The 56,122-nt window shown below is 64.6% G+C and carries 54 protein-coding genes and 1 tRNA gene (1 of these 55 cut by a window edge); 35 read left to right on the top strand and 20 right to left on the bottom strand.

All coding sequences use genetic code 11. The features are described 5' to 3' along the window. The 4 genes from ftsZ to recN form a co-directional block, all read left to right on the top strand. Positions 1-845 carry the 3' portion of a cell division protein FtsZ gene (ftsZ, locus tag BMI90_RS12105; protein ID WP_078529724.1) on the top strand. The gene continues 838 nt to the left of window position 1, outside the view, so the window shows 845 of its 1,683 coding nt (coding positions 839-1,683); the start codon falls outside the window, past its left edge; it ends in the stop codon at positions 843-845. Positions 846-1,077: 232 nt separating this feature from the next. Then, entirely contained in the window at positions 1,078-1,998 is a 921-nt protein-coding gene (lpxC, locus tag BMI90_RS12100; protein ID WP_078529722.1) for a UDP-3-O-acyl-N-acetylglucosamine deacetylase, read from the top strand. A 201-nt stretch (positions 1,999-2,199) separates the two neighbouring features. Continuing rightward, a complete protein-coding gene (locus BMI90_RS12095; protein ID WP_078529965.1) occupies positions 2,200-3,048 on the top strand; it encodes an outer membrane protein assembly factor BamD in 849 nt (282 codons plus the stop codon). 18 nt (positions 3,049-3,066) lie between these two features. Continuing rightward, positions 3,067-4,716 carry a DNA repair protein RecN gene (gene recN, locus BMI90_RS12090; protein WP_078529720.1) on the top strand — a complete coding sequence of 550 codons (1,650 nt, stop codon included), beginning with the start codon at positions 3,067-3,069 and terminating at the stop codon, positions 4,714-4,716. A 174-nt stretch (positions 4,717-4,890) separates the two neighbouring features. Here the strand turns inward: recN and BMI90_RS12085 are convergent, their stop codons facing one another. Both BMI90_RS12085 and BMI90_RS12080 read right to left on the bottom strand, forming a co-directional pair. Further along, positions 4,891-5,283, bottom strand: a complete 393-nt coding sequence (locus tag BMI90_RS12085; RefSeq protein ID WP_078529718.1) for an SgcJ/EcaC family oxidoreductase — start codon at positions 5,281-5,283, stop codon at positions 4,891-4,893. After that, entirely contained in the window at positions 5,280-6,656 is a 1,377-nt protein-coding gene (locus BMI90_RS12080) for an FAD-linked oxidase C-terminal domain-containing protein (protein ID WP_078529716.1), read from the bottom strand. Before BMI90_RS12080 ends, BMI90_RS12085 begins: the two co-directional genes overlap by 4 nt. Positions 6,657-6,837: 181 nt before the next feature. Between BMI90_RS12080 and BMI90_RS12075 the strand changes: the two genes are divergently transcribed. Together BMI90_RS12075 and BMI90_RS12070 are read left to right on the top strand one after the other, a co-directional pair. After that, positions 6,838-8,226, top strand: coding sequence for a bifunctional enoyl-CoA hydratase/phosphate acetyltransferase (locus BMI90_RS12075; RefSeq protein ID WP_078529714.1), 1,389 nt, complete (start codon positions 6,838-6,840; stop codon positions 8,224-8,226). Beyond that, positions 8,226-9,392, top strand: a complete 1,167-nt coding sequence (locus BMI90_RS12070; protein WP_078529712.1) for an acetate/propionate family kinase — start codon at positions 8,226-8,228, stop codon at positions 9,390-9,392. Before BMI90_RS12075 ends, BMI90_RS12070 begins: the two co-directional genes overlap by 1 nt. A gap of 135 nt (positions 9,393-9,527) precedes the next feature. On the opposite strand, the gene BMI90_RS12065 is transcribed toward BMI90_RS12070, so the two are convergent. Beyond that, positions 9,528-11,327 carry an aminopeptidase P family protein gene (locus tag BMI90_RS12065; RefSeq protein ID WP_078529710.1) on the bottom strand — a complete coding sequence of 600 codons (1,800 nt, stop codon included), beginning with the start codon at positions 11,325-11,327 and terminating at the stop codon, positions 9,528-9,530. Beyond that, positions 11,327-13,204 carry a cobaltochelatase subunit CobT gene (cobT, locus tag BMI90_RS12060; RefSeq protein ID WP_078529708.1) on the bottom strand — a complete coding sequence of 626 codons (1,878 nt, stop codon included), beginning with the start codon at positions 13,202-13,204 and terminating at the stop codon, positions 11,327-11,329. Before cobT ends, BMI90_RS12065 begins: the two co-directional genes overlap by 1 nt. Positions 13,205-13,394: 190 nt before the next feature. On the opposite strand from cobT, the gene BMI90_RS12055 reads away from it, so the two are divergent. Further along, positions 13,395-13,976 carry an NAD(P)H-dependent oxidoreductase gene (locus BMI90_RS12055; RefSeq protein WP_078529706.1) on the top strand — a complete coding sequence of 194 codons (582 nt, stop codon included), beginning with the start codon at positions 13,395-13,397 and terminating at the stop codon, positions 13,974-13,976. A 132-nt stretch (positions 13,977-14,108) separates the two neighbouring features. Here the strand turns inward: BMI90_RS12055 and BMI90_RS12050 are convergent, their stop codons facing one another. Then, positions 14,109-14,681: a hypothetical protein gene (locus BMI90_RS12050; protein WP_078529704.1), complete on the bottom strand. Its 573-nt coding sequence runs from the start codon at positions 14,679-14,681 to the stop codon at positions 14,109-14,111. Continuing rightward, positions 14,678-15,649 (bottom strand): cobaltochelatase subunit CobS, encoded by a 972-nt coding sequence (cobS, locus tag BMI90_RS12045; protein WP_078529702.1) that lies wholly within the window; start codon positions 15,647-15,649, stop codon positions 14,678-14,680. Before cobS ends, BMI90_RS12050 begins: the two co-directional genes overlap by 4 nt. 176 nt (positions 15,650-15,825) lie before the next feature. On the opposite strand from cobS, the gene BMI90_RS12040 reads away from it, so the two are divergent. Further along, the gene (locus BMI90_RS12040) at positions 15,826-16,245 is read left to right on the top strand and encodes a hypothetical protein (RefSeq protein WP_078529700.1); all 420 of its coding nucleotides are present in this window, start codon (positions 15,826-15,828) and stop codon (positions 16,243-16,245) included. 394 nt (positions 16,246-16,639) lie between these two features. Continuing rightward, positions 16,640-17,260: a DnaJ domain-containing protein gene (locus BMI90_RS12035; RefSeq protein ID WP_078529699.1), complete on the top strand. Its 621-nt coding sequence runs from the start codon at positions 16,640-16,642 to the stop codon at positions 17,258-17,260. A 156-nt stretch (positions 17,261-17,416) separates the two neighbouring features. Here the strand turns inward: BMI90_RS12035 and BMI90_RS12030 are convergent, their stop codons facing one another. The 4 genes from BMI90_RS12030 to pepN all read right to left on the bottom strand — a co-directional run bounded on the left by BMI90_RS12030 (position 17,417) and on the right by pepN (position 23,321). After that, a complete protein-coding gene (locus BMI90_RS12030) occupies positions 17,417-18,388 on the bottom strand; it encodes a DUF808 domain-containing protein (protein WP_078529698.1) in 972 nt (323 codons plus the stop codon). Positions 18,389-18,529: 141 nt separating this feature from the next. After that, positions 18,530-20,047 (bottom strand): Asp-tRNA(Asn)/Glu-tRNA(Gln) amidotransferase subunit GatB, encoded by a 1,518-nt coding sequence (gene gatB, locus BMI90_RS12025; RefSeq protein ID WP_078529697.1) that lies wholly within the window; start codon positions 20,045-20,047, stop codon positions 18,530-18,532. Positions 20,048-20,133: 86 nt separating this feature from the next. Next, entirely contained in the window at positions 20,134-20,547 is a 414-nt protein-coding gene (locus BMI90_RS12020) for a hypothetical protein (protein WP_078529696.1), read from the bottom strand. A gap of 203 nt (positions 20,548-20,750) precedes the next feature. Further along, positions 20,751-23,321 carry an aminopeptidase N gene (pepN, locus tag BMI90_RS12015; protein ID WP_078529695.1) on the bottom strand — a complete coding sequence of 857 codons (2,571 nt, stop codon included), beginning with the start codon at positions 23,319-23,321 and terminating at the stop codon, positions 20,751-20,753. Positions 23,322-23,738: 417 nt separating this feature from the next. Between pepN and BMI90_RS12010 the strand changes: the two genes are divergently transcribed. The 9 genes from BMI90_RS12010 (at position 23,739) to BMI90_RS11970 (ending at position 33,609) form a co-directional block, all read left to right on the top strand. After that, positions 23,739-25,904: a malate synthase G gene (locus tag BMI90_RS12010; RefSeq protein WP_078529694.1), complete on the top strand. Its 2,166-nt coding sequence runs from the start codon at positions 23,739-23,741 to the stop codon at positions 25,902-25,904. After that, the gene (locus BMI90_RS12005; RefSeq protein ID WP_078529693.1) at positions 25,901-26,323 is read left to right on the top strand and encodes a heme-binding protein; all 423 of its coding nucleotides are present in this window, start codon (positions 25,901-25,903) and stop codon (positions 26,321-26,323) included. The genes BMI90_RS12010 and BMI90_RS12005 overlap by 4 nt, the downstream gene beginning before the upstream one ends. Positions 26,324-26,467: 144 nt before the next feature. Next, positions 26,468-28,213 carry an arginine--tRNA ligase gene (argS, locus tag BMI90_RS12000; protein WP_078529691.1) on the top strand — a complete coding sequence of 582 codons (1,746 nt, stop codon included), beginning with the start codon at positions 26,468-26,470 and terminating at the stop codon, positions 28,211-28,213. Positions 28,214-28,285: 72 nt separating this feature from the next. Then, positions 28,286-29,332: an SPOR domain-containing protein gene (locus BMI90_RS11995; protein WP_078529689.1), complete on the top strand. Its 1,047-nt coding sequence runs from the start codon at positions 28,286-28,288 to the stop codon at positions 29,330-29,332. Beyond that, positions 29,332-30,333 carry a glycoside hydrolase family 3 N-terminal domain-containing protein gene (locus BMI90_RS11990; RefSeq protein ID WP_078529687.1) on the top strand — a complete coding sequence of 334 codons (1,002 nt, stop codon included), beginning with the start codon at positions 29,332-29,334 and terminating at the stop codon, positions 30,331-30,333. Before BMI90_RS11995 ends, BMI90_RS11990 begins: the two co-directional genes overlap by 1 nt. Then, complete coding sequence (locus BMI90_RS11985) at positions 30,326-31,108, top strand: ScpA family protein (protein WP_078529685.1); 783 nt, start codon at positions 30,326-30,328, stop codon at positions 31,106-31,108. The genes BMI90_RS11990 and BMI90_RS11985 overlap by 8 nt, the downstream gene beginning before the upstream one ends. Then, positions 31,105-31,761 carry an SMC-Scp complex subunit ScpB gene (gene scpB / locus BMI90_RS11980; protein WP_210401949.1) on the top strand — a complete coding sequence of 219 codons (657 nt, stop codon included), beginning with the start codon at positions 31,105-31,107 and terminating at the stop codon, positions 31,759-31,761. The genes BMI90_RS11985 and scpB overlap by 4 nt, the downstream gene beginning before the upstream one ends. Positions 31,762-31,775: 14 nt before the next feature. Then, complete coding sequence (locus BMI90_RS11975; protein WP_245795014.1) at positions 31,776-31,982, top strand: hypothetical protein; 207 nt, start codon at positions 31,776-31,778, stop codon at positions 31,980-31,982. A 205-nt stretch (positions 31,983-32,187) separates the two neighbouring features. Beyond that, complete coding sequence (locus tag BMI90_RS11970) at positions 32,188-33,609, top strand: phenylacetate--CoA ligase family protein (protein WP_246831547.1); 1,422 nt, start codon at positions 32,188-32,190, stop codon at positions 33,607-33,609. 105 nt (positions 33,610-33,714) lie between these two features. Here the strand turns inward: BMI90_RS11970 and BMI90_RS11965 are convergent, their stop codons facing one another. Further along, a complete protein-coding gene (locus tag BMI90_RS11965) occupies positions 33,715-34,557 on the bottom strand; it encodes a MoxR family ATPase (RefSeq protein WP_078529683.1) in 843 nt (280 codons plus the stop codon). A 234-nt stretch (positions 34,558-34,791) separates the two neighbouring features. On the opposite strand from BMI90_RS11965, the gene dksA reads away from it, so the two are divergent. Both dksA and BMI90_RS11955 read left to right on the top strand, forming a co-directional pair. Continuing rightward, positions 34,792-35,214, top strand: coding sequence for an RNA polymerase-binding protein DksA (gene dksA, locus BMI90_RS11960; RefSeq protein ID WP_038079468.1), 423 nt, complete (start codon positions 34,792-34,794; stop codon positions 35,212-35,214). Positions 35,215-35,330: 116 nt separating this feature from the next. Then, positions 35,331-36,500: an FAD-dependent monooxygenase gene (locus tag BMI90_RS11955; RefSeq protein WP_078529681.1), complete on the top strand. Its 1,170-nt coding sequence runs from the start codon at positions 35,331-35,333 to the stop codon at positions 36,498-36,500. Positions 36,501-36,566: 66 nt separating this feature from the next. On the opposite strand, the gene BMI90_RS11950 is transcribed toward BMI90_RS11955, so the two are convergent. The 8 genes from BMI90_RS11950 to BMI90_RS11915 all read right to left on the bottom strand — a co-directional run bounded on the left by BMI90_RS11950 (position 36,567) and on the right by BMI90_RS11915 (position 42,343). Continuing rightward, positions 36,567-37,649 (bottom strand): 2'-deoxycytidine 5'-triphosphate deaminase, encoded by a 1,083-nt coding sequence (locus BMI90_RS11950; protein ID WP_078529679.1) that lies wholly within the window; start codon positions 37,647-37,649, stop codon positions 36,567-36,569. 61 nt (positions 37,650-37,710) lie between these two features. Next, positions 37,711-37,788: transfer RNA gene (locus BMI90_RS11945), tRNA-Pro, on the bottom strand. Between the two features lie 86 nt (positions 37,789-37,874). After that, positions 37,875-38,708, bottom strand: a complete 834-nt coding sequence (locus BMI90_RS11940; RefSeq protein WP_078529677.1) for a MerR family transcriptional regulator — start codon at positions 38,706-38,708, stop codon at positions 37,875-37,877. Positions 38,709-38,746: 38 nt separating this feature from the next. Then, positions 38,747-39,046 (bottom strand): integration host factor subunit alpha, encoded by a 300-nt coding sequence (gene ihfA, locus BMI90_RS11935; RefSeq protein WP_038079475.1) that lies wholly within the window; start codon positions 39,044-39,046, stop codon positions 38,747-38,749. Between the two features lie 107 nt (positions 39,047-39,153). Then, positions 39,154-40,128: a beta-ketoacyl-ACP synthase III gene (locus BMI90_RS11930; RefSeq protein ID WP_078529675.1), complete on the bottom strand. Its 975-nt coding sequence runs from the start codon at positions 40,126-40,128 to the stop codon at positions 39,154-39,156. Continuing rightward, positions 40,125-41,243 carry a phosphate acyltransferase PlsX gene (gene plsX / locus BMI90_RS11925; RefSeq protein ID WP_093470102.1) on the bottom strand — a complete coding sequence of 373 codons (1,119 nt, stop codon included), beginning with the start codon at positions 41,241-41,243 and terminating at the stop codon, positions 40,125-40,127. The genes BMI90_RS11930 and plsX overlap by 4 nt, the downstream gene beginning before the upstream one ends. A gap of 78 nt (positions 41,244-41,321) precedes the next feature. After that, the gene (rpmF, locus tag BMI90_RS11920; protein WP_038079477.1) at positions 41,322-41,528 is read right to left on the bottom strand and encodes a 50S ribosomal protein L32; all 207 of its coding nucleotides are present in this window, start codon (positions 41,526-41,528) and stop codon (positions 41,322-41,324) included. A gap of 227 nt (positions 41,529-41,755) precedes the next feature. Beyond that, complete coding sequence (locus BMI90_RS11915) at positions 41,756-42,343, bottom strand: DUF177 domain-containing protein (protein ID WP_078529671.1); 588 nt, start codon at positions 42,341-42,343, stop codon at positions 41,756-41,758. A gap of 168 nt (positions 42,344-42,511) precedes the next feature. Between BMI90_RS11915 and bamE the strand changes: the two genes are divergently transcribed. From bamE to proB, 9 genes are all read left to right on the top strand, one after another. Next, complete coding sequence (gene bamE, locus BMI90_RS11910) at positions 42,512-42,967, top strand: outer membrane protein assembly factor BamE (RefSeq protein ID WP_078529961.1); 456 nt, start codon at positions 42,512-42,514, stop codon at positions 42,965-42,967. A gap of 54 nt (positions 42,968-43,021) precedes the next feature. After that, positions 43,022-43,741, top strand: coding sequence for a GNAT family N-acyltransferase (locus BMI90_RS11905; protein ID WP_246831546.1), 720 nt, complete (start codon positions 43,022-43,024; stop codon positions 43,739-43,741). Positions 43,742-43,892: 151 nt separating this feature from the next. After that, the gene (locus BMI90_RS11900) at positions 43,893-45,716 is read left to right on the top strand and encodes an ATP-binding cassette domain-containing protein (RefSeq protein ID WP_078529669.1); all 1,824 of its coding nucleotides are present in this window, start codon (positions 43,893-43,895) and stop codon (positions 45,714-45,716) included. Between the two features lie 141 nt (positions 45,717-45,857). Then, the gene (locus BMI90_RS11895) at positions 45,858-46,955 is read left to right on the top strand and encodes a CaiB/BaiF CoA-transferase family protein (RefSeq protein ID WP_078529667.1); all 1,098 of its coding nucleotides are present in this window, start codon (positions 45,858-45,860) and stop codon (positions 46,953-46,955) included. 195 nt (positions 46,956-47,150) lie between these two features. Then, positions 47,151-47,783, top strand: coding sequence for a 50S ribosomal protein L21 (locus tag BMI90_RS11890; RefSeq protein WP_078529665.1), 633 nt, complete (start codon positions 47,151-47,153; stop codon positions 47,781-47,783). Positions 47,784-47,795: 12 nt separating this feature from the next. Continuing rightward, a complete protein-coding gene (gene rpmA / locus BMI90_RS11885; RefSeq protein WP_038079481.1) occupies positions 47,796-48,065 on the top strand; it encodes a 50S ribosomal protein L27 in 270 nt (89 codons plus the stop codon). A 208-nt stretch (positions 48,066-48,273) separates the two neighbouring features. Further along, complete coding sequence (locus BMI90_RS11880) at positions 48,274-48,810, top strand: GNAT family N-acetyltransferase (RefSeq protein ID WP_078529663.1); 537 nt, start codon at positions 48,274-48,276, stop codon at positions 48,808-48,810. 93 nt (positions 48,811-48,903) lie between these two features. Continuing rightward, positions 48,904-49,929, top strand: coding sequence for a GTPase ObgE (gene obgE, locus BMI90_RS11875; RefSeq protein WP_078529661.1), 1,026 nt, complete (start codon positions 48,904-48,906; stop codon positions 49,927-49,929). Then, a complete protein-coding gene (proB, locus tag BMI90_RS11870; RefSeq protein ID WP_078529659.1) occupies positions 49,917-51,035 on the top strand; it encodes a glutamate 5-kinase in 1,119 nt (372 codons plus the stop codon). Before obgE ends, proB begins: the two co-directional genes overlap by 13 nt. A gap of 12 nt (positions 51,036-51,047) precedes the next feature. Here proB and BMI90_RS11865 read toward each other — a convergent pair whose 3' ends face one another. Next, positions 51,048-51,836: an enoyl-CoA hydratase gene (locus BMI90_RS11865; RefSeq protein WP_078529658.1), complete on the bottom strand. Its 789-nt coding sequence runs from the start codon at positions 51,834-51,836 to the stop codon at positions 51,048-51,050. 63 nt (positions 51,837-51,899) lie between these two features. Here BMI90_RS11865 and BMI90_RS11860 point away from each other — a divergent pair, with 63 nt between their 5' ends. The 6 genes from BMI90_RS11860 to pssA all read left to right on the top strand — a co-directional run bounded on the left by BMI90_RS11860 (position 51,900) and on the right by pssA (position 55,657). Further along, positions 51,900-52,328 (top strand): PaaI family thioesterase, encoded by a 429-nt coding sequence (locus tag BMI90_RS11860; RefSeq protein ID WP_078529656.1) that lies wholly within the window; start codon positions 51,900-51,902, stop codon positions 52,326-52,328. Positions 52,329-52,334: 6 nt separating this feature from the next. Next, positions 52,335-52,706 (top strand): hypothetical protein, encoded by a 372-nt coding sequence (locus BMI90_RS11855; protein ID WP_146671282.1) that lies wholly within the window; start codon positions 52,335-52,337, stop codon positions 52,704-52,706. Between the two features lie 164 nt (positions 52,707-52,870). Then, positions 52,871-53,332, top strand: coding sequence for a 50S ribosomal protein L13 (gene rplM / locus BMI90_RS11850; RefSeq protein ID WP_038076501.1), 462 nt, complete (start codon positions 52,871-52,873; stop codon positions 53,330-53,332). A gap of 2 nt (positions 53,333-53,334) precedes the next feature. Continuing rightward, positions 53,335-53,832, top strand: a complete 498-nt coding sequence (gene rpsI / locus BMI90_RS11845; RefSeq protein WP_078529652.1) for a 30S ribosomal protein S9 — start codon at positions 53,335-53,337, stop codon at positions 53,830-53,832. 361 nt (positions 53,833-54,193) lie between these two features. After that, a complete protein-coding gene (locus BMI90_RS11840) occupies positions 54,194-54,892 on the top strand; it encodes a phosphatidylserine decarboxylase (RefSeq protein ID WP_078529650.1) in 699 nt (232 codons plus the stop codon). Positions 54,893-54,910: 18 nt separating this feature from the next. Continuing rightward, complete coding sequence (gene pssA, locus BMI90_RS11835) at positions 54,911-55,657, top strand: CDP-diacylglycerol--serine O-phosphatidyltransferase (RefSeq protein WP_078529648.1); 747 nt, start codon at positions 54,911-54,913, stop codon at positions 55,655-55,657. The last annotated feature ends 465 nt before the right edge of the window (positions 55,658-56,122 follow it).

Raw genomic sequence — 56,122 nt, 5'->3', positions numbered from 1 at the left:
ACGAAGCCGCAAACCGCATCCGTGAGGAAGTGGACCCGGACGCCAACATCATCGTCGGCTCGACGCTGGATCCCGAAATGGACGGCGCGATGCGCGTCTCGGTCGTGGCGACCGGCATCGACGCTCTGGCCGCGACCACCGAGATCCCGGTGCCGCGCCGCTCGCTCGCCGAGCCGCTGAAGCCCGCCGAACCGGTGCAGGAGCGCGCCCCCGAGCCCGCACCGCAGCCGCAATACGAGGCTCCGGCTGCCGCGGCGCCCCAACCCGCGCCCCAGCCGGCACACCAGCCCGCTCCGGGTCCCGCGCTCAGCGTGAACCCGGCCCCGCAACCGGCCCCGCAGCCCGCGCCCGAGCGTACCCTGTTCGATGCGCCCGCCGCCCGTGCCGCCGCTACCGCGCACCAAGCGCGCGCTCCGGAAGTGGCGGACGACCTGCCGCCCCCGGCCTACCGCGCTCACAGCGAACCCGCGCCCGAGCTGCATGTCGAGGACGAGGCAGCCTATGTGGCTCCGCGTCCGCGTCAGCCCGGCACGCCCTCGCCCGAGGCTCTGCGTCGTCTCGAAGCGGCGGTGAACAAGGCTCCGGCCGCGTCTCAGCAGCGCCCGATGGCCGCGAGCCGTCCGGCCGCACCCGCGCCCCAGCCGCAGGCCGAGAAGCCGCGTTTCGGGATCAACTCGCTGATCAACCGGATGACCGGCCACGGTCATCCCGAAGCCCAGCCCGCGCCGCAGCCGGCCCCGCGCCATCAGTCCGCCCAGCCGCGCGCCGAGGCATATGACGACGAGCAGAGCGACGATCAGGATCGCATCGAGATCCCCGCTTTCCTGCGTCGTCAGGCGAACTGAGCGAAAAAATCGTTTCACAAATCGCGAGGAGGGGCCGGAATTTTCCGGCCCTTTTTCTTGTTAAATCATAAGCTTGCTGCACCCTGCGCAAGGTTTTGCCCGGACCGGGCCGGTTTGTTTCACTCCGTTACAAAGAGTGAATTGTTATGCGGGGCGGGTCTGACTAACTGAAGCTGCGGCACCGGGAGTTGAGATTCCGTTACCGCCAGAGACAAAAGTTGTGAGGTCAATCGTGCAGACGACGCTTGCCAAATCCGTGGCCTTTTCCGGCGTTGGGCTCCATTCGGGCGCCCCGGTCGAGATGCATGTGCATCCCGCCCCCGCTGGCCATGGCATCGTGTTCCGCCGCACTGACGTGACCGGCGTGAACCCGCGCGTCCCCGCGCTTTGGGACAAGGTTCCGAATGCCACGCTCTGTACGCTCATCGAGAACGAAGATGGGGTACAGGTCTCGACGATTGAACACCTGATGGCCGCACTTGTGGGCGCGGGCATTCACAATGCGCTGATCGAGTTGAACGCCGGCGAAGTGCCGATCCTCGACGGCTCGTCCGCGCCTTTCGTGGCCGCGTTCTGCGAGGCCGGTCTGCGCCAGCTTGCAGGCGAGCTGCGCGCGATCCGCATCCTCAAGCCCGTCGAGGTGCGCAACGGCGCGGCGGTTGCCCGTCTCGAACCCGCGGCGAGCCTTGAAATCGATTTCCGTATCGATTTCACCGACGCCGCGATCGGCCAGCAGAGCAAGCGTCTGAAAATGGCGAATGGCGCCTTCGTGCGCGAGTTGATGGACAGCCGTACCTTCTGCCGTCTCGCCGATGTCGACGCCATGCAAGAGCACGGCCTGGCCCTTGGCGGCACCTTCGAGAACGCGGTCGTGGTCGATGGCGACAAGGTTCTCAGCCCCGGCGGTCTGCGCCATGCTGATGAGCCGGTCCGTCACAAGATGCTTGACGCCCTTGGCGATCTCGCGCTTGCCGGTGCCCCGATCCTCGGCCGCTACCGCGGCAATCGCGCCGGTCATGCGATGACCAACAATCTGCTGCGCGCCCTGTTCGAGCGCCCCGATGCGTGGTGCTGGGAGACCTGCTCGCCGGCACAGGCCTACAGTCTTCCGGGTGCGGGCGTTTGCCGCGCCGAAGTCATGGTGAGCGCCTGAGCTTGCATCCCCCGCTGAGGCGGGTACACAAGCTCTTGTTCGGTGGCGTCCCGCAGACGCCAAATCCGCCCGGAAATCCGTCAAACGCATTTTGCGCCCCGGATTTTTCTGTGCTAGGAAATCCCGAACACCCCCGGAACACGGGGTGAGAGTAGACGGGCCCGGGGCTTCCCCGGCAGCGAAAAAGGGATGGGGCAGGGCATGGCGCGCGGCAAATTGGCGGCAGCGAAACTCGGGGCTCTTGGTCTTGTGACGGCGCTGGCCGCTTGCGGTCCCGATCCGAATGCCGCTCCGAATCTCGAGAATTTCACCGCTCAGCAAATCTATGAGCGCGGCGAATACGAGCTCGAGGTCGGCAATCCCCGCCGTCCCAACGATGCGCTGAAGTATTTCTCCGAGGTTGAGCGTCTCTATCCCTATTCGCAATGGGCCAAGCGCGCGCTGATCATGGAGGCCTATGCCCAGCACCGCGCCAAGAAATATGAAGAAGCGCGCGCCTCCGCGCAGCGTTTCCTCGACACCTATCCTGGTGACGAGGACGCGGCCTATGCGCAATACCTTCTGGCGCTCAGCTATTACGATCAGATCGACGAGGTCGGGCGCGACCAGGGCCTGACCTTCCAAGCGCTGCAGGCGCTGCGAGACGTGATCGAGAAATACCCGAATTCGGAATATGCCCAGTCGGCGATCCTGAAATTCGACCTCGCCTTCGACCACCTCGCGGGCAAGGAGATGGAGATCGGGCGCTACTACCTCAAGCGCGGCAACTATTCCGCAGCGATCAACCGCTTCCGCGTCGTGGTCGAACAGTTCCAGACCACCTCGCACACCCCCGAGGCGCTCGAGCGTCTCGTGGAGGCCTATCTTGCCCTCGGCATCACGGATCAGGCCCAGACGGCCGGTGCGATCCTCGGCCATAACTTCCAGTCCTCGCCCTTCTATCAGGATGCCTATAACCTGCTCGAGAAGCGCGGTCTCAAGCCCGAAGCGAAGGGCGATGGCTGGCTTGCGAAGGTCTATCGGCAGGTGATCCGCGGCGAGTGGCTCTGACCGGGGCGGCGGCCTGACATGCTGCGATCGCTGGATATCCGCGACATTCTGATCATCGAGAGGCTGGTGCTGGATTTCGGCCCCGGCCTCAATGTGCTCACCGGGGAGACCGGCGCGGGCAAGTCGATCCTGCTCGACTGTCTGGGCTTCGTGCTGGGCTGGCGTGGGCGCGCCGAACTGGTGCGGCAGGGCGCAGATCAGGGCGAAGTCACGGCCGTGTTCGAACTGCCCACGGGCCATCCTGCCCGCGCGGTGCTCGACGAAGCCGGTATTCCGGTCTCCGACGAGCTGATCCTGCGCCGGGTCAACGCGCGTGACGGGCGCAAGACCGCCTGGATCAACGACCGGCGCGCCTCGGGCGATGTGCTGCGGCAGGTCTCGGCCTCGCTGGTGGAACTGCACGGGCAGCAGGATGATGGCGGCTTGCTTAACGAACGCGGGCACCGGGCGCTGCTCGATGCATTCGCGGGCCATGATGATCTGCTCGGTGCAACCCGCGCGGCGTGGAAAGCCCGCGCCGAGGCCGCGCGCAAGCTCGACGCCGCCCGTGCTGCTCTGGCCGCGGTCAAGGACGAGGAAGAGTTCCTGCGCCATGCGGTGGGCGAACTCGACAAGCTCGATCCGAAACCCGGTGAGGAAGCCGAACTCGACAGTCAGCGTCGCCTGATGCAGGGCGCGGCGAAGATCCGCGAAGACGTGGCACGGGCGTTCGCAGCCTTGGGTCCGGAAGGGGCGGAGGGCGCGATGCGCGATGCCGACCGCTGGCTGCAAGGGGCTGCGGACCGAGCCGAGGGACGGCTCGATGCACCACTCGAGGCACTCGAACGCGCGCTGCTTGAACTGGGTGAGGCGGCGCAGGGGGTAGAAGAGGCGCTCGATGCGCTCGATTTCGACCCGCACGCGTTGGAAGCCTGCGAGGAGCGCCTTTTCGCGATCCGGGCGCTTGCGCGCAAGCATGGTGTGCTCGCCGATGAGCTGGGAAGTTTCGCCGAAGGGCTGCGCGAGAAACTGGCGGCTCTCGATGCGGGCGAGGAAGGGATCGGCGCGCTGGAAGCCGCGCTCGCCAAGGCCGGGACGATGTATGACGTGGCGGCCGCTGCGCTGTCGAAAGCCCGCGCGGAGGCGGCAGGCAAGCTTGATGCCGCGATGGCGGGGGAGCTCGCGCCGCTGAAGATGGAACGCGCCGTGTTCGAAACCCGGATCAGTGCGGGCGACCCGGGCGCGGAGGGCACCGATATCGCGCGCTTCACCGTTGCCACCAATCCCGGCGCGCCTGCAGGTCCGCTCAACAAGATTGCCTCGGGCGGGGAGCTGTCGCGCTTCCTGCTGGCACTCAAGGTGGTGCTCGCGCGCGGCGCCGATACGCTGGTGCTGATCTTCGACGAGATCGACCGTGGCGTGGGCGGGGCGACCGCCGACGCGGTCGGGCGCAGGCTCGCGCGTCTGGCCGAGGGCGCGCAGGTGCTCGTCGTCACCCATTCCCCGCAAGTGGCCGCGCGTGGCGCGACCCATTTCCGCGTCGCGAAATCGGTCAGTGACGGTATGACGACCTCTGAAGTCCGTGCGCTTGGGGCATCCGAGCGCACCGATGAGATCGCCCGCATGATCTCCGGGGCGGAAGTGACCGAAGCCGCCCGTGCCGCGGCTCAGGATCTGCTCAAGGGGTAGGGGCGCTGCCCCTCTGGCCTCTCGGCCATTCACTCCGGGATATTTCGACCCAGTCGAAGCGGGGCTTCCCTTCTTCTTGATGAAAATATCTCGGGGGAGGCGCCGTCAGGCGACGGGGGCAGCGCCCCCTCTTGGCGATCCAGCCGCGCGACCCGGTGGCGGGAGAAATGCATCTTATCCGGCTTCCACCACGAATTGCGCGGCGACGATTTCCCATCCCGCATCCGAGAGCCCCAGCGTCGCAGCCAAGGTGCAGCCGATCCTGCCGGCATCGGAGCCGTCAGCGTTCATGATCCCGGTGAGCACGAAGCGTTGCAGGATGACGGCCGCCTCCGGTCCGACGGGACGCAGTTTCGTCTTTCCGGTCACGAGGCGCGCGCGGGAAAAGGCGCCTGCCAATTCGCCCGCGAGCAGTTCCGCGATCTCCTCTCGCCCGGTTGCCATCCCGCCGGTGAGCGAGAGGAAATCGGCGTCCGTCACGAAGAACCCTGCCAGCATCTGCGCATCACGCGCGCCCCAGGCCTTGGCGAAGGCCCGCGGAAGCTCTTCGGGGGTTTCAAAGCTCATCCGTTCTGCTCCACCAGTTTGCCGGGGTTGAGAATGTTTTGCGGGTCGAGCGCGCGCTTGATCTGGCCCATAACGTCCCAGCCTGCGCCATGTTCGTCGCGCATATAGCCCATCTTGCCCATGCCGATGCCATGCTCGCCGGTCACCGTGCCGCCCATCGCCAGCGCCCGCTCGGCCATCTTCGCGGCCACAGCCTTGGCGCGCTTGAATTCGTCCTTGTCTTCGGGATCGAGCAGCAGCACCGAATGGAAGTTCCCGTCGCCGACATGGCCCACCACCGGCCCGATCAATCTTGCCGCTTCGATGTCATGCTTGGTCTCGGCCACGGCTTCTGCCAGTCGCGAGATCGGCACGCAGATATCGGTCACGAGGCCCATGCAGCCCGGGCGATGCGCGATCGAGGCGGGGTAGGCGCCGTGGCGCATCTTCCACAATCGGTTTCGGTCCTCGGTGGTCGTGGCCCATTGGAAATCGGCCCCGCCCATCTCGGCTACCACTTCGCCGAAGCGCTCCGAGGCCTCGGCCACGCCGCTTTCCGAGCCATGAAACTCGATCATCAGATGGGGTTTCGCGGGGAAGTTCGTGCCATTGGCCTCGTTGAAGATCTGCGCGGTCAGGTCGTCGACGAACTCGATCCGCGCCATCGGGATGCCCATCTGGATCGTCAACTGCACCGTCTCGACCGCCGCTTCCAGCGTGTCGAAAGCGCAGACGGCCGACGAGATCGCCTCGGGCTGGCCATGCAGCTTCAGCGTCAGTTCGGTGATGATCCCGAGCGTGCCCTCCGAGCCCAGCATCAGCGCGGTCAGATCGTAACCGGCGGCAGATTTCTTCGCGCGGCTGCCGGTGCGGATGATCCGCCCGTCGGCCATCACCACCTCCAGCGCCGCCACGTTGTCGCGCATCGAGCCATAGCGCACCGTCGTCGTGCCGCTCGCCCGCGTCGCCGCCATCCCGCCAAGCGAGGCATTCGCGCCCGGATCGACCGGGAAGAACAGCCCCGTCGCGCGCAGATCGGTATTGAGCGCCTCGCGCGTCACCCCGGGCTGCACGCGCACCTGCATATCCTCGGCAAGAACCTCGACCACTTTGTCCATCCGCATCAGATCGAGGCTGATCCCGCCCCGGATCGGCAGCGCGTGGCCTTCCAGCGACGTGCCCGTACCCCAGGCGGTGATCGGCACGTCATGGGTGGCGCAGATCTTCACGATCTCGCTGACCTCCTGTGTGGTCTCGGGATAGGCGACCGCATCGGGCGGGCTTGCGGGGAACCATGTCTCGGAGCGGCCATGCTGGTCGCGCTCTGCCTGATTTGTGGCAAGGCGCTTGCCCAGAAGGTTTTCAAGCTCCGCCAAAGCCTGCGCCAGTGCCATGTCCCGTCTCCCCTTTTCAAGTCGCCCAAGCATTAGGCGCATCGCTGGCGAAGGGAAAGGGGCGCGAAAAAATGTCGGCGGTTTTTGTCTCGGATCAAGGATTTGTAACGTTGTCCGGCCTAGCTAGAGGCGCGCGAATTCGGCAGAGTTGCGCCAGGAACGGATCGCGAAGGAGACTGGGATGATTTTCGAAAGCCGGAAATGGGAGGAAATCGAGGTCGGCCAGACGGCCGAGTTCAAGCGGCTCTGCACCGCTGACGATTTCTACGTTTTTGCCGCCGCTTCGGGCAATCACAACCCGGTTCATCTCGAGGCTGAGGATGGCGATGGCGACGGGGTCAAGGAGGCCTACGCGCCGGGCATGTTCGTGGCCTCGCTGATCACGGCGGTGCTGGGTAACCAGTTGCCCGGTCCGGGGACGCTATATCGCTCGCAATCGCTGCGCTTCCATGACCGCGCCGTAGCGGGAGAAGAGCTTTGCGCTCGCGTCGAGGTTGTCGAGAAGCTCGAAGGTGGAATGTTGCGCCTGAAAACTGAGGTGACACGGGTCGGAGATAACGCGGTCATCGTCGAGGGCGAGGCCGTAGTCGTCGCACCGAAGAACCACCTGAAATTCGACGCGCTCGAAGTGCCGGGCCTGATTTCGCAGCGCCATCGCCATTTCGAAAAGCTTCTGGAAAAGGCAGAGCCGCTGCCCGATCTGGTCACCGCCGTCGTCTGCCCCGAAGAACCCGTGTCGCTCGACGGTGCGATCCTCGCGGCCGAACACAAGATCATCGAACCGCTGCTGATCGGCCACCCCGAGAAGATCATGGCAGCGGCGAAAGAACTGGGCCGCGATGTGACCAAATTCGAGATCCTGCCCGCCGAGACCGCGCGCGACGCAGCGCGCATGGCGGTGGAGCTGGTCAACGAAGGCCGCGCCGGCGCGGTGATGAAGGGGCATCTGCACACCGATGCGCTGCTGAAACCGATGCTCGACAAGGCTACCGGGCTGCGGGTCGGCAAGCGTTTCACCCATGTCTTCGTGATGGATGTGCCCGGCGTCGTGCATCCGCTCATCGTCACCGATGCCGCGATCAACATCGCGCCCGATCTCGAGACCAAGGTGCATATCGTGCAAAACGCGATCGACGTGGCGATCTCGATCGGGATCGAGGTGCCGAAAGTGGGCGTCCTGTCGGCGGTCGAGACGGTGACGCCCGCGATCCCGTCTTCGCTCGATGCGGCGCTGCTGTCGAAGATGGCCGAGCGCGGACAGATCAAGGGGGGCGACGTCGACGGACCGCTCGCGATGGATAACGCGGTCGATCTGGGGGCCGCGCGCACCAAGGGGATCCGCTCGAACGTGGCGGGCCGCGCCGAGGTGTTGGTCGCACCGGGCATCGACTCGGCCAATATGCTGGCCAAGCAGCTTGCCTATATCTCCCACGCCGAAGGGGCGGGGCTGGTGCTGGGCGCGAAAGTGCCGGTGATCCTCAATTCGCGCTCCGATAGCGGGATGGCGCGGCTCGCCTCCTGCGCAGTGGCCTCGATCCACTACCACCGCACCGTGGGGAGCCAGCTGTAATGCGCGCGATCCTGACGCTGAATTCCGGCTCGTCCTCGCTCAAGCTGGGGCTGTTCTCGGAAGGGCTGGAGACGCTCGCGCTTGGCCATGTCGACCGGATCGGGCGGCGCGAAGCGGCGATGAAGCTCTCAGGGGCCGATGGTTCACCCCTGCCTTTGCCCGCCTCGGCGCCGGACGATTTCGCGACCAACGCGGCGGCGCTGCATACCGCGCTCGCGGCCTTCCAAAGCGCGTTTCCGGGCCTCGAGGTGATCGCGGTCGGTCACCGCATCGTGCATGGCGGGATCGACCATGCGGCACCCGAACGCCTGTCCGAGCCGCTGATGAAGCAACTCGCGAAACTGGCGCCCTTCGCACCGCTTCATCAGCCGCATAACCTCGCGGGCGTGCGCGCGGCCGTCGATACCTTCCCGGGCACCCCGCAGGTCGCCTGCTATGACACCGCCTTCCATCGCGGCCACCCGTTTGTCAGCGACACTTTCGCCCTGCCGCGCCGTTATTACGAGAAGGGCGTGCGCCGCTACGGTTTCCACGGGCTGAGCTACGATTTCATCAACGGGGAACTGACGCGCACAGAGCCCGACCTGCACAGGGGCCGCATGATCGTGGCTCACTTGGGCTCGGGGGCGTCGATGTGCGCGATCGAGAACGGTCAATCGGTCACCTCCACGATGGGCTTCTCCGCCCTCGAAGGCCTGCCGATGGGCACGCGGCCGGGCGAGCTGGACCCTGGCATCCTGCTCTACATGATGGACCAGGAAGGGATGAGCGCGTCCGAGATTTCCGCGCTCCTCTACAAGGAGTCCGGGCTTCTGGGCATGTCGGGCATCTCGAACGACATGCGCACGCTCGAGGGCTCGGACGACCCGCGCGCGAAAGAGGCGATCGACTATTTCTGTTTCCGCATCAAGCGCCAGATCGGCGCGATGGCCGCGGCGATGGGGGGCTTGGACGGGATCGTTTTCACCGGCGGGATTGGTGAGAATTCCGCCCGCGTGCGCGCGCAGGCCTGCGAAGGGCTTGGCTTTCTCGGGGTCGAGATCGACACGAGTGCCAATGCCGGGAACGCCCGCGAGATCGGCGCGGGCAAGGTGCGCGTGCTGGTGATCCCGACCAATGAGGAAATCGTCATCGCGCGCGCGGCAAAGGCTGTGCTCGACCTCTGAGCGCCAACGCTGGCGGCAACGTTGGGACGCTCCGCGGGGGATATTTACACCAATTCGAAGAGGAGAGCGCTCAACTTCGAATTGGCTCAAATATCCCCGCCGGAGGCATCCTCAGCCTGCCAGATGCGGGCCGCATCAGATCGGTGCGCAGGCGCTCTCCAACCAGGCCCTCGCCGCATCGCTGACAAGCGGTGCGATGCGCGACAGAACCTCGGCGTGGTAGCTGTTGAGCCAGTCGCGCTCGTCGGGACTCAACAGCCCGGCGTCGATCAGGCGGCGGTCGATCGGGACCCAGGTGAGCGTCGCGAAGGAGAGCTGGTCGCGGTCGTCGCCTTTCGGCGCGGCCTCCTCTGTCAGGATCAGGTTCTCGATCCGGATGCCGAATTGGCCCTCGCGATAATAGCCCGGCTCGTTCGACAGGATCATGCCGGGCTCCAATGGTAGTTCGGAGACGCGCGAGATCCGGGCGGGGCCTTCATGGACACAAAGGGCCGCTCCCACGCCATGGCCCGTGCCGTGATCGTAATCCCAGCCCTCGGCCCAGAGCTGCGCGCGGGCGAGCGCGTCGAGATGCGCGCCCGCGACCCCGCGCGGGAAGCGTGTGCGAGAAAGCGCGATCATGCCTTGCAGCACGCGGGTGAAGGGGCGCTTGGCGTCGTCAGGCACCGCGCCCACGGCGACGGTGCGGGTGATGTCGGTCGTGCCGTCCACATATTGCCCGCCTGAATCGACCAGCAGCAGCTCACCCGATTTCACCGCGCGGTTGGTGGCCTCGTTCACGCGGTAATGGACGATCGCGCCGTTGCCGCCCGCGCCGCAGATCGTATCGAAAGAAATATCGAGCAGCGCATTGGTGTCGCTGCGGAAGCCTTCCAGCGCCGTGACCACGTCGATCTCGGTCAGCTGGCCTTTCGGCGCCTCGGCGTCGAGCCAGCACAGGAACTCGACCATCGCGGATGCATCGCGCTGATGGGCGGCTTGCATCCCTGCGACCTCGGCCGCGTTCTTGCGGGCTTTTGGCAGGATGCAGGGATCGCGTGCCTCGCGGATTTTCGTGCCGTGATCTGCCAGCAGCAGCGACACCGCGAGCGGGGCGCTGTCGGGATCGACCAGCACCGGACCTTCGATGGCCTCCAGCGCGGCGCCAAAGCTTTCGGGCGGCAAGATCGAGACCTCGGGGCCGAGATGGGCGCGCAAGCTGTCGTCGAACTTCTCCGCATTGGCGAAGAGCTTCACCGTTGCGTCGTCGAAGAGCACCGCGAAGGCCTGAACGATCGGGTTACGCGGGATATCGGCGCCACGGATGTTGAGGAGCCAGCAGATCGAATCCGGCAAGGTGAGCACGGCGGCGGCCGTGTCTTGCGCGCGCAGGCCCTCGGCCAGACGCGCGCGTTTCGCTTCGGCCGCCTCGCCTGCGAATTCCGGCGGATGGATGCGCGCGGGGGCGGCGGGCGGGGCAGGGCGGTCCTCCCAGACTCGGTCCACGAGGTTCGCGCTCTCCACCAGCGCGATGCCCGAACCTTCCAGCCCTTCGCGGATCCGCGCGATCTCTGATTTCGTGTGCAGCCAGGGATCGAAGCCGATCCGTGCCCCCGAGGCGGCGTGTTCGCGCAGCCAATCGGCCGGTTTCACCTCGGGCCAGTTCACCGGAGTGAAAGACCCAAGCGAGACCTCGGCGCGGACCTGCACCCGGTAGCGGCCATCGACGAAGACGCCCGCGATCTCGGGCAGCGCGATGCAGAACCCCGCAGAGCCCGTGAACCCCGTCAGCCAGCCAAGGCGCGCATCGCACTCGGCGACATATTCGCCCTGATGGGCATCGGCGCGGGGGATGATGAACCCGTCGAGCGCTGCGACAGACATGATTTCGCGCAGGGCCGCCAGACGGGGCGGGCCCAGTTCGGGGCGCGACTGCACCGAGAAATCCTGAAACATCAGATTGCCTTCTTGATCCCGAGGAAACGCGCCTTGGCGCGCGGGTCGCTGTCGAACAGCGATGCCAGCTGTTCGGTCATCGCACCGGCCAGCTGTTCGATATCCGTGATCGTCACCGCGTGCTGGTAATAGCGCGTTACGTCATGGCCGATGCCGATCGCGATCAGCTCCACCGCGCGGCGTTTCTCGACCATTGCGATCACGTCGCGAAGGTGTTTTTCGAGGAAAATCGCAGGGTTGACCGACAGCGTGGAATCATCGACCGGAGCGCCATCCGAGATCACCATGAGGATCTTGCGCGCCTCGGGACGCATGAGCATCCGCTTGTGCGCCCATTCCAGAGCCTCGCCGTCGATGTTTTCCTTCAGCAGGCCTTCCTTCATCATCAGGCCGAGATTGGCCCGCGTCCGGCGCATCGGCGCATCGGCGCGCTTGTAGATGATGTGGCGCAGGTCGTTGAGGCGACCGGGGCTTTGCGGACGGCCATCGGCGAGCCATTTTTCGCGCGATTGCCCGCCTTTCCACGCCCGCGTGGTGAAGCCGAGGATCTCGACCTTCACGTCGCAACGCTCCAGCGTGCGGGCCAGAACGTCGGCGCAGATCGCCGCGATCGAGATCGGGCGGCCGCGCATCGAGCCGGAATTGTCGAGAAGCAGCGTCACCACCGTGTCGCGGAACTCGGTATCCTTCTCGACCTTGAAGGAAAGCGGGGTGGTCGGGTTGGCCACCACGCGGGCGAGGCGGCCCGCATCGAGCATCCCTTCCTCACGGTCGAATTCCCAGGACCGGTTCTGTTGCGCCTGCAGGCGGCGTTGCAGCTTGTTGGCCAGACGCGATACCGCGCCCTTGAGCGGTTCGAGTTGCTGGTCGAGATAGAGACGCAGCCGTTCCAGTTCGGCCGGTTCGGCCAGATCCTCGGCGGCGATCTCCTCGTCGAATTCGGTCGTGTAGACGGTGTAATTCGGGTCGGCCGCGGAATGGGGCGGGGGCGGCGGCGGCTCCAGCGGCGCATCGGCCTGGGGCATGTCCACCTCTTCGCCCATCTCCTGATCGGCGAGATCATCCGAGCTGACCGTGGTCTGGCTCTGGTCCTGCTGGGTTTCCTGGCTGGATTCCGGGGAGGCCTCGGCGTCGTCCTGTTCCTGTTCGTCGCGGGCCTGCTCTTCGCCCTGCTCCTCGTCCTGGCTGGACTGATCCTCGTCCTCGCTCTCGTCACCCATCTCCTCGTCGGGATCGTCCCCGAGTTGATCGGCATAGCCGAGATCCGCGATCACCTTGCGCGCAAGCCGTGCGAAAGCGGCCTGATCGCTGAGGACGTGATTGACGCTATCCAGATCCTCACCCGCCGACTGCTCGATGAAGGGACGCCACAGCTCAAGCACGTTATCCGCGCCCGGGGGCAGTTTCCGGCCCGTGGCCAGTTCGCGGACGAAATAGCCTGCGGCCACCGCCAGCGGGGCCTCTTCGGGGGCGCGGATCTGGGCGTAGCCCTTGCGCTCGGCCTCATGGGCGATCTTGGCGTCGATATTCGAGAGCGTGCCGGGCATTTCACGCGCGCCGAGCGCCTCGCAACGTGCGGTCTCCATCGCCTCGTAGATCGCCGAGGCCAGATCGCCCGAAGGCGCGTAGCGGGCATTGACCGAGGCGTCGTGGTGACGTCTGCGCATCGCGAGCGCATCGCCCGTCCCGCGCGCCAGCAGCACCTCTTCGCGGGTCATCCGCCGCGAGACCTGCGGCAGGCGCATCGTGTCGGCGGTCATGCCCGAGGGGTCGACCGAATAGCTCACCGTCATGTCGGGGGCGTCCGCGAGCGTCTTCGTCGCTTCGGCCAGAGCCTTCTTGAACGGATCGGCGGGGTTATCGGAGGGCTTGCTCATGGCAAAGGTAAAGCACCGCGCGCGCGCGCCCGCAAGAGCCGATCCGCGCCGCAGGCGGTTCCTGCCCGTTCCGCGCCGATCCCGTTCACCTTTGCACATATTGGCGCATTGGAACCGGGTCAGCGGGCTTTACCTATAGACCCAAAGGCCCGCCACCTTTCCAAGTCGGGCCAGCGAAAAGGAGAGAGTTATGGCCGAGACGCTGAATATTGGTGTGATCGTAGGCACGACGCGCGAGGGGCGCTTTGCCGACAAGGCGTTGGAATGGTTCGAGCGGAAAATCGCGGCGCGCGAGGATATGAGCTACGAGGTGCTCGATCTGCGCGAGGCGGCCTTGCCGTTCTTCGACGAGGTCGCGCCCCCGGCGGCCAAGCCGGTGACCGATCCCAAGGCGCAGGCCTGGGGGGAACGGCTCAAGCATTTCGACGGGTTCATCGTGCTGACGGCCGAGTACAACCACTCGATCCCGGCCTCGATCAAGAACGCATTCGACTATGCGTTCGAAGGCTGGAGGCGCAAGCCTCTGGGCACGGTCGGCTATGGCGGCGTGGGTGCGGCCCGCGCGGTCGAGCATCTGCGGCTCGTCGCGATCAATTTCGGTATGGTCCCGGTTGCGGGCGCGGTGAGCATTGGCGGGGCGGATTTCGTCAAGGCCTCGCAAGGCACGCCGATCTCCGAGCTGGGCGATCACCTCGAAGGCCCGGTCAAGGCGTTGCTTGACGATATGGCCTTCTGGGGCCGGGCCGCGAAATCCGCGAAGGCCGAAGCCTGAACACGCGCGGCGGTGCGAGGCCGCGTCGCAGCGTGGGAAACTGAAACGCCCGGCCAATCGGTCGGGCGTTTTCTTTGTGCGGAATTTTCGCAGCCGGAGCCCGTCATCGGAGGGCGTGACCTGGCGCCGGCTCTATTGAAACAGCCCGGTGCAGATCATTGGCATCCAGTCGGCGCGCAAGGTGTTCAGGGGAAACGCTCGGCGATCCTGCATGCCTTCGGCGCGCTGTTTGCCCTTTGCCATCACATACCCGCCGCTGAGCAGGTTCACATCGCAGCTGCCTGTGTCCTCGGGGTCGATCCGGTCGTAATAATGATAGGTATAGCCCGAGACGACGAAGCCGCCGTTACGCCAAGCGATCGCATAATCGCTTTCCCAAGGCGTCCGTCCAATGCCGATCTGCTCGGAATGGAGCTTGAACGCGGTGTCCGACACCGGGCGCAGAGAAGGCGTCTGTCCGCCCATCTGGCCCGAAAAGACCACCCGCTCGACGCGCAGCGTTTCCTTCAGCCCAAACACCGGATCGCCGAGATAGATCACCAGATCGGCCGCATCGGCGCCGTTTTGCACCAGCATCGCGGCATCGGGCACGTCATCGCCATTCCAGTCGCCCGTGATCGCGGCGAAGATCTCGCCGTCTGTCGGTGCCTCCTGCGCAACCGCCGCGAGCGGCAGCAGCGCGATCAGGGCGGCGAGACGGATCACTTCGCGACGTTGGCCGCGCTTTCGGGCAGTTCCTCGTCGAACAGACGCTGGTAGAACTCGGCTACCGTCTGGCGCTCGAGCTCGTCGCATTTGTTGAGGAAGGTGAGCCGGAAGGCGTAACCGGTATTGTTGAAGATCCGCGCATTCTGCGCCCAGGCGATCACGGTCCGCGGCGACATCACGGTCGACAGGTCGCCATTCATGAAGGCGGTGCGGGTCAGGTCGGCGACGTGGACCATCTGGCTGACGGTCTTGCGCCCGGCCTCGGTGTTGTATTGCGGGTTCTTCGACAGAACGATCGCCGCTTCGGCGTCGTGGCTGAGATAGTTCAGCGTCGCGACCAGCGACCAGCGGTCCATCTGGCCCTGGTTGATCTGCTGGGTGCCGTGATAGAGGCCCGTCGTGTCGCCCAGGCCCACCGTGTTCGCCGTGGCAAACAGACGGAAATAGGGGTTCGGCGTGATCACTTCGTTTTGATCGAGAAGCGTCAGCTTGCCATCGGCTTCCAGAACGCGCTGGATCACGAACATCACATCGGCGCGGCCGGCATCGTATTCGTCGAAAACGATCGCGGTCGGGTTGCGCAGGGCCCAGGGCAGGATGCCCTCGTGGAACACGGTGACCTGCTTGCCATCGACCAGCTTGATCGCGTCCTTGCCGATCAGGTCGATCCGGCTGACGTGGCTGTCGAGATTGACCCGCACGCAGGGCCAGTTCAGACGTGCAGCCACTTGCTCGATATGGGTCGATTTACCGGTGCCGTGATAGCCCTGGATCATCACGCGGCGGTTATAGGCAAAGCCCGCGAGGATCGCCATCGTGGTGTCGGGGTCGAACTTGTAGGTCGGGTCGAGCTCGGGCACGCGGTCGGTGCGATCGGCAAACCCCTTCACCTTCATGTCGGACTCGATTCCGAAGACCTCACGGACATCGATATCTTCGGTGGGCTTGGCATTCTGATCGAGCATCGCGGACGTCCTTTCCTTGTTGGCTGCGATTTGTGAACCATCGCGCGGGGGGGCGCAAGGGCCGCGATTGTCACGGTGACAGTGATCTCGGCCCGTTCCCGCCCGTGCGAACCCGTTTCGGTTGACCCGTTCCCGCCATCGGCTAGAAAGGCGCCGAGCCAGATGAGGTGCTTTCGATGCAGCAATACGAATACAAGGTCGTTCCCGCTCCCGCGCGCGGCGACAAGGAACGCGGCCTCAAGACCGGGGTCGAGCGCTTCGCCCATACGCTCTCGGGCGTGATGAACGACATGGCCGCGAAGGGCTGGGACTATCTGCGCGCCGAGACACTGCCGGCGGAGGAGCGCGCAGGGCTGACCGGCAAGACGACGGTCTACCACAACCTGCTCGTGTTCCGTCGGCCGTTGAGCCTCGATCCGGCGCAGGGAGTTGGCGTCCATGCCGCCCATGAGCCTGCGGCAAATGCCGAGGCCGCACCCGCGAGCGCTGCAACCCCCGCGGCCGAGCCGTCGCGCCGTGCGCTCTCGGCCGACGCGCCCGAAGGCCGCGCACCCAGTCTGCGTGCCAACCGATCCGGCGAAGACGAGGATAGCTGAGCGCGACTCAGATCGCGATCCCGACCGTTCGCGCGGGGAAATGCGCAAGCGGATCGGGTGCGAGGCGCCGCACACCCCATCCGATGGCTCTCACCGCGAGGGCAGGGGGGCTGAATAGGGTCGACCGAGGCGCCGCCGGAAAGGGGTTTTACCCGCCAAACGGTGCATGGAAATGGCCGGTGCGATAAGGCTTCCGTTGGGGAACTCTATCAGTCCCGCATCAGACGGTCGCAGACACTTGCGGATCTCCTCCAGCATCGGCGTTTTTCCGTCGCAGACCGGGTTCGGCCCCTTTCAACATCCGTCATTTCGATTAGACTGCGTGACCCGACTCGGAGGCTGACGTTAGAGCGCCGAACAGGACAGGCACGCGGGCAGGACGAATGAGGCAAGCATGAGCAAGAGCGATCCCTTCGGTTTCAACATCTCGGCAGCCGCCGACAAGAAGCGCCGCTCGCGCGGCAAGCGCGGAATGTCGGGCGCTTTCGAGACCTCGACGCGTATCTGCGACAAGGAAGGCTGCACCGAGCCCGGCAAGTATCGCGCGCCCAAAAGCCCGAAGGTGCTCGACGATTACTACTGGTTCTGCAAGGACCACGTGCGCGAGTACAATCTCAACTGGAACTATTTCCAGGGTCAGTCCGAAGAGGAATTCCAGGCCTTCCTCGATAACGCGACCGTCTGGGAACGCCCGACCAAACCCTTCGGCCAGGCCAAGGAGGAAAAGGGCTGGGCGCGTCACGGGATCTCCGACCCGCACGAGATCCTCGGCGACAACGCCACCAAGAACCCGGGCCGTTCGCTCGGGCGCAAGCTGCCGCCGACCGAGCGCCGGGCTCTCGACATTCTCGACGCCAAGGACACCATGACCAAGGCCGAGATCCGCAAATGCTACAAGGCGCTGATCAAGGTGCTGCACCCGGACATGAACGGCGGCGATCGTTCTCACGAAGAGATGCTGCAAGAGGTCGTCTGGGCCTGGGACCAGCTCAAGGAAAGCCGCAACTTCAAGTGATCCGCGAGACCGGGCAGGTCGAGGGGGCGCTGCCCCCGCTCGCGTTCCGCGAGCCCCCCGAGATATTTTCATCAAGAAGAAGACCGGTTCGGTCTCGACTTGGCCCAAATATCCCGGGGTGAATTCGGCGCAGCCGGAGAGGGGCGGCGCCCCTAATCAATGCGCAGGTTTTTGCTTCCCGGTGATCGCGCGGTAGATCGGCTGGATCACGCGGATCACGACCGGGATCAGCACCAGCCCGTAGGCCAGCCCGAAGATACCGTCGAAGAACGCGGTCACGGCCCAGCTGACGAAGCCTTGCGCCGTCGCCACGGCATGAGCGGCGGCTTCCGCCTGGTGGTGGATCCAGTCATAGGGGGCGTGCAGCCCAAGCTCCGCCAGGCCGTGCAGCACGATATTGCCGCCCACCCAGATCATCGCCGCCGTGCCCACGATCATCAGCGCTTTCATCAGCCAGGGCATGAATTTCACCATGCCGCGGCCAAACGCCCGAGTTGCGCCGAAATTTGCGTTTTCGGCCAGCCACAGCCCCACATCGTCGGCCTTCACGATCATCGCGACCGACCCATAGACCAGCACCGTCACCCCGATCCCGATCAGCGCGAGCGCGATTGCCTCCATCCAGATCGGCTGGCCCTCCGGCAGGGCAGCGAGGCCGATCGTCATGATTTCGGCCGAGAGGATGAAATCGGTCTTAACCGCCGATTTCACACGCTTTTCTTCGAGGTGGTCGGCGGTCTCCGCGGCGACGTGGCCTTCGGCGTCGGGCTCATGCGGTTTGAACAGGTGATAGACCTTCTCGGCGCCCTCAAAGCACAGATACGAGCCGCCGAGCATCAGCAGCGGCGTGATCAGCCAGGGCGCGAAAGCCGAGAGAAGCAGCGCTGCGGGCAGCAGGAACACCATCTTGTTGATGATCGAGCCCCAGGCGATTTTCCCCACGATCGGCAATTCCCGGGCGGGTTTGAAACCATGGACATATTTCGGCGTGACGGCGGCATCGTCGATCAGCGCACCGGCCGCCTTGCCGCCCGCCTGGACTGCCTGGCCCGCCGCATCGTCGATCGAGGTCGCCGCGATCTTGGCGATCCCCGCCACGTCATCGAGCAATGCCAGCAAACCACTCATCGCAAACCCTTTCCTCGTCACCTTTTCGCGACCCTAGGGCGCGGGAGGATAAGCGGCAAGCCTGAAGCGCGGTTCCGCCCATCGGTAGGGGCGCATGAAAAAGGGCGCCTGAAGGCGCCCTGATCCGGGATGTCGGTTGGCTTACAGCCCCAGCTTTTTCGCCACGATCTCGTTGACCGCTTTCGGGTTGGCCTTGCCGCCCGAGGCCTTGATCACCTGGCCTACGAACCAGCCCGCAAGCTTCGGGTTGGCCTTGGCCTTCTCGACCTGATCGGGGTTTGCGGCGATCACCTCGTCCACCGCGGCCTCGATCGCGCCGGTATCGGTGACCTGGATCATGCCGCGCTCTTCCACGATCTTCTCCGGGTCGCCGCCTTCGGTATAGACGATCTCGAAAAGGTCCTTGGCGATCTTGCCCGAGATCTTGTCGGATTTGATCAGCTTGATGATCGCGCCGAGCTGAGCGGGGTTCACGGGGCTGTCGGTGATCGCGCGGTCGTCCTTTTTCAGGCGGCCGAAGAGCTCGTTGATGACCCAGTTCGCGGCGAGCTTGCCGTCACCGGCCTCGGCCACCACGGCCTCGAAGTAATCCGCGTTCTCGACCTCTGCGGTCAGCACCGAGGCGTCGTATTCCGACAGGCCAAGCGCCGTCACGAAGCGCGCCTTCTTCTCGTCGGGCAGTTCGGGCATCGTCGCGGCGATGTCATCGACCCAGGCCTGCTCGATTTCGAGCGGCAGCAGGTCGGGGCAGGGGAAGTAGCGGTAATCATGCGCCTCTTCCTTCGACCGCATCGAGCGCGTCTCGCCCTTGTCGGGATCGTAGAGGCGTGTTTCCTGCACCACTTCGCCGCCGTCTTCCACGATGGCGATCTGGCGACGGGCCTCGTATTCGATCGCTTGCTGGATGAAGCGCATCGAGTTCATGTTCTTGATCTCGCAGCGCGTGCCCAGATGCGAGAAATCGCCGGTCTCCTGGTATTTCTCGTAGGCGCCCGGCTGGCAGATCGAGACGTTCACGTCCGCGCGCAGGTTGCCGTTCTGCATGTTGCCGTCGCAGGTGCCGAGATAGCGCAGGATCTGGCGCAGCTTGCCGACATAGGCGGCGGCTTCCTCGGGGCCGCGGATGTCGGGGCGCGAGACGATCTCCATCAGCGCGACGCCGGTGCGGTTGAGGTCCACGAAGGACATATGCGGGTCCATGTCGTGGATCGACTTGCCCGCGTCCTGCTCAAGGTGAATCCGCTCGACGCGGACCTTGCGCGCCACACCCGGACCCATGTCCACGATGATCTCGCCCTCGCCCACGATCGGGTGGTAGAGCTGCGAAATCTGGTAGCCCTGCGGCAGATCGGGATAGAAATAGTTCTTCCGGTCGAAGGCGGAGGTCAGGTTGATCTCGGCCTTGAGGCCGATACCCGTGCGCACCGCCTGCGCCACGCAGAACTCGTTGATCACGGGCAGCATTCCGGGCATTGCGGCATCGACGAAGGCCACGTTCGAGTTCGGCTCGGCGCCGAACGTGGTCGAGGCGCCGGAGAACAGCTTGGCCTTGGAGGACACCTGCGCGTGCACCTCGAGCCCGATCACCAGTTCCCAATCCGACTTGGCGCCGGCGATCACCTTGGGTTCGGGGGCTTTGAATTCGAGATGGTCGAGCATGTCCGCATCCTGTCTGATAGGCTTGATCCGCCTTCTAGGACAGGGGCGGGGCGGGGGCAAGAGGGCGCCCCCGCCGCGACCGGGAGTTAGCTGACCTCGACGCCGCGTGCGCTCAATTCCGCACTGAGACGCTCTGCCGAGGGGATCGCCTCGGGGGGCAGGTAGGCGTGGCGCCCATCCGACAGGAAGATCAGGCATTCGAGCCCGCCGAAACGACGTTTGCGGATCTGCGCCGCAGCGATCTGCCGAAGCGGGAAGCTGCCGAGTTGCCGGCCGTTGCGAAACACTTCCATTCGGGCCTGGGTGATGCGCAGCGCGCCGGAGCGGTTGCGTAGAAGGCGCCAGAGCGTGATCAGCAGAAATGTCCAGATCAGCGCGTGTATCCAGTTTTGCGCACCAATTTGCGCCGCGAAATAGAGCAAGCCCATACCAAGGCCGAGCGCGAGATATCCTCCCGCGCGACGAGCCTGCTTGCGATACTCAAAAGGGATGTCGTCCATGTTTGGTCTTTATCGTTGTCTATGGAAAAGGTTTTGGCCCCAGAACCCGGCAAGGCTTTAGCGCGGCTGGGACAAAATCGGGGCGAAAACGGGCGCTGTCCACGCATCCGTAACAACGGGCTGGATTCCTCGCCATTGTCGGGGGTTGAGGTCGCGAAACGGCGCGCGTTCGGCCCGCGCGCCTTTCCCGAGAGAATCACGCCTCACGCCAGAAGCCGTGTTGTCATCTCCGAGAGGTCGCGGCTCAACCCGTCGCTCGCGCTGATCCGCTCAAGCTCGCTGCGCATCAGGGCCTGCCGCTCGGCATCGTAGCGCTTCCAGGTCTCGAAGGCGGTGGACATGCGCGCGGCCACCTGCGGGTTGACCGGATCGAGCCGGATCAGCCAGTCGGCGTAGAAGCGATACCCAGCCCCGTCCTTGCGGTGGAAGCCCGCATGGTTGGCTGAAAGCCCCGCCATCAGCGCGCGGAATCGGTTCGGGGTCTTCCACGTGAAGAGCGGATCGTCGCTAAGTTCCTCGGCGCGCTCGACCGCGATTTCGGGGGGGCAGGCGGCGAGCTGGGTGATGAACCATTTGTCCATCACCAGCCGATCCGCCTTCCAACGCTCCCGGAAGGCCGAGAGCGCCCCGTCATCGGTGCCAGCCTGCACGAGAAGGCTCATCGCGCCGAGACTTTCGGTCATGTTGGTCGCGCTTTCGAACAGCGTCTGCGCGCGCTGCCCTCCGTCGATCCGATTCAAAAGTCCGGCCGCGGCAAGGCGGAGTGCGCGCTGACCCGCCGGGCGGGGATCGGGGCTATAAGGGCCGGGGACCGCCATCGCGTCATAGATGTCGCCCAATGCGGTCTGGTGGGTTTGTGCAAGCCCGGTCGCCAGCGCCTCGCGCGCAGCATGGATTGCATCCGGATCGGGGGTGATCCCGCGATCATGCAGGGTTTGCGCGATGCCGTCCTCGGAGGGCAATTGCAGACAAAGGGCACGAAAGGCGGGTTCGGCGCTCTCGTCCGCGATCAGCTTGCCGAGGGCCACCGCGTAATCAGGTTGCGCGGGCTTGCCCTGCGCCATTTCCACCAGCGCGTCCTGAGCCAGCTGCCGCCCCGCTTCCCAACGGTTGAACGGGTCGGTGTCATGGGCGAGCAGGAAGGCCAGCTCGTCGGGCGCGACGTTGCGCTCAAGGCTGACCGGGGCCGAAAAGCCGCGCAGGATCGAGGCGACGGGCTTTTGCGGCAGGTTCTCGAAGGTGAAGTCCTGCGTGGCCTCGGTCATCTCCAGAACCTGCGAGGGCGCATGCTCGCGCCCGTCGGGGGTCAAGAGACCAACCATGATCGGAATATGGCGCGGTGGCTTCTGAGCTTGTCCGGGTGTGGGCTGGGTCACCTGCTCGAAGCGCAGCGTGTAGACCCCGTCGTGATAGGTGTCGCTGACGCGCAGCACCGGAGTGCCTGCATCGGTGTACCAGCGTTTGAACTGGCTGAGGTTACGGCCCGAGCTGTCCTCGAACACCTTCAGCCAATCCTCGATCGTGCAGGCCTGCCCGTCATGGCGCTCGAAATACAGGTCCAGCGCGGCGCGGTAGCCCTCTTCGCCCACCAGCGTGCGCAACATCCCCACGATCTCCGCGCCTTTCTCGTAGACGGTCGCGGTGTAGAAGTTGTTGATCTCCTTGTAGTGATCCGGGCGCGGCGGGTGCGCCAGCGGGCCGCGATCTTCGCGGAACTGGCGCGCGCGCAGCATGATCACGTCGTCGATGCGCTTGACCGGGCCGAGGCGCGTGTCGCGGGTGAAACACTGGTCGCGATAGACGGTCAGTCCTTCCTTGAGGCACAGCTGGAACCAGTCGCGGCAGGTGATGCGGTTGCCGGTCCAGTTGTGGAAATACTCATGCGCGATGATGCCCTCGATGCGCTCGTAATCGGCATCGGTCGCAGTCTCGGGCGAGGCGAGGACCCATTTGGAGTTGAAAATGTTCAACCCCTTGTTCTCCATCGCGCCCATGTTGAAGTCATCGACGGCGACGATGTTGAAGATATCCAGGTCGTATTCGCGCCCATAGACCTCTTCATCCCATTTCATCGAGCGTTTCAGGGCCTCCAGCGCGAAGTCGCAGCGGTCCTCGTCGCCCTTGCGCACCCATATATTGAGCGCGACCTCGCGGCCCGACATCGTGGTGAAGGTGCCAGAATGCGCGACAAGGTCGCCCGCGACGAGGGCAAAGAGATAGGCGGGTTTGGGCCAGGGATCGGACCATTCGGCATAGCCGGGTTTTTGTGTGACAAGATCGCCATTCGACAGAAGAACGGGAGCGTCACCCGCGATCGTGACATGGAACTTCGCCATCACGTCGGGGCGGTCGGGATAATAGGTGATCTTGCGGAAGCCCTCGGCCTCGCATTGGGTGCAATACATGCCGTTCGACATGTAGAGCCCTTCGAGCGCGGTGTTCGCCTCGGGCACGATGCGCACGACCGTTTCGATCGTGAAGGGCTGTTCGGGCAGCGACGCCGCGTGGATCGTCAGGCCTGTGACACTGACCCGGTATTCGTCTCGCAGCAAGTTGCGTCCATCGATGGCGACCGAGACGAGCTCGAGTTCTTCGCCATCAAGATGAAGCGAGGCTGCGGGTTGCTTCGGGATGAAGGCCATCCGCGCACGAACTTCGGTCCGTTTCGGATCGAGCCGGAAATCGAGATGCACGGTTTCAAGCTCGAAAGGAAAGGGGCGATACTCGTCAAGGCGCTTGGTGACAGTGTCCTGCGTGGTCACATCGTCGGTCATTCTCGAACGGGACTCCTGTGTCTTTTCGGCATGTTAGCTGTGTCTGCTTGGCTGGAAGGCAAACCTTTTGCCTTGAATATGGGTATGCGGATGAAAAAGGGAGGTCAAAACAAGGCTTGGAAAACTGGCGGCAGGATGCCGCTGCTCCTCCCGCGATGCAATACTCACAAGCGGGAAAGAGCCGGATCTGATCGTGTCGTGGGGATCAAGAAGCCGCCACTGGTCAAATGACATCGGCTTTCCGGCGCTCGTCGGCGAAACAGGGGGCGGGGAGCGGCGGTTCTGTGCTTTTGGGCACCATTTTTGACCCTATTGGTCATTTGTTTTTACCGATTTGGTGAAATTTTTCCGCAAAACGCTGGACATTCCCTTCCCACCGTCCCAACTATGTGCCCGTCTCAGCCAAGGGAGGAAGTCATGGCGCAACGGGTCGAGCGGAACGGTCTCAAGGTGGCCGTCGAACTGGCAGCCTTCATCGAGGATCAGGCACTGCCCGGCACGGGTGTCGCAGCCGAGACCTTCTGGGAAGGGCTGTCGAAACTGCTGCACGAGCTGGGGCCGCGCAATCGCGCACTTCTGGACAAGCGCGAGGAAATCCAGTCGAAGCTTGATGACTGGCACGCGCATCACCGTGCGGAAGGCTTCGATTTCGACGCCTACAAGGCGTTCCTGAGCGAGATCGGCTATCTGCTGCCTGAAGGGCCCGATTTCGAGATCGAGACGCCCCCGACGGATCCCGAGTTCGCCACCGTCTGCGGGCCGCAGCTCGTGGTTCCGATCACCAATGCGCGTTATGCGCTCAATGCCGCGAATGCACGCTGGGGCAGCCTTTACGATGCGCTCTACGGTACCGATGCGCTGGGCGACCTGCCGCAGGGCAAGGGCTATGACCCCGAGCGTGGCAATCGCGTGATCGCACGGGCCAAGCAGTTCCTCGACGAAGCCGCCCCGCTTGCCGGCGGCGGCTGGGCCGATGTGACTGCGCTGCGCGTGGAAAACGGCGTCTTCTTCGTGGAGAACGCGGCCGGAGAGACCGGGCTCGCGGATCCGGGCCAGTTCAAGGGCTTCAACACCGACGAAGAGGGCGCGCTGTCGGAAGTGCTGCTCGAAAATAACGGTCTTCATATCGTCATCGAGATCAACCCCGCCACCGAGGTCGGTCAGTCCGATGCCGCAGGCATCGCCGATGTGATGCTGGAAGCCGCGCTCAGCTCGATCATGGATTGCGAGGACTCGGTCGCCTGCGTCGATGCCGAGGACAAGGTTCTAGCCTATGGCAACTGGCTTGGCCTGATGAAGGGCGACCTGCGCGAGAGCGTGAGCAAAGGCGGCGAGAAATTCACCCGCAAACTGGAAGGCGACTATCAGTTCACCGGCGCGGGCGGCGAGGCGATCACGCTCAAGGGTCGGGCGCTGATGCTGGTGCGCAATGTCGGCCACCTGATGACCACTCCCGCGATCCTCACCCGCGATGGCGAAGAGGCGTTCGAGGGGCTGTTGGACGCGATGGTCACCACGCTCTGCGCGATGCATGACCTGAAGAAGACCGAAGGCCCGCGCAACTCGGTCACCGGCTCGGTCTATGTCGTGAAGCCGAAGATGCACGGGCCCGAGGAAGTGGCCTTCGCCAACGAGATCTTCGACCGGGTCGAAGACGTGCTTGGCTTGCCGCAATACACCGTGAAGCTCGGCATCATGGACGAGGAACGCCGCACCTCGGCCAACCTCAAGGAATGCATCCGCGCCGCCAAGCATCGCGTCGCCTTCATCAACACGGGCTTCCTCGACCGCACCGGCGACGAGATCCACACCTCGATGCAGGCCGGTCCGATGCTGCGCAAGGGCGAGATGAAGGGCCAGCCCTGGATCGAGGCCTATGAGGATCGCAATGTCGATATCGGCCTCAAATGCGGGCTCGCGGGCAAGGCCCAGATCGGCAAGGGAATGTGGGCGATGCCCGACCGGATGGCCGACATGCTGGAGGCCAAGATCGGCCACCCGCTGTCGGGCGCGAACTGCGCCTGGGTGCCCTCGCCGACGGCGGCGACGCTGCACGCCACGCATTACCACAAGGTCGATGTGAAGCGCCGCCAGCAGGAGATCGCCGCGATGAACCGTCCCTCGCGGCTCGACGATCTGCTGACCATTCCGCTGGCCGCCGGCAAGAACTACTCCGACGAGGAGATCCGCGACGAGATCGAGAACAACGCGCAGGGTATCCTCGGCTATGTCGTGCGCTGGGTCGATCAGGGTGTGGGTTGTTCCAAAGTGCCTGACATCCACGACGTCGGCCTGATGGAAGACCGCGCGACCTGCCGGATCTCGAGCCAGGCAATCGCGAACTGGCTGGAACATGGCGTGGTGTCGGAAACGCAGGTCATGGAGGCGCTGCGCAAGATGGCCGCGGTCGTCGATCGCCAGAACGAGGGCGACCCCAATTACACTCCGATGTCGCCGGGCTATGACGGGTTCGCCTTCCAGGCGGCTTGCGACCTGTGCTTCCTCGGGACCGTTCAGCCCTCGGGCTATACCGAGCCGGTGCTGCATCAGCGCCGTGCCCAAGTGAAGGAGGAACGCGCATGATCACGCTCGAACAGGCGCAGACGATGATTAACGTGGCGCTGGCAAAAGGCGTCGAAGAGGGCTGGAAGCCGCTATCGGCGGTGGTGCTCGATGCGGGCGGCAACATGCAGGCTTTCGCGCGCGGCGACGGCGCGGCGCCGGGTCGGTTCGATGTCGCGCGGGCCAAGGCCTACGGTGCGGTGATGCTGGGCATGGGCGGCAAGGCGCAGATGGCGCGGGCCGAGGCTCAGGCCTATTTCATGGCCGCAGTCAACGGTATCTATGGCGGCCAGACCTGCCCGGTGCCGGGCGGCGTGCTGATCCGTGACGCCTCCGGGGCCGTGATCGGCGCGATGGGCGTGACGGGCGATTCCTCCGATAACGACGCCGAAGCGGCGCTCGCGGGGATCGCAGCGGCGGGGCTCTCGGGCGAGGCCTGAGTTCAACCGACACAGCTTTCGAGGGGCGGTCCGGCATCTGCGGATCGCCCCTCTTGCGTCGCGCTGATGCCCGCGCGCCCCCTCGCGCCATTGACGCCGTGGCTCGGCTCTGGCAGGGGAGGGCGCAAGCAAGGACCAGAGATCATGAACCTGTTTTCCGATATCCGGGCCGCGGTGATCGCGGCGCTCGACCAGATGGTTTCCGAGGGCAAGCTGCCCGCGGGGCTCGATTATGCGAACGTGGCGGTGGAGCCGCCGCGCGATGCGCTGCATGGCGATATGGCGACCAATGCCGCGATGGTGCTGGCCAAGCCTGCGCAGGCGAAGCCGCGCGACATCGCTGAGGCGCTCGCGACGAAACTGGGTGAGGATGCGCGGATCTCGACGGCCGATGTGGCCGGCCCCGGCTTCATCAACCTGCGGCTCGTGCCGTCGGTCTGGGCGGATGTGACGCGAGCGGTGCTGACATCGGGCACGGATTACGGCCGCTCCGATCTGGGGCGCGGCGTGAAGGTCAACGTGGAATATGTCTCGGCGAACCCCACCGGTCCGATGCATGTCGGCCATACGCGCGGTGCGGTGTTCGGCGATGCGCTTGCGAGCCTGCTGGATTTCGCGGGCTACGACGTCACGCGCGAATATTACATCAACGACGGCGGCGCGCAGGTCGATGTTCTGGCCCGCTCCGCCTATGAGCGTTACCGCGAGGCTTGCGGCCTCGAGCCGGAGATCCGCGAAGGTCTTTATCCGGGCGACTACCTGATCCCGGTGGGCGAGGCGCTGAAGGCCAAATATGGCGAGAGCCTGCTCGACAAGCCCGAAGAGGACTGGCTCTCGGATGTGCGTGAATTCGCGACCGAGAAGATGATGGACATGATCCGCGAGGATCTGGCGCTTCTCGGCGTGAAGATGGATGTCTTCTATTCCGAGAAATCGCTCTATGGCACCGGCCAGATCGAGGCGGCGCTCAAGCGGCTCGAAGATCTGGGTCTGATCTATGAGGGCGTGCTCGAGCCCCCGAAAGGCAAGCTGCCGGAAGATTGGGAGGAGCGCGAACAGACGCTCTTTAAATCGACTGACTATGGCGATGACGTGGATCGTCCGGTGAAGAAATCGGACGGCTCCTGGACTTATTTCGCGCCCGATATCGCCTATCACTGGACCAAGATCGAACGCGGCTTCGACCTGCTGATCGACGTGTTCGGCGCCGATCACGGCGGCTATGTGAAGCGGATGAAAGCGGCTGTCGCAGCGCTGAGCGAGAACAAGGTCACGCTTGATATCAAGCTGATCCAGCTGGTGAAGCTCTTCAAGAACGGCGAGCCCTTCAAGATGTCGAAGCGCGCGGGCACCTTCGTCACGCTGCGCGACGTGGTCGAGCAGGCAGGGGCGGGTGTGACGCGCTTCCACATGCTGACGCGCAAGAACGACGCGCCGCTGGATTTCGACTTCGACAAGGTGCTGGAGCAATCCAAGGACAACCCGGTCTTCTACGTGCAATACGCCCATGCGCGTATCTGCTCGGTGCTGCGCAAGGCGGCGGAAGCGGGCTGGGACATGTCGGATGCGCGTCTGGCCGGGACCGATCTCTCTGGCGACTGGCACGAGGCCGAGCTGACGCTGGTCAAGAAGATCGCCGAATTCCCGCGTCTGGTGGAAATCGCCGCGCGCGCGAACGAACCGCATCGGGTCGCGTTCTACCTCTACGATCTTGCCTCGGACCTGCACAGCCTGTGGAATCGTGGCAATGACGATCTGTCGCTGCGCTTCCTGCAAGAGGGCGACGAGGACGCATCGGCGGCGAAAATCGCCCTTGCCCGGGCCTGCGCCGTTGTCATTTCCGCCGGTCTTGCTATTCTTGGCGTGACCCCGGCTGAAGAGATGCGCTAACGCACGCCGCCGGGAACAGGCAATTCCCGGGCAACCGGACAAGGCCGGATAACCGGCGGCGAGGCGACGAGCATGGCGACCTACGACTACCGCGAGGGTGGGGGTTACGGGTATGAATACCCGCAGCCCCATTACGCACATCCCGAAGAGCCCGCAGCCGAACCCGCGCCGCGGGCCATGTCGCGCTGGGTGAATGTGGCGGGCGCGCTGACCTCGGTGGCGATGCTCGGTGGGCTCGTGGTCTGGGGCTACCAGCTCGCGATGCGCGATCTCAATGGCGTTCCGGTGATCCGTGCGATGGATGGGCCTGCGCGTATCGCGCCCGAGGATCCGGGCGGGGAGCTTGCGCGCCACACCGGATTGGCGGTGAACGATGTCGCGGGCACCGGGCAGGCAGCCCCCGCGCCCGATCAGGTGACGCTCGCGCCGGCGCCCGAAGGATTCACTGACGAAGATTTGCCGATGGGAGAGCTGGCGCGCGAGATGGAAGGTGCCGACGGCGCTCCCGAGACCGCCGCTGGAGGTGACGCGGTCGCCGCGGCTGTCTCAGCGGTCACGCCCGCCGTGCTCAACGCCGATCCTGACCAGATCGCCGCTGCCGAAAGTCCCGTTCAGCCCGCAGCCTTCAGCCCGGCCGAACCCGAGAGCCGCCCCGATGAAGTGGCCGCCGAGGCTGAAGCCGCTGCCGAGGACGTGACCGGTGTGATCCCGGCTTCCGTTCCCGGCGTCGCCCGCTCGCCGCGCCCCATGGTGAAGCCGATGCGTGACACGCTTCTCGCGGCGGCGCTCGAGAGGGCCGTGACCTCGCAGATGTCGGGCAACGCGGCAGAGGCGGGTGTTGTCGATCTCGATCCGGGTCAGCTCGCGTCGGGCACGCGGCTCGTGCAGCTCGGCGCGTTCGACACTGCCGAAGACGCGAAAGGCGAATGGGATCGGATCGCGACGCGGTTCGATGCCCTGATGGCAGGCAAGAAGCGGGTGATCCAGAAAGCGAGTTCGGGCGGGCGCGATTTCTACCGCCTGCGGGTCGCCGGGTTTGACGATGTGACCGAGGCGCGCCAGTTCTGCGCCGCGCTTCTGGCCGAACGGCAAAACTGCATTCCGACACAGGTGCGCTGATGGGCGTCGCCGCGATCTTCGGCTGCGAGGGCCCGGAGCTTACCGCAGTCGAGCGCGATTTCTTCCGCGAGGCTGACCCTTGGGGTTTCATCCTCTTCGCGCGCAATATCGACACGCCTGAACAACTCGCGCGCCTCACTGATGCCTTGCGCGGCGCCGTTGGGCGCGATGCGCCGATCCTGATCGATCAGGAGGGCGGGCGCGTGCAGCGGATGCGTGCTCCCCATTGGCGCGAATGGTTGCCGCCGCTGGAGCAGGCCGCGCGGGCAGGGGAGGGCGCGTCGCGTTCCTTCTGGCTGCGCTCGCGGATCATGGCCGAAGAGTTGCGCGCCGTGGGTATCGACACCAATTGCGCGCCCACCTGCGATATCGCCGGGCCTCTGACCCATCCCTTCCTGCAAAACCGTTGCCTGGGCCAGGATACGGCCAGCGTGATCGCCAATGCCCGCGCCACCGCGGAAGGGCTGCTGGCGGGCGGCGTGCTGCCGGTGATCAAGCACATTCCCGGCCACGGGCGTGCGGTGGCCGACAGCCACAAGGATCTGCCGGTCGTCGAGGCGTCCAAGGCCGATCTGACCGCAAGTGATTTCGCGCCCTTCAAGGCGCTCTCCGATCTGCCGCTGGGCATGACCGCGCATATCCGCTTTACCGCGCTTGATGATGCGCCCGCGACGCAAAGCGCGAAGGTCATCGCGATGATCCGCGAGGAGATCGGCTTTGGTGGCCTGCTGATGAGCGACGATATCGGCATGGAGGCGCTTGCGGGCGGCTTCGGCACCCGCGCGGCCGCCGCGCTCGCCGCAGGTTGCGATCTGGTGCTGCATTGCAAGGGCGACATGCCCGCGATGGAAGAGGTTGCGCTCGCCGCGCCGGTGATGAGCGATCAGGCGATCGCGCGGGGAGAGGCCGCCCTCGACCGCCGCCAACCGCCCGAGTCTGTTGACATGGCCGCGCTCGATGCCGAACTTGAGGCATTGTTGAGCGGCAGGGCGCATGGCTGAACCCGAAAACCTGTTTCAGACCCAATCGGTGGCGGATCGGCTTCAGGCCGAGGCGCTGATCGTCGATGTCGACGGGTTCGAGGGGCCGCTCGACCTGTTGCTGACGCTGTCGCGCACGCAGAAGGTGGATCTGCGCAAGATCTCGGTGCTGCAACTGGCCGAGCAATATCTGGCCTTCGTGGAGCGCGCCAAGGCGCTCAGGATCGAGCTTGCCGCCGATTATCTCGTGATGGCGGCCTGGCTTGCCTTTCTGAAGTCGCGCCTTTTGCTGCCGCCCGATCCAGAAGCCGAGGGGCCGAGCGCCGAGGACATGGCCGCCCATCTGGCTTTCCAGCTCGAACGTCTTCAGGCGATGCGCGAGAGCGCAGCGCAGCTGATGGCGCGCGACCGGCTGGGCCGCGATACTTTCGTGCGCGGCGTCTCCGAGGAAGTCGCGCGGGTGCGCAAGATCACCTATACCGCCTCGTTGATGGAGCTGATGCAGGCCTACGCCCGCATCCGCACCCGCGACGAGTTCCGTCCCTATGCCTTTGATCGCACCAACGTCTTCACCATGGAAGAGGCGCTCGACCGGATGCGCGGGCTGATCGGCTTTGCGGGCGACTGGTCGGAACTGACGACCTTCCTGCCCGATGGCTGGGCCTCTGATCCCAAGCGCCGCCGCTCGGCCACCGCCGCGACCTTCGCGGCCTCTCTGGAGATGGCCAAGCAAGGCCAGATCGAGATCCGCCAGAGTGATACGTTCCAACCCATTTCGATCCGGAAGAAGACATGAGCGACGAGCCGGAAGTGACCGACGAAAAAGAACAGACGCTGTTCGCGGCCCCGCCCATCGCGGAGCAGGAGCGCATGGTCGAGGCGATCCTGTTTGCCTCCGCCGAGCCGGTGACGATCCGCGAGATGGAGGAGCGCATGCCGCATGGCTGTGACCCCGCCGAGGCGCTGGTGCATCTGCGCAAGCGCTACGAGGGGCGCGGCGTGCGCGTGGTGAAAGCGGGCGAGGCCTGGGCCGTGCGCACGGCCCCCGATCTGGCCTTCCTGATGCAGAAGGAAACGGTCGAGGAGCGCAAACTTTCCCGCGCCGCGATCGAGACGCTCGCCATCATCGCCTATCACCAGCCCGTCACCCGCGCCGAGATCGAGGAAATCCGCGGCGTCGCCGTCTCGCGCGGCACGATCGACCAGCTCCTCGAGATGGAATGGATCCGTTTCGGCCGCCGCCGCATGACCCCGGGTCGCCCCGTGACTTTCGTCGTCACCCAAGGTTTTCTGGATCATTTCAGCCTCGAGAGCGCCCGCGACCTGCCGGGCCTCAAGGAGCTGCGCGCGGCAGGGTTACTGGACTCGCGCCCCCTTCCCGGTGCAAGCTCGGACGAAGACGACGAGGACGAGGCGCAAACCGGCCAGTCCGAACTTTTCGAGGATTGAAAGCGGCTTCTCCCATGAACCTCAACCAGATCATCAACATGATCATCCGCATGCTGGTCCGTCGCGGGATCAACTGGGGGATCAACAAGGGCGTCGGTATGGCGTCAAAGCGGGGCAAGTCACCGCAAGAGATGACCCCCGAGGAGCGCAAGGCCCAGCAGACCACCCGCGAGGCGGTGAAGCGGGCGCGAAAGGCTGCACGGATTACGCGGAAGTTGTGAGGGGGCGACGGCGGGACGGTTTCGCGGACGAAGCTGACGTTCTATGTAGTTACTTATATGTCCGCTTCACACGGCTCACGGCATGCCCATAGCCCCGCGTGGTCACGCGAATTGACACTAATCAATTGATGCGGTGCTCCTTGCTGTAAGCTTCAATTGATGGATTTTCCGAGCCGGACACTCAGAACGGGCATGGCCAGAAGACATGCGTTTCAGCCTTCTCAAAGCATTCGAATACTTCGCCGGCGGGCTCTGGACCGTCTGGGGCGGACGGAAGAGAATCGGGGCCAGACAACGCCGCAATCTGCAGCGCTTGGTGGAAAAGGCACGACGCGACTCGCCGTTGTTTCAACGTCTTTATGCGGATGTTCCGCCATCGGCCGAGGTCGAGCTGAGCGACTTGCCGGTGACCTGCAAACCGGATCTCATGCGAGACTTTGGCGACTGGCTGACGATCCGGTCTCTTCCCCTCGAGAGGGTGCGCGAACATCTCCGCGATATCTCCAAGGTTGGCGTGCCCATCGACGACTTCGCAGTTTTCCAAACCTCTGGAACGTCGGGCGAGCCGGCGGTCATCGTGTTGTCTTCATCGTTCCTGGAATATGCCTATGGTATCATGCTGGCGCGTTTCGAGCGGTATCATTGGAAGCTTATGCGGGACCTTCGCAAGCGCGGCGCGAGGGTGACTATCACTGGCGGGAACGGCCACTTCGCCGGAAACGGGTTTAACAAACTGGTACAACGGCTGAGCCCGACATTGGCGAGGGGGCTCGGCGTGACCTTCATCGAGGCCGAGCAGCCGATCGATCAGCTCGTTGACAAGCTCAACGCGATCGCGAACGTCGCTTGGATCGTGACCTATCCCAGTATGTTGACTATCCTCGTCAAGGAAAAGGAGGCCGGGCGCCTGCAGATCGAGCCTGCGCTTTTCAGCTGCGGGGGCGAAACCCTCACGGATGAACTTCGTGAACGGGTCCTGCAGGCCTTCCCCTCACTTAAATACGGCATTGCCGACCCCTATGGCTGCACCGAATGTTTGGTGCTTTCGTTCGAATGCAGCCACGGACGCAAGCATGTAAACGAGGACTGGGTCATCCTCGAAGCGGTCGACGAGGCGATGCGACCTGTTCCCGATGGCACATTGTCGGCGACCGTGTTGCTGACGGTGCTCGCCAACGAGGTTCAGCCCTTCATCCGATACGACCTTGGAGATTGCGTTCGTTACCACACGGACCGTTGCCCCTGCGGGTCACCGTTTCGAAGTTTTCAGGTGGTAGGACGCCAGGCGACGCTGGTTCATGTAGGCGACGTCACGCTGTCGCCGCTCGTCTTCGATCTGGAACACGAAAGCGCGCGGCGCGTCCAATTGGTCCAGACCGGCGGCAGGCAATTCGAGCTGCGGATAGAACCGACCGATGGGGCGAAAGCGGAAGATGCCTTTCCCGAGGTCATCGAGGCGGTGAAACGCGTGTTTCGCGACAACGGGCTAGTGGACGTCACAGTGCGCGCAAGCAAGAAGCTTCCCGAATTCACAGCGAGTGGCAAATTCCACGAAGTGATGCCTCTGCGAAGCACCGACGCACGAAATGTGACACGATCGGTTAGCCGTCTGCCCGCGACCGAGTGATGATATGAGCGAGCTACAATTCCGTTCACCTGGGAACCTTCGGCCCCGTCACGAAGCCGCCCTCTGCCGCAGCGCTCACGATAGGTGATTAGCGCTCAATCCGGCCTACCGCCCCTGCCGCCGCGCCATGAACGCCAGCCGTTCGAACAGGTGCACGTCCTGCTCGTTTTTCAGCAGCGCCCCGTGCAGTTTCGGCAGCAGGTTGGCGCCTTCGCGTTTCAGGTCCTCGGGGTTCAGATCTTCGGCCAGCAGCAGTTTCAGCCAGTCGAGCACCTCGCTCGTCGAGGGCTTCTTCTTCAGGCCCGGCGTCTCGCGGATCTCGTAGAACTGGCTCAGCGCCTCGGTCAGCAGGCGGTCCTTGATGTCGGGGAAGTGGACGGCGACGATCTGGCGCATCACCTCCGCGTCCGGAAAGCGGATGTAGTGGAAGAAGCAGCGGCGCAGGAAGGCGTCGGGCAGTTCCTTCTCGTTGTTCGAGGTGATGATGACGACGGGGCGGTGGGCTGCGCGGATCGTTTCGCCGGTCTCGTAGACATGGAACTCCATCTTGTCGAGTTCCTGCAAAAGGTCGTTCGGGAACTCGATATCGGCCTTGTCGATCTCGTCGATCAGCAGAACGACTTTCTGTCCCGCCTCGAAGGCCTGCCAGAGCTTGCCCTTGCGGATGTAGTTCTTCACGTCATTGACGCGTTCGTCGCCCAGCTGGCTGTCGCGCAGTCGGCTGACGGCGTCATATTCATACAGCCCCTGCTGCGCCTTGGTGGTGGATTTGATGTTCCATTCCACCATTTCCATCCCCAGGCTTGCCGCCACCTGCCGTGCCAGTTCCGTCTTGCCGGTGCCGGGCTCGCCCTTCACCAGAAGCGGACGTTCGAGCGCTACGGCGGCATTCACCGCCACTGTCAGATCGGGCGGAGCAACGTAGGAATCGGTCGATTGGAATTGCACGGTGTCAGGCTCCGGCTGGCAGGGGGCGCGCAAGGATGTTGCGCAGATCGGGTGCAAACTAGCCGCGCCCCATTCCTGCCGCAAGCGCAGCGTAGGATTTGAACGCGCAAACAACCCCAAGCGGTGAAACGAGGCGTGACAACCTAAGCGTCATGCGGTAAGTGAGCGCCCGAGGAGTGTCCGATGGCGAATTTTGATCACAGTGAGACGCCCGGCACGGCAGAGAGGGCAGCTATGAAAGCAGAGGTTTTCCTTCCGGATGACTATCGTCCGGCCGAAGATGAACCCTTCATGAATGATCGACAGCTGGAATATTTCCGCCGCAAGCTGCTGGCTTGGAAATCCGAGCTTCTCGAACAATCCGCCGAAACGCTCGAAGGCCTCGCGGAATCGGCGCGCAACGTGCCCGACATTGCCGACCGTGCATCCGAAGAGACCGATCGCGCGCTCGAGCTGCGCACCCGTGATCGGCAGCGCAAACTGGTTTCGAAGATCGACGCCGCGCTGCGCCGCATCGACAATGGCGAATACGGCTATTGCGAGAAGACCGGAGAGCCGATCTCGCTCAAGCGCCTCGATGCCCGTCCGATCGCCACGATGACGCTCGAAGCACAGGAAAAGCACGAGCGCCGCGAGCGTGTGCATCGCGACGACTGATCGCGCGAAGCACGCCAGCCGATCCTTTGCGCCGCGGCGCGCAGAGTTGATTTCGCTCAAGGAATTTTCACACCGGTGCCGCGAAGGTGCCGGTGTTCTCGTTTGAAGGAGGGGCCATGCTGATCGGGCGCAAGGTGACGGTGCTGGGCGCGGGTATCGCGGGGCTGACAGTGGCACGGGCTCTGGCGATGCGAGGCGCAGAGGTCGAGGTTCTCGAACAGGCCGACGCGATCCGCGAGGTTGGCGCGGGGCTACAGGTCTCGCCCAATGGCGCGCGTGTTCTCAAGGCGCTGGGACTGGCCGAAGCGCTGGACGCGGCGGGACCCTGTGCCGAAGCGGTGCGCCTTGTCGATGGCGAGACCGGCAGCCAGGTGGCGCGGCTCGATCTGGCGCGGCTGCGTCCGGGCGAGGGCTACCACTTCATCCACCGCGCGCGGCTGATCGACCTGCTGGCCGAGGGCGCGCGCGATGCGGGCGTGCATATCCGTCTGCTTCAGCAGATCGAGGAGGTCGACTTCGCAGGTGAGGCGCCGCGGCTGGTGACGCGGCAAGGCACCGAGATCCGGACTGATCTGCTGATCGGCGCCGATGGGCTGCATTCGAAGGTGCGTCAGGCGCTCAACGGCCGGGTCGCGCCCTTCTTTACCCATCAGGTCGCCTGGCGCGCGCTGATCCCTTGCTCGGATGACGAACCCAAGGTGGCGCAGGTTTTCATGGGGGCGGGGCGGCATCTGGTGAGCTATCCGCTGGGGGGAGGCCTGCGCAATATCGTGGCCGTCGAGGAGCGCCATCGCTGGGTCGAGGAAAGCTGGAATCTCGAGGATGACCCGATCAACCTGCGTACCGCCTTTGCAGGGTTCTGCCCGACGGTTCAGCATTGGCTCGCGCAGGTTGAGAAAGTGTATCTCTGGGGGCTGTTCCGTCACCCCGTGGCCGAGCACTGGTTCGGACCGAAAGCGGCGATCGTCGGTGATGCGGCCCATCCGACTTTGCCTTTCCTTGCGCAAGGCGCGGTAATGGCGATGGAAGATGCCTGGGTTCTGGCCGATGCGCTGGCCCACCACGAGCAGGATGAGGTGGCGTTCGCGGCCTATCAGCAGGCGCGACGCGATCGCTGCGAGAAGATCGTCGATGCGGCCACGAAGAACGCGCGCAACTATCACCTCTCGGGGGCCCCGCGCACGCTGGGCCATCTCGCGTTGCGCGCCGCTTCGCGCTTCGCGCCCGAGCGGCTTGTCGGGCGGTTCGACTGGATCTATGGGCACGATGTGACTCGGGCGGAGTAGGGCGAGCGTCTTCGTTCGACCCTCGGCGCGGTACGTCTTTTCGCTGGAAGGACGCGCCTTCCAGGCTCAGCCCATCCGGAAATGCTTGGCGAGTTTGAGCCCCTGACCCTGGTAATTCGAGGCAATGCCCTTGCCGTAGAGCTGTTTGGGCTCTTCGGCCATGCGTTCATAGACCAGACGGCCCACGACCTGCCCATGTTCGAGCGCGAAGGGCGCTTCGTGGCAGCGCACTTCCAGCACACCGCGCGAGCCCGCGCCGCCAGTCGCGCCATGGCCGAAACCCGGGTCGAAGAAGCCCGCGTAATGGACGCGGAACTCACCTACCATAGCAAGATAGGGGGCCATCTCGGCGGCATGATCGGGCGGGATCGTCACGGCCTCTCGGCTGACGAGGATGTAGAACGCGCCGGGGTCGAGGATGATCCGGCCCTCGTCGGAACGAACCTCTTCCCAGAAATCCGAAGCCGGGTAATGCGCGATCCGGTCGAGATCGATCACGCCTGTATGGGGCTTGGCACGGTAGCCCACCAGATCGCCCTCGGCGGGGCGCAGATCGACTGAGAAGCCAAGGCCTTCATCGATCACCGCCTCGCCGTCGACGAGCGGCTCCTGCTGGTGCAGGATCTTCAGTTCGGGATCCGTGAGTACCGCCTGACCGGCGCGGAAGCGGATCTGATTGAGCCGCATGCCCGGCCGCACGAGGACCGAGAAGCTGCGCGGGCAGATCTCGGCATAGAGCGGGCCCTGATACCCCTCGGGGATACGGTCGAACTCGGTGCCCTCGTCGGTGATCAGGCGGGTCAGCAGATCAAGCCGCCCGGTCGAGCTCTTCGCATTGGCGACTGCCGTGATGCCCTCGGGCAGAGACAGGCTCTCCATCAACGGAACAAGATAGACGCAGCCCTTTTCGAGCACGACACCGTCTTCGGTCACCGCCATGCGATGCATCTCGAAATCATCGAGTCGGTCTTCCACCCGGCGTCCCTTGCCGGCGAGGAAGGAGGCGCGCAGGCGATAGGCCACTCGGCCCAGCCGCAGATCGAGGCTTGCTGGCTGGATCTGTTCGGGAATGATCGCGGGCTCTGCGGCGATCTCGCCGCGCGCAATCATCTCTTGCAGCATCGTGTCGGGCAGAACGCCGATGGTCATCCGATCCCTCCTGCGGATACACGAACGCCCACCCCTGCGAAGAGGTGGGCGTTTGTCGTGATGGTCGGGCCGGCGAGATTCGAACTCGCGACCTTCCGCCCCCCAGACGGACGCGCTAACCAGGCTGCGCCACGGCCCGACGAGGGGCATATAGAGCGAAGCCGCGTCCGGGTGCAAGCGGATAAGCGAAGAAATTTCATCTGGCCCGTCACGTTCCCCGACCCGTCAGTCCGGACGGATTTCGGCGTCTGGGTAAGCCGTCTGGGCGAGGCGGATCTGGAGGGCTTTGGCGCGCAGCCGAAGCATCCTCAGATCACCGCGATCGGCCGGGCTCAAACGCTCCGGATCGAGTTGGCGCAGATTGTGGAGGAGCCGCGCGAGCGAGGGTCGGTCCTTGGGCTCGACCGGCTCTCGCTTGCGCTCGATCGTCATCGAAACGATCGGGGCGGGGGGCTCGGGCTCGGGTTCCACATCGAGCGCGATCGGGGCTTCTTCGACCTCGGACTCGGGCGCATCAAAGAAGGAGCGCTGCGCGGGAGCGGTCGGACGGGGGAAGGGCGTGACCGAGCTGGACGGCACGGAGGGCGCCTCGGGGGCGGCCAGCGCGACCTCGGGCTGTGTTTCGGGCTCTGCCTCGGTCTCGGGCGCGGATGCCGGTGGGGCGGGCTCGACCGGCTTAGCCTCGGCGATTGGCGCGACGGGCATTGCCTCGACAGCTGCCGATACTTGCGGCGCCGGTGCTTTCGGTTCGGCTTTGGCGGGCGCTTCGGCGCTCTCGTCGTCAAGAACCACGGTCGATTGGGCGGAGACTTCGCGGATGCCTTCTTCGCGCAGCATCTTCTGCACCGAGCGGATCGTCATGCCCTCTTCATGGAGCAGATGCTTGATCCCGCCCAGAAGAGCCACATCGCCGGGGCGATAGTAACGCCTGCCACCGGCCCGCTTCACGGGTTTGAGTTGGGGGAATTTGCTTTCCCAGAAACGCAGAACATGGGTCGGGGTGTCGAGCAGTTCGGCGACTTCCGAGATCGTCCGGAACGCGTCGGCGGATTTGCCCATCACTGCGCCTCGTTATTTCGCGTGGTCACTATACGCGGTCACTTCGCGTTTCCGGCCGCGACGCGATCCTTCATCAGGTGCGAGGGGCGGAAGGACAGCACCCGGCGAGGCGAGATCGGAACCTCTTCCCCGGTTTTCGGATTGCGGCCCATGCGCGAGGCTTTCTCGCGCACCGAGAAGGTGCCGAAAGAGCTGATCTTCACCGTCTCGCCACGCACCAGCGCGTCGGACATGTGTTGCAGTACGCTCTCGACGAGCTGGGCGGATTCATTGCGCGACAGGCCCACCTCACGGAAGACGGCTTCGCTCAGGTCCATGCGCGTAAGCGTTTTCGACATCGTATCCCCCCGGATAACTGGATTTCACTCACAGTGACGGACCGTAAATCCCGAGTCAATATCAAGCACTTGCAGGACGGGATTGAACTGGGCGGATGCGCGGGAAATTACCAGCGCAGGACGACGGAGCCCCACGCCAGGCCACCACCGATCGCCTCGGTGACGACAATCTGGCCTTCCTTGATCTGGCCACGCGCCTTGCCGACCGACAGGGCGAGCGGAATCGAGGCGGCCGAGGTGTTGCCGTGATCTTGCACTGTGACCACGACGCGATCCATCGGAACCTGCATCCGTTCAGCCGTGGCCGAGATGATGCGCAGGTTAGCCTGATGCGGCACAATCCAGTCGATATTCTCGCCGCTCAGCCCGATCTTGTCGAGCGCAGCATGGGCGGTTTCCGAGAGCTTGGTGACCGCATGTTTGAAGACCGCGTTGCCCTGCATGCGCAGATGGCCCGCGGTGCCGGTGGTGGAGACACCCCCGTCGACATAGAGCAGATCCTTGTAGCGCCCGTCGGAATGCAGGTCGGAGGCGAGGATGCCGCGATCGTTTGCGGTGCCGGTACCCTCCGCCGCTTCGAGGATCAGCGCGCCCGCACCGTCGCCGAACAGCACGCAGGTGCCCCGGTCGGTCCAGTCCATGATCCGCGAGAAGGTCTCGGCGCCGATCACCAGCACGCGCTCTGCCTGACCCGAAAGGATCAGCCCGTTGGCGTTGGTGAGCGCGAAGATGAAGCCCGCACAGACTGCCTGCACGTCATAGGCAAAGCCGGTGGTCGAGCCCAGGCCCGCCTGGACCATGGTCGCGACGGACGGGAAGGTGTGATCGGGGGTAGAGGTGGCAACGACGATCGCGTCGATCTGATCGGCAGTCATGCCGGCATCGTCGAGCGCGGCCTGCGCGGCCTTGATCGCGAGCTGCGAAGTGGTCTCACCCTCGGCGGCAAAGTGGCGACGTTCGATCCCCGTGCGCGAGCGGATCCATTCATCTGTGGTGTCGAGCGTCTTCTCGAACTCGGCGTTCTCGACAACGCGCTCGGGCAGGTAATGGCCCACGCCGCGCACCACGGATCTGATCGTCATTGGCTGCTCTCGCTGTTCTCTGGTGCCGGGTCTGCGCCGGTTGCGACATCCTGCCCCGAGGGCAGGGCGGAGGCAACCCGTGCCGCCAGTTTCGCGCCGAAGCCCGATTTGGCGAGACGCGCGGCCAGCTCGATCGCGGCCGCGAAACCGGTCGCATCGGCCGAGCCATGCGACTTCACCACCGTGCCGTTGAGGCCGAGGAAAACCCCGCCATTAGCGCGGCGCGGATCGACCTTGGCCTGAAGTTTCTTGAGCGCACCCATCGCCAGAAGCGCGCCGAGCTTCGCCAGAAGCGTCGAGGTCAGCGCCTCTTTCATCAGCGAGGAGACGAATTTCGCCGTACCTTCGCCGGTCTTGAGTGCCACATTGCCGGTAAAGCCGTCGGTCACGATCACGTCGGCGCGGTCGCCGGCCAGTTCGTTGCCCTCGACGAAACCCACGAATTTCAGCCCGCCCGCGCTCTCGGCATTGCGGATCAGCTCATGGGCTTCCTTCAGTTCGGCCCGACCCTTGTGCTCTTCGGTGCCCACATTGAGCAGGCCGACGCGCGGCGTCTCGAGCCCGAGCGCGTTGCGCGCATAGGACGAGCCCATCAGAGCATAGGTCAGGAGATCTTCAGCATCGGCCTTCACGTCCGCGCCCATGTCGAGCATGACGTTCCAACCCGCAGGCCCGCGCGAGGGCCAGAAGGAGGCGATGGCGGGGCGGTTCACGCCGGGGATCTTGCGCAGGCGGAGCATCGAGACCGCCATCAGCGCCCCGGTATTGCCGCAGGAGACCGCGACATCGGCCTCACGCGCGCGCACCGATTCGATGGCGGACCACATCGAGGTGTCCTTGCCCGAGCGCATCACCTGCGCGGGCTTGTCCTCCATCGTCACCACGCGCTCGGCATGGCGCAGGTCGATGCGCTCACCCAGACCATGCTGGGCGATCAGCGGTTCGAGCTGCTCACGCGGCCCGTGGACGATGAAGCGAAGTTCGGGGTTGGCGCGGGCGGCCTTGGCGATCCCGCCAAGGGTCGCCGCCGGGCCCAGATCGCCGCCCATCGCGTCGATGGAAATGACGAGAGCGCCGGCTTGCGCCGGCGCTTTGCCTTGCGGGCTGGCCTGCATCTCTGCGGCCGTCATCTGGTTTCCCGTCGACTGCTGGTCCTGCGTGTTCGGCATGACATGCGGTGCGGGACGACCAGCTTACGCCGCGTCGTCGTCGAGATCGACTTCTTCGGTCATAGCGACGATCTCACGATCATCGTAATGGCCGCACGAAGCGCAGACGTGATGCGGGCGCTTGAGTTCGCCGCAGTTCGGGCATTCGGCCGGGTTAGCGGCGACGAGAGCGTCGTGCGCACGGCGCATGTTGCGGCGGGAGCGCGTGACTCGGTTCTGAGGGACAGCCATGTCTCAACCTCGGGGTTTCGGGGGCCATAGAGCCCGTGTTGCGGCGTTATAGCCCTGATTTTCCTTGTGGTTTCGTCACTTGGCCTGAAGCGGCCCTCGGGTGCGAAGCCAAACGTCGAATGAGGCCGGGAACATACTCGGATTCTTTTTGCGTGCAAGCCTTTTTTCAGCCCTTTTTTCTCGCCGTTTCTGAGGGGCTTTCGGGCCGCTGTTCCGGGCCGGGTGATTCACTCCTGCGTATCGCCCGAGTCGCGCTTGGCCAGCAGGTCGCGCAGGTTGGCAAAGGGCTTGAGCTCGTCATCGGTGATCGGCTGCGCGCCCGGTTCGGTGACCTGTGCGCCCTCGATCTCTGCCCCTTCGGCTCGCGGATAGAGTGGTAGCGCCAGTTCCAGCGCCTCGATCGCCACCACCGCGAGATCGACCACGGCGGGCAGCGGCTCGGCGCTGTCATCCTCGGGCATCTCGACCTCTTCGGCCTTGGGAAACTCCATCTCGGCGAGATAGCGCCGGGAGACCTCCTCGCGCAGATCGGTCGTGACCGGAGCGAGGGTGATCACGCATTCCTGAACGACCCGCGCCGTGAGCGTCGCGCGCAGATCCCAGTCAGAGCGCCCGCGTGGGGCAAGCTCGCCCTTCAGGCCCAAATCCTCGATCCCGACGATCCCGGCCCATTCGGCAATCGCGGCGCGCGTGGGCGCGTCCGCCTTGATATCGAAGCGCGTCGGTTTGCGCGCAGGCAGATCGGCCAGGCGCATCGGTGCGCTCCAGAGTTCTTCCGGGGCGGGCGGCAGATCTTCGGTCTGATGCGTGCTCATCTCAATTCCTTTCACGGGGCCTGGCCCGTCCGACGGGTCCGAGCGTACCACAAGCGACGACGCTTGCGGACGGTTGCGCTTGAGGGCGGCGCAGTCATGTTGTAAGCGTCGATAAAAGCCCAAAGACGCAGAGGCAAGAGGGGGTTGCAGGTGGGGATCGGTTCGATGATGCGCAAGGCCGCGCTGATGGTTGCCTTCGGCATGGTGATGCTCGCCTCGGCCTGTTCGCCGATCTATCGCAACCATGGTTACGTGCCGATCGACGAGGATCTCGCGCAGATTCAGGTCGGCAAGAGCACCCGAGACGATGTCGCCACCGCGATCGGGCGTCCCAGCTCGACCGGCGTGCTTGAAGGCTCCGGCTGGTACTATGTCGGTTCTCGCTGGAAAACGGTGACCTGGCATGCCCCGCAGGAAATCAACCGCGAGGTCGTCGCGATTTCCTTCAACGACAAGGGCGTGGTGAGCAATGTCGAGCGCTTCGGCCTCGAACAGGGCCAGGTCGTGACGCTGTCGCGCCGCGTGACCGAGAGCAACGTCAAGGGCATCAGCTTCATCCGTCAGCTGCTCGGCTCGATCGGTCGCGTGAATGCCGGCCAGCTTCTGGGCAGCGGCAACAACTGATCGCGGGATGGGCGTGAGTACGCCCGCATTCCGCCTGCGCGGGTGGGAGAGCGCGTGTCAGGGCTGAGTTTTTCCAAGGGAAAATATCGTGTGCACGAGGCGCGCAGCCCCGCCGCGCGCGCGGCTCTGATGGCGCTGCGCAGCGTGGCCTTTCGCGCAGGCGGCAACGATGCCGACAGTTTCGATCCCGTCTGTCGCCATGTGCTGATCGAGGACGAATCCGGTGCCGTGGCCGGGTTTCGCCTGCTTGCGCTGCTGGATGGTGCAGCGCTTGGGAAAAGCTACTCGGCGCAGTTCTACGACCTCTCTCCGCTCGAAGACTGGCCCGGCCCGGTACTCGAACTCGGCCGATTCTGCACCCGCCCGGGACTTCGCGATCCCGATGCCCTGCGTCTCGGCTGGGCCGCGATTACCCGCATCGCGCAGGAGGCCGGTGCGGATTTGCTGATCGGTTGTTCGTCCTTCGCGGGGGCCGAGTGGGAACAACACCGCGCGGGCCTTGCCCATCTCGCGGCCCATGCGCTTGGCCCGGACGGGCTGCGTCCGCGTCCCAAGGCCTCCGAGCGGGTCGACTACCCCAGGCAACTCGCTCGAGAGGCAGGCGAGCCGACAGCACTTCCGCCCCTCCTGAGATCCTATCTCGGCATGGGCGGCTGGGTGTCCGATCATGCGGTGATCGACCGGGATCTCGACACTTGCCACGTCTTCACTGCGCTGGAGATCGCCGCGATTCCAGAGGCGCGACTTCGGAGCTTGCGGGCCTTATCGGGGTAGGGCGGGGCGCCGGCGCAGGCCTGCGCTCGCGGCGGGTTCGGAAGCCTCCGGCGGGGATATTTTTTCCAAGGGGAAGGGAAAGGAAGGTTCCAGAGCAATGGACAGCCCCAAGCCCATTGACCTTTCCGCGGGCCCCGCTTAGCTCGCAGCCATGGCTCGCGCACCGCTTCTTCAACTCACCGACATTTCGCTGACCTTCGGCGGCAATCCCGTATTCGACGACCTCTCGCTGACTGTGCAGCAAGGCGATCGCATCGCACTGGTCGGGCGCAATGGCTCGGGCAAGTCGACGCTGATGAAGGTGATGGCGGGGCTGATCGAGCCCGATCACGGCACCCGCGTCGTGCCGCCGGGCACTTCCGTGGGCTATATGGAGCAGGAGCCCGACCTGTCGGGTTTTGCGACCTTGGGCGATTTCGCCGCCTCCGGCCTCGATCCGGCGGAGGCCTATAAAGTCGAGATGGTTGCCGAAGGGCTGAAGTTCAAAGCCGAAACGCCCGTCGAGACCGCCTCGGGCGGCGAACGGCGCCGCGCGGCGCTGGCGAAGCTGCTGGCCGAGGCGCCCGAGCTGATGCTGCTCGACGAACCGACCAACCATCTCGATATCGAAGCGATCGCCTGGCTGGAAAACCAGTTGCGTGAAACCCGCCGCGCTTTCGTGCTGATCTCGCACGACCGCGCCTTCCTGCGCGCGCTGACCCGCGCGACGCTCTGGATCGACCGGGGGAAGGTCGCACGCAACGAACAGGGTTTTGAAGCCTTCGAGGAATGGCGCGAGAAGGTCTGGACGGAAGAGGACGAGGCGCGCCACAAGCTCGATCGCAAGATCAAGGCCGAGGCCCGCTGGGCGGTCGAGGGCATCTCGGCGCGGCGCAAGCGCAATCAGGGGCGCGTGCGCGCGCTGCAGGCGCTGCGCGAAGAGCGCGCCAGCCAGATCCGGCGGCAGGGCGTGGCCGCGATGGAACTCGATGCCGGTACGCAATCGGGCAAACGGGTGATCGAGGCGAAGGCGCTGTCGAAAAGTTTCGGCGACAAGCAGATCGTGCGCGATTTCGACCTGCGCGTGTTGCGTGGCGACCGCGTGGCCTTTGTCGGCCCGAATGGCGTCGGCAAGACGACGCTTCTGAAAATGCTCACCGGCGAGATCGCGCCCGATGAAGGCTCGGTCAAGCTCGGCACCAATCTCGAAATCGCGGTTTTCGATCAGGCCCGTGCCACGCTCGATCCCGAGCAGACGCTCTGGGACGGGCTGGTCAACGATCCCGACATGGCGGTGAAGGGGCGCTCCGATCAGGTCATGGTGCGCGGCACGCCCAAACATGTCGTGGCCTATCTGAAGGACTTCCTCTTCGACGAGCAGCAGGCGCGCGGCCCGATCCGGGCGCTGTCGGGTGGCGAACGCGCCCGGCTTCTGCTGGCGCGGATCATGGCGAGACCCTCGAACCTGCTGATCCTCGACGAGCCGACCAACGATCTCGACGTGGAAACGCTCGACCTGCTGCAGGATCTGCTGGGCGAATATGACGGCACGGTTCTGCTGGTGAGCCACGACCGCGACTTCATCGACCGGGTCGCCACCACGACGATCGCGATGGAAGGCAATGGCCGGGCCACGGTCTACGCGGGTGGCTGGAGCGACTATCAGGCTCAAAAGGCGCTGGCCGAGCCGGATATGAAGCCCGTGTCGAAGAAAGAGGCACCGCGGCCCGAGTCAAAACCCACAGAGAAGCCCGCACCGAAGAAATCCGGTCTCAGCTTCACCGAGAAGCACCGGCTCGAGGCGCTGCCCGGCATCATCGAAAAGCTCGAACACGAGATCGGCAAGATCAACGAGCTGCTTTCCGACCCCGATCTCTTCACCCGCGAGCCGGTGAAATTCGCCAAGGCGACCGAAATGTTGACCGAACGCCAAGGCGCGCTCGATGCCGCCGAGATGGAATGGCTCGAGCTGGAAGAGAAAGCGCAAAGGGCCTGAGCCGCGCTCGGGCGGCTGGGTCGAATGCCTCCGGCGGGGATATTTGAAGCAGTTGGAAGCAGGCTTTCCTCTTTCCAACTGCCTGAAATATCCTGCGGGGGGCTCGGGGTGCAAAACCCCCAGCTTGGGGAGGGGCAGAGAATGACCAAAGGCAAGGGACCGCTCAACGGCCTGCGCATCGTCGAGATTTCGGGGCTGGGGCCGACGCCCTTCGCTGCGATGTGTCTGGCCGATTTCGGGGCCGAGGTGATCCGCATCGCGCGGCCGGGCTCGGGCGGGGCCGATACCCATGTGCTTGGGCTCGAGGTCGATGTGCTCGACCGGGGCCGCGACGTGGTCGAACTCGATCTGAAATCCGAAGCTGGCCGGGAAGCTGTGCGCGCGCTGATCGCGCGGGCTGACGGGCTGATCGAGGGAATGCGCCCGGGCGTGATGGAGCGGTTGGGTCTGGGGCCCGAGGATTTCGCGGATCACCCGGCGCTGGTCTATGGGCGGATGACCGGCTGGGGGCAGACGGGGCCGCTGGCGAAAGCGGCGGGTCACGACATCAACTATCTCTCGCTGACCGGCGCGCTGCACGCGATGGGAGGGGAGGCGCCCGCGATCCCGCTCAACCTTCTGGGGGATTTCGGCGGGGGAGGCATCTATCTCGCATTCGGGATGCTGGCGGCACTCTGGCGCGCGCGAGAGACTGGGCAAGGTCAGGTCGTCGATTGTGCGATCACGGATGGCGTGGCGCATCTGATGGCGATGATCACGGGCATGGTCGGGCAGGAGGCATGGGAGGACCGGCGGCAGGCGAACCTGCTCGACGGGGCCGCGCCGTTCTATACCGTTTATGCGTGTTCCTGCGGTGGATATATGGCCGTGGGGGCGATAGAGCCGCAATTCTGGGCGGCGCTGATCGACGGGCTCGGGCTTGATCCGGCGAGTTTGCCCGATCGCGCGGACCGGACGCGCTGGCCGAAGCTGTGCGCCGTTCTGGCGGCGCGATTCGCTCAAGAGAGCCGGGAGCATTGGGCGGCGTGCTTCGCGGGAACCGATGCCTGCGCGACGCCCGTGCTCTCGATCGCCGAGGCGATCGCCCATCCGCAAAATGCGGAACGCGGTGCCTATGTCAGCCTCGAGGGTATCGCCCAGCCCGCGCCCGCGCCACGGCTCTCGGCCACGCCGGGGCAGGCACGGCCGCAGGGGCATCGGATCAGTGCCGCGCAGGCGCTCGCGCGCTGGAGCGCGTAAAGAAAACAGGCGAATTTCCTTGACAGGCGGGGGCTGATCCCCGATATGAGCCCGACCCGGCGGAGAGTCTCTTTCCGCCGGGCCTCGTTTTTGCAACTCCGTTCCTTACGGAACGCGCAGTCCGACGGCGGATCCGACAGGGTCCAGGAACTCCGAAAGGGGCCACAGGGCGCGGATGAAGAAAAGGAAAGACCCATGTTTGCGGTCCTCAAGACCGGCGGCAAGCAATACAAGGTTCAGGCGGGCGATATCCTGCGCGTCGAACTGCTCGCGGCCGAAGCTGGCGATAAAGTCCAGTTCAACGAGATTCTGATGGTCGGCGGCGACAAGCCCCAGCTCGGCACCCCCTTCGTCGAAGGTGCGGCCGTGCAGGCGGAAGTCATCGACAACATCAAGGCCGACAAGGTCATCACCTATCACAAGCGTCGTCGTAAGCACTCGTCGCAGCGCACCCGTGGTCACCGTCAGCAGCTCACCCTGCTGCGCGTCACCGATGTTCTCGCCACCGGCGCGGACAAGTCGGGCGTGAAGGAAGCCGTGGGCACCGCGATCGCACGTCGTGCGGCGCATGGTGGCCAGTCGGCTGCTCCGGCGAAGCCCGCCAAGGCCGCGGCCCCGAAAGCCGCGCCGAAGGCCGAAGCTGCGGCTTCCGTCGCCGAAGCGGACGACCTGAAGGTCATCAACGGTCTTGGCCCGGCGGCCGAGAAGAAGCTGAACGAAGCGGGTATCACCACCTTCGCCCAGCTCGCCGCGGTCGATCCCGAAACCTTCGAAGCCACCAAGGTCAAGCCCGACTGGGTCGAGCAGGCCAAAGAGCTCGCGAAATAAGGAGAGACAGATATGGCACACAAGAAAGCAGGCGGTTCTTCGCGTAACGGCCGCGACTCTGCCGGTCGTCGCCTTGGCGTGAAACTGTTCGGCGGCCAGTCGGCCAACCCGGGCAACATCATCGTGCGTCAGCGCGGCACCAAGTGGTGGCCGGGTGAAGGCGTCGGCATGGGCAAAGATCACACCATCTTCGCTACCGCCGAAGGCGCTGTCACCTTCCACAAAGGCCTCAAGGGCCGCACCTTCGTTTCGGTTCTCCCGGTCGCGGAGGCCGCCGAGTAACCCGAACGACCGACAGGTCAGACATCAGGGGGATCGGCTGAAAGGCCGGTCCCCTTTCTCGTTGCGGCGCAGCCCGAACAGACTTGCAGTAGCAGCGAGAAAATTTCCGGGCTGGGGGATGATCCGTCATCTTCCTGTCCTATTTTCAAATTAGGGCCGAGCGGAAGGAGGAGCCGCAGAGCCATTAGCGTTTCGAGGAGGAGCGCCCATGTATCAGGAGACGATTTCCGCCCAACCCGTGATCGAGACGGAGCGCTTCGTGCTGCGCCCGCTGCGCCGCTCGGATGCCGGTCTCATCGAGATGTATGCGGGTGACAAACGCGTCGCCGAGGGCACCCGCGCGATCCCGCATCCGCTACCGCCGGGCACGTCCGAGAATTTCATCTCCCGCGCCCAGGCCGAGGATCGGATCGAGGATGTCTGGGCGATTGATGGCTCGCGCCACGGTCTCGCGGAACTTCTCGGCGTCGTCTCGCTGACCCATCTCGAGGACGGACAGTCCGAAGTGGGCTATTGGGTCGGGCCGGGGTTCTGGAATACCGGTTTTGCCTCCGAGGCGGTCGCGGCCATTGTCGCGGCCAACCCGCATGGCTCGCGCACTCTCTTTGCCGAAGTCTTTCAGGACAATCCCGGATCGGCCCGCGTCCTGAGTAACTGCGGCTTCGAATATCTTGGCGATGCCGAGAGCTGGTCGCTCGCCCGTGGCCGCCACGTGCCGACCTGGACCTATCTGCGCAAGATGTGAGGAACGCCGGGAGGGCGCCGCCCCCAACGCGCCGCTTGAATTGCGCGCGCGGGCGGCGTATCCCCGCGGCTTAGCCAAGCAAGGGGCAAAGTTATGAAATTCCTCGATCTCGCCAAGGTCTATATTCGCTCGGGCGGCGGGGGCGCTGGCTGCGTCTCGTTCCGGCGCGAGAAATATATCGAGTTCGGCGGCCCCGATGGCGGCGATGGCGGCAGGGGGGGCTCGGTCTGGGTCGAAGCGGTCGAGGGTCTCAACACGCTGATCGATTTCCGCTACCAGCAGCATTTCTTCGCGAAATCCGGCCAGCATGGCATGGGCTCGCAGCGTACGGGCAAGGATGGCGATGATGTCGTGCTCAAAGTGCCGGTCGGCACGGAGATCCTCGACGAGGATCAGGAGACGCTGATCGCCGATATGACCGAGGTGGGGCAGCGCATTCTGCTCGCCAAGGGCGGCAACGGTGGCTGGGGCAACCTGCATTTCAAATCCTCCACCAACCGGGCGCCGCAACGCGCGAACCCGGGGCAGGAGGGCGTCGAGCGCACGATCTGGCTGCGCCTGAAACTCATTGCGGATGCGGGGCTGTTGGGGCTGCCCAATGCCGGCAAGTCGACTTTTCTCGCGGCGACCTCGAACGCGCGCCCCAAGATCGCGGATTATCCGTTCACCACGCTGGTGCCCAATCTCGGCGTCGTCGGTATCGACGGGCGCGAATTCGTGGTGGCCGACATTCCCGGTCTGATCGAGGGCGCCTCGGAAGGCCGGGGGTTGGGCGATCAGTTCCTGGGCCATGTCGAGCGGTGCTCGGTGCTCTTGCATCTCGTCGATGGCACGTCCGACGATCCCGTTGCGGATTGGGAGACCATTATCCACGAACTCGAGGCCTATTCGCCGATCCTTGCCGAGAAGCCGCGCGTGACGGTGCTCAACAAGATTGATGCGATCGATCCCGAGACCCTTGCCGAACGCAAGGCCGCGCTGGAGGAGGCGTCGGGCGGCCGGGTCTTCCTGATGTCGGGCGTGTCGAAACAGGGGGTTCCGGAAGTGTTGCGCGCGCTCTGGGCGCGGATTTCGAAGGATCAGCCGTCCGAAGACGAGGGCGGAGCATGGCAACCGTGAGCGCGCCCGAGCTGGCGCAGGCGAAGCGGATCGTCATCAAGATCGGCTCGGCATTGCTGGTTGATCTGGGTGGCTTGCGTGAAGAGTGGCTGCGCTCGCTCGCGGCGGATGTAGCGGGGCTTCACGCGCGCGGAACAGGCGTGGTGATCGTCTCTTCGGGCTCGATCGCGCTGGGGCGGCGGGTTCTCGATCTGCCGGGCGGTGCGCTGCCGCTCGAGCAAAGTCAGGCGGCGGCGGCGGTCGGTCAGATCCGGCTTGCCCGCGCTTATGAGGAAGCGCTCGGGCCGCATGGCGTGAACACCGCGCAGGTTCTTGTGACGTTGGAAGACACGGCGGATCGGCGGCGCTATCTCAACTCGCGCGCGACACTGGAGACACTGCTTTCCCTGGGCGTCGTGCCGATCGTGAACGAGAATGACACGGTCGCGACCGACGAAATCCGGTTTGGCGACAACGACCGGTTGGCGGCCCAGATCGCGGTCACGATCGGGGCCGATCAACTGTTGCTGTTGTCGGATGTGGACGGGCTTTACACGGCCAACCCCAAGACCGATCCGAGCGCCGAGCATCTGCCGGTGATCGAACACATCACCCCCGAGATCGAGGCGATGGCGGGCGATCCCGTCTCTGGCCTCTCAAAGGGCGGGATGAAGACGAAGCTCTTGGCGGCCAAGGTCGCGGTGGCGGGCGGTTGCGCGATGGCGATTGCCGAAGGGTTCGCCGATCATCCCGTAGGTGTGTTGGAGCAGGGCGGTCGGTGCAGTTGGTTCCTGCCCGAGGGCGATCCGCAGGTCGCGCGCAAACGCTGGATCGCGGCGATGAAACCACGGGGCGAGCTGTTCGTGGACGAAGGCGCGGCCAATGCGCTGCGCTCGGGCAAGTCGCTGCTGCCTGCCGGGATCACCAAGGTCGTCGGCCGTTTCGGGCGCGGCGATCCGGTGACCATCGCGGGGCCGGATCGGGCCGTGCTGGGAAAGGGGCTCGTGCGTTACACCGCCGACGAAGCGCGCCAGATCGCGGGGCACCGCTCGGGCGAGATCGAGGAGATCCTCGGCTATCCCGGCCGCGCGGCGCTGATCCATCGCGACGACATGGTGGTGGGCTGATTATTCAGCCGCTCACTCCGCCCAGTCCGGCTTGCGCTTCTCGATAAAGGCCTGAACGCCCTCGGCGGTGTCGCGCCAGAGCATGTTCTCGACCATCACGGCCGCCGTGTGCTCATAGGCCTGCGCCAGATCCATGTTCGCCTGATCGTAGAAGGCGCGCTTGCCGATCTTCACCGCCGCGCCCAGCTTGCCCGCCAATGTCTGCGCGAGCTTCTCGGTCTCGGCCGCGAGCTGATCATGCGGGGCGACGCGGTTCACCAGCCCGACCTCGCGGGCGCGCGCGGCGTCGATGAACTCGCCCGTGGTCAGCATCTCGAAGGCCACCTTGCGCGGCACGTTGCGGCTCAGCGCCACCATCGGGGTCGAGCAGAACAGCCCGATATTCACCCCGTTCACCCCAAAGCGCGTGCCCTCGGCGGCGACGGCCAGATCGCAGGAGGCCACCAGCTGGCAGCCTGCGGCGGTGGCGATCCCATGCGCCTCGGCGATCACCGGTTGCGGCAGGGCGGGGATCATCTGCATCACCTCGGCGCAGCGAAAGAACAGATCCGCGAAATAGGCGCGCCCGTGATCGGCGCCCTCGCGCCCGCGCTGCATCTCCTTGAGGTCATGGCCCGCGCAGAACGCCTTGCCCGCGCCGCGCAGCACGATGACCTTGATCGCGCCATCCTCGGCCAGTTCGGCAAAACGCGCCTTCAGCGCCGCCAGCATCGCATCCGACAGCGCGTTGAGGCTGCCAGGACTGTTCATCGTCAGATGCGCCACGGCGCCCTTATCCTCGCGGATCACCAGATCGGTCATTGAAACTCCTCCTCTTTGGCGAAACTCTAGGGGTGCCGGAAGAAAGAGAAAAGGGGAGGGCGCATGGCACTGGTAATGGATCGCGAGGAACTTGCGGAGTTTCTCGACGAGGCCTTCCCGCAGGTGAAGGGCGATTTCGAGATCGACGCGTTGAACGAGGAAGAGTTGGTGGTGCGGCTCAAGGTGGAAGACCGCCATTTGCGCCCGGGTGGCACGGTCTCGGGGCCGAACATGTTCGCGCTGGCCGATGTCGGGATCTACATGGCGATCCTGGCACGCATCGGGCGCGTGGCGCTGGCGGTGACGACCAATGCGAGCATCGATTTCATGCGTAAGCCGGTGGCGGGCGCGGATCTGATCGCGAAGATCCGGGTGTTGAAGCTGGGTCGGGTGCTCGCGGTGGGCGAGGCGCTGATCTATTCGGAGGGAGACGACCGGCCCGTGGCGCGCTCGAGCATGACCTATTCGATCCCGCCCAAGGCGATGGGGTAGGGGGCATTGATCCGCTTTCTGGAGACCATTCGCTTTTGGTGCCTGAGATCCGAGGCGCGCAGTTTGCGAATGGCGATGTGCTATCCGTTGTTCGCCATGTTCCCAATCGCTGCTTGCCTGGCTGTCTGGTGGGCTTTTCTGGTCTTGCCCTTCGTGCTCACCGCTGCGGTTGTGCTCATCCTCTTCGACAGCGCGTCGCTCGCGCCCGTCATCGCGCTCGCCATTCTCGGGTTGCCTGCGTTCTTCTTGCTCGTCTGGCAAGCGCCACGGTTCTTTCGCTTCTACTGGATTGCCGCCAGTTTGATGTTTGGCAAGCGAGCGCCTGCGGAACGGGCACTGGCGGAGGTCGATGCGGCACTCTTGCAGAATGCGGAGTGACGAAAGGGCGTCAAACCGCGTGAATCCATGGGGTATTTTTATACCTATTTTTTACCACTTTGTTTTTGCTTGGTAAAATTGCGACCATAACCCTTGAAAAGCGGTTCGGAATCGCGCAAAAGCCCGCATCAGAATTCGAAACTCCCCACAAGGGCAGATCACAGATGAAAACCTACACCGCAAAACCCGCGGAGATCGAAAAGAAATGGGTCATCATCGACGCTGAAGGCGTCGTGCTGGGCCGTCTCGCCTCGATCGTCGCAATGCGTCTGCGTGGCAAGCACAAGGCCACCTTCACACCGCACATGGACATGGGCGACAACGTCATCGTCATCAACGCCGACAAGGTGCAGATGACCGGCAAGAAGCGTGACGACAAAACCTACTACTGGCACACCAACCACCCCGGCGGGATCAAGTCGCGCACCGCGCGCCAGGTCCTCGAGGGCGCGCATCCCGAGCGCGTGGTGATCAAGGCGGTCGAGCGTATGATCTCGCGCAACCGTCTGGGCCGTGCGCAGATGTCGAACCTGCGCGTCTATGCCGGCGCCGAGCATCCGCATGAAGCGCAACAGCCTGAAGTTCTCGACGTCAAGTCGATGAACAAGAAGAACACCCGGAGCTGATCATGGCCGACGAAATCAAGACCCTCGACGATCTGAAATCGGTCGTATCCGGTTCGGAAGCTGTAGCGACCGAAACCGAAACCGCCGCTCCGCGCGAGCCCGTGCGCGACGCACAGGGCCGTGCCTATGCCACCGGCAAGCGTAAAGACGCTGTCGCCCGCGTCTGGGTGAAGCCCGGCACCGGCAAGGTGGAAGTGAACGGCAAGGAGATGAACGCCTATTTCGCGCGTCCGGTGCTCCAGCTGATCGTGAACCAGCCCTTCGAAGTCGCCAATGTGGAAGGTCAGTTCGACGTCTACGCGACCGTCGCAGGCGGTGGCCTCTCGGGCCAGGCCGGTGCGGTGAAGCACGGCATCTCGAAAGCGCTCCAGCTTTACGATCCCTCGCTGCGTTCGGCGCTCAAGGCTGCGGGCTTCCTGACCCGTGACTCGCGCGTCGTCGAACGGAAGAAATACGGTAAGGCGAAAGCCCGCCGCAGCTTCCAGTTCTCGAAGCGCTGATCCGGCTGGATCCTTCACACGACTACGAAACGCGGCTCCCTCGGGGCCGCGTTTTGCTTTGGGGGCGCTGCCCCCGGCCCGTGCCGGGCCTCCCCCGGGATATTTACGCCAAGAGGAAGGTGCGGGGTTCTCTTCCTCTTGGCCCAAATGTCCCGGAGGGTGAGGCGGAGATAGCGGCCATCCAGTGGAAGGACGCTCGCCGAACGCCCGGATCGCGCAAGCGATGGGCCGGAATGGCGCAGCCAAGAGGGGGCAGCGCCCCCTTGCTGTCCGCAACGCCGCGACAAAGCGGGGGCGGCGGGATTTGCATTGTGCCCCCCATGCGCTAAGCACAATGGCAAATGAAATTCATGAGGCTTCGATGTCCGTCTCCATGCTCTCCACCTTCGTCAAACCGATGCACCCCGAGGGGCGCAAGTTCGTCGCCATCTTCGCGGGTATCACGCTGGTCCTGTTCCTGATCTGGGAGCCCCTGGGCTGGATCGGGGTCGGCCTGACTGTCTGGTGCTATTACTTCTTCCGTGACCCCGAGCGGGTGACGCCCACGCGCGAGGGGCTGATGGTCTCTCCGGCCGATGGGGTGGTTTCGCTTCTCGAGCCCGCCGTGCCGCCGGCCGAGCTGGGGCTGGGCGATCAACCGATGACGCGGATCTCGGTCTTCATGTCGGTCTTCAATTGCCATGTGAACCGTTTGCCCGCTGCGGGTCGTATCTCGAAAGTGGCCTATCGACCCGGCAAGTTCCTCAACGCCTCTCTCGACAAGGCGAGTTCGGACAATGAGCGCAACGGAATGGCGGTGGTTCTGCCCGACGGGCGTCAATACGGTGTCGTCCAGATCGCGGGCCTCGTCGCGCGCCGCATCCTGTGCTGGACGAAAGAAGGCCAGACCCTGATGACGGGTGAGCGCTTCGGCCTGATCCGTTTCGGCTCGCGCCTCGATATCTACCTCCCCAACGGGGTGGAGCCTCTGGTCTGCATCGGCCAGACGATGATCGCGGGCGAGACGGTGCTTGCGGATCTCGAGGGCTCGGAACCGGCGCGCTCTGGCGGCGTTCGCTGACGACAAGGAGGGGCAGGGATGCAGGATCACGACCTCGAGCCGCACGAAAAGGACCGGATGCCGTTTCTGCAACTCGTGCCCAATCTGGTCACGATCGCGGGGATGGGGATCGGGCTGACCTCGATCCGCTTCGCGATGGATGACCGTTTCGAGTTGGCGGTGGCCCTGATCCTTCTCTCGGCTCTGATCGACGGGATGGACGGGCTCCTCGCGCGCCGTCTCAAGGCGACGTCGGATTTCGGGGCCGAGCTCGACAGCCTGTCCGACTTCCTCTGCTTCGGCGTGGCGCCCGGTCTGCTTCTCTACCGTTTTGCCTTGGGAGAAACTCACGCGTTCGGATGGATCTTCGTCCTGGTCTATGTCGGGGCGGCCTGCTTGCGGCTCGCGCGTTTCAACGTGATGCGCTCGGAGCCCGACTCGATGCGCCATTTCACCGGGGTGCCGGCCCCCGCGGGTGCAGGGCTCGCGCTCTTGCCGATGTTCGTGACCTTCGCAGAGCTTGGCGATGCACGTGCCGTGCCGGTGCTGGTGGCCTTCTGGCTGGGCTTCGTCGGGATCCTGATGATCTCGCGGATCAAGACCTTTTCGCCCAAGGCAATGCGGATCCCGCGCGGCGCGGTCGGTTTCCTACTCATCGGAACGGTGATCGCGGTCGGGATGGTGTTTACGCGAATCTGGCTCCTGATGGTGATTCTGGCCGCGATCTACGTCGCGATGCTGGTTCCGGCGATTTGGAAGGCGCGCGGGCGGCTTTTGCGGGGATGACTCGGGGCGGACCGGGGCTACGAGTCGCCCGGAACGGGCTTTTGACTCGCAAAAGATTAGCCTGACCTTGGGGCAGGGGGGGAAGGAACGGGGGCGTGCAGGCCCCCGTTTTCATTTTCTGCTCCCATTTTGATCAAGGAAATAAGGGCCCGGTGAAAAAAGTGAGGGTTTCTAGAAAAAACCTCTTGCGGACCCCAGCCGGTATGCGTAGAACCCCCCTCACCGAAGCGGAACACACCGCAACGGGGCGCCGGAAGGGCCAGCGACGCTGACACGGAAGGCAACGAAAACTACTGAGGTTTGAGAGCGGGGCGCGCTTCAAGTGAGCGCTTCCGGTTCTTTTTCGCCTCACGCTCTTTGACATTGATGGATATCTGAAGAGATATGCGGGCGGTTTGGTCATATACGACGCGAACCGGAGCATATCGGCTCAATAGGCTTCGGCCGATGATTTGAGTGTCAGCT

Source organism: Thioclava sp. L04-15 (assembly GCF_002020275.1).
In the GTDB taxonomy this organism is placed as follows: domain Bacteria; phylum Pseudomonadota; class Alphaproteobacteria; order Rhodobacterales; family Rhodobacteraceae; genus Thioclava; species Thioclava marina.
The sequence above is the reverse complement of the archived record's forward strand: the minus strand, read 5'-3'. Positions and strand labels throughout refer to the sequence as shown.

Bases quoted from the DNA above. Each gene is read 5' to 3' on its own strand.
- BMI90_RS12095 (WP_078529965.1), top strand. From the start codon at position 2,200: ATGGCGCGCGGCAAATTGGCGGCAGCGAAACTCGGGGCTCTTGGTCTT.
- recN (WP_078529720.1), top strand. From the start codon at position 3,067: ATGCTGCGATCGCTGGATATCCGCGACATTCTGATCATCGAGAGGCTG.
- BMI90_RS12085 (WP_078529718.1), bottom strand. From the start codon at position 5,283: ATGAGCTTTGAAACCCCCGAAGAGCTTCCGCGGGCCTTCGCCAAGGCC.
- BMI90_RS12080 (WP_078529716.1), bottom strand. From the start codon at position 6,656: ATGGCACTGGCGCAGGCTTTGGCGGAGCTTGAAAACCTTCTGGGCAAG.
- BMI90_RS12075 (WP_078529714.1), top strand. From the start codon at position 6,838: ATGATTTTCGAAAGCCGGAAATGGGAGGAAATCGAGGTCGGCCAGACG.
- BMI90_RS12070 (WP_078529712.1), top strand. From the start codon at position 8,226: ATGCGCGCGATCCTGACGCTGAATTCCGGCTCGTCCTCGCTCAAGCTG.
- BMI90_RS12065 (WP_078529710.1), bottom strand. From the start codon at position 11,327: ATGTTTCAGGATTTCTCGGTGCAGTCGCGCCCCGAACTGGGCCCGCCC.
- cobT (WP_078529708.1), bottom strand. From the start codon at position 13,204: ATGAGCAAGCCCTCCGATAACCCCGCCGATCCGTTCAAGAAGGCTCTG.
- BMI90_RS12055 (WP_078529706.1), top strand. From the start codon at position 13,395: ATGGCCGAGACGCTGAATATTGGTGTGATCGTAGGCACGACGCGCGAG.
- cobS (WP_078529702.1), bottom strand. From the start codon at position 15,649: ATGCTCGATCAGAATGCCAAGCCCACCGAAGATATCGATGTCCGTGAG.
- BMI90_RS12040 (WP_078529700.1), top strand. From the start codon at position 15,826: ATGCAGCAATACGAATACAAGGTCGTTCCCGCTCCCGCGCGCGGCGAC.
- BMI90_RS12035 (WP_078529699.1), top strand. From the start codon at position 16,640: ATGAGCAAGAGCGATCCCTTCGGTTTCAACATCTCGGCAGCCGCCGAC.
- BMI90_RS12030 (WP_078529698.1), bottom strand. From the start codon at position 18,388: ATGAGTGGTTTGCTGGCATTGCTCGATGACGTGGCGGGGATCGCCAAG.
- gatB (WP_078529697.1), bottom strand. From the start codon at position 20,047: ATGCTCGACCATCTCGAATTCAAAGCCCCCGAACCCAAGGTGATCGCC.
- BMI90_RS12020 (WP_078529696.1), bottom strand. From the start codon at position 20,547: ATGGACGACATCCCTTTTGAGTATCGCAAGCAGGCTCGTCGCGCGGGA.
- pepN (WP_078529695.1), bottom strand. From the start codon at position 23,321: ATGACCGACGATGTGACCACGCAGGACACTGTCACCAAGCGCCTTGAC.
- BMI90_RS12010 (WP_078529694.1), top strand. From the start codon at position 23,739: ATGGCGCAACGGGTCGAGCGGAACGGTCTCAAGGTGGCCGTCGAACTG.
- BMI90_RS12005 (WP_078529693.1), top strand. From the start codon at position 25,901: ATGATCACGCTCGAACAGGCGCAGACGATGATTAACGTGGCGCTGGCA.
- argS (WP_078529691.1), top strand. From the start codon at position 26,468: ATGAACCTGTTTTCCGATATCCGGGCCGCGGTGATCGCGGCGCTCGAC.
- BMI90_RS11995 (WP_078529689.1), top strand. From the start codon at position 28,286: ATGGCGACCTACGACTACCGCGAGGGTGGGGGTTACGGGTATGAATAC.
- BMI90_RS11990 (WP_078529687.1), top strand. From the start codon at position 29,332: ATGGGCGTCGCCGCGATCTTCGGCTGCGAGGGCCCGGAGCTTACCGCA.
- BMI90_RS11985 (WP_078529685.1), top strand. From the start codon at position 30,326: ATGGCTGAACCCGAAAACCTGTTTCAGACCCAATCGGTGGCGGATCGG.
- scpB (WP_210401949.1), top strand. From the start codon at position 31,105: ATGAGCGACGAGCCGGAAGTGACCGACGAAAAAGAACAGACGCTGTTC.
- BMI90_RS11975 (WP_245795014.1), top strand. From the start codon at position 31,776: ATGAACCTCAACCAGATCATCAACATGATCATCCGCATGCTGGTCCGT.
- BMI90_RS11970 (WP_246831547.1), top strand. From the start codon at position 32,188: ATGCGTTTCAGCCTTCTCAAAGCATTCGAATACTTCGCCGGCGGGCTC.
- dksA (WP_038079468.1), top strand. From the start codon at position 34,792: ATGAAAGCAGAGGTTTTCCTTCCGGATGACTATCGTCCGGCCGAAGAT.
- BMI90_RS11955 (WP_078529681.1), top strand. From the start codon at position 35,331: ATGCTGATCGGGCGCAAGGTGACGGTGCTGGGCGCGGGTATCGCGGGG.
- BMI90_RS11950 (WP_078529679.1), bottom strand. From the start codon at position 37,649: ATGACCATCGGCGTTCTGCCCGACACGATGCTGCAAGAGATGATTGCG.
- BMI90_RS11940 (WP_078529677.1), bottom strand. From the start codon at position 38,708: ATGGGCAAATCCGCCGACGCGTTCCGGACGATCTCGGAAGTCGCCGAA.
- ihfA (WP_038079475.1), bottom strand. From the start codon at position 39,046: ATGTCGAAAACGCTTACGCGCATGGACCTGAGCGAAGCCGTCTTCCGT.
- BMI90_RS11930 (WP_078529675.1), bottom strand. From the start codon at position 40,128: ATGACGATCAGATCCGTGGTGCGCGGCGTGGGCCATTACCTGCCCGAG.
- plsX (WP_093470102.1), bottom strand. From the start codon at position 41,243: ATGCAGGCCAGCCCGCAAGGCAAAGCGCCGGCGCAAGCCGGCGCTCTC.
- rpmF (WP_038079477.1), bottom strand. From the start codon at position 41,528: ATGGCTGTCCCTCAGAACCGAGTCACGCGCTCCCGCCGCAACATGCGC.
- BMI90_RS11915 (WP_078529671.1), bottom strand. From the start codon at position 42,343: ATGAGCACGCATCAGACCGAAGATCTGCCGCCCGCCCCGGAAGAACTC.
- bamE (WP_078529961.1), top strand. From the start codon at position 42,512: ATGCGCAAGGCCGCGCTGATGGTTGCCTTCGGCATGGTGATGCTCGCC.
- BMI90_RS11900 (WP_078529669.1), top strand. From the start codon at position 43,893: ATGGCTCGCGCACCGCTTCTTCAACTCACCGACATTTCGCTGACCTTC.
- BMI90_RS11895 (WP_078529667.1), top strand. From the start codon at position 45,858: ATGACCAAAGGCAAGGGACCGCTCAACGGCCTGCGCATCGTCGAGATT.
- BMI90_RS11890 (WP_078529665.1), top strand. From the start codon at position 47,151: ATGTTTGCGGTCCTCAAGACCGGCGGCAAGCAATACAAGGTTCAGGCG.
- rpmA (WP_038079481.1), top strand. From the start codon at position 47,796: ATGGCACACAAGAAAGCAGGCGGTTCTTCGCGTAACGGCCGCGACTCT.
- BMI90_RS11880 (WP_078529663.1), top strand. From the start codon at position 48,274: ATGTATCAGGAGACGATTTCCGCCCAACCCGTGATCGAGACGGAGCGC.
- obgE (WP_078529661.1), top strand. From the start codon at position 48,904: ATGAAATTCCTCGATCTCGCCAAGGTCTATATTCGCTCGGGCGGCGGG.
- proB (WP_078529659.1), top strand. From the start codon at position 49,917: ATGGCAACCGTGAGCGCGCCCGAGCTGGCGCAGGCGAAGCGGATCGTC.
- BMI90_RS11865 (WP_078529658.1), bottom strand. From the start codon at position 51,836: ATGACCGATCTGGTGATCCGCGAGGATAAGGGCGCCGTGGCGCATCTG.
- BMI90_RS11860 (WP_078529656.1), top strand. From the start codon at position 51,900: ATGGCACTGGTAATGGATCGCGAGGAACTTGCGGAGTTTCTCGACGAG.
- rplM (WP_038076501.1), top strand. From the start codon at position 52,871: ATGAAAACCTACACCGCAAAACCCGCGGAGATCGAAAAGAAATGGGTC.
- rpsI (WP_078529652.1), top strand. From the start codon at position 53,335: ATGGCCGACGAAATCAAGACCCTCGACGATCTGAAATCGGTCGTATCC.
- BMI90_RS11840 (WP_078529650.1), top strand. From the start codon at position 54,194: ATGTCCGTCTCCATGCTCTCCACCTTCGTCAAACCGATGCACCCCGAG.
- pssA (WP_078529648.1), top strand. From the start codon at position 54,911: ATGCAGGATCACGACCTCGAGCCGCACGAAAAGGACCGGATGCCGTTT.